The following is a 56,254-nucleotide window of genomic DNA, read 5'->3' as shown; positions in this document are numbered from 1 at the left end:
ATGGTGGCCTGTTTACGCGTCATGATCGGTTATATATCCTGGCTTGTCGGGTAACATTTAGCCTTCAGAGTAATCATTGTGATTATGGACGTCAATACATCTGGACATCTAAACTTCTTTGCGTATAGATTGAGCAAATAGCGAATAGCCGTTAAAATTATACGCTTTAGCGCGCTAAAACCGCGCAGGCAGTGGCAAAACGCTTTATCCTGCACTGCATACACGTAATAATTCTGGCTGGCACCGCCCTGGCAGGCGAATGCTGCGCACAATAACAATTGAGAGGATTAAAGGTATCCCATGGCTGAATGGAGCGGCGAATATATCAGCCCTTATGCTGAGCACGGTAAGAAAAGCGAACAGGTTAAGAAGATCACAGTTTCCATTCCACTGAAAGTACTGAAGATCCTTACAGATGAACGCACTCGTCGTCAGGTAAACAACCTGCGCCACGCAACAAATAGTGAATTGCTGTGTGAAGCGTTCCTGCATGCGTTTACCGGGCAGCCATTACCCAATGATGAAGATCTGCGTAAAGAACGTAGTGATGAGATTCCGGAAGCGGCAAAAGTGCTGATGCGTGAACTGGGGATAGACCCGGACACCTGGGAATACTAATTCCCGGCGGCAGAAACAAAAAAAGCGCCCGCAGGCGCTTTTTTTGATTCGTGCAACTTATTTGCTGCCCGGGATGCTGAAACGTTTGTTGAAACGCTCAACACGACCACCGGTATCAACAACACGCTGTTTACCAGTGAAGAACGGGTGGCATTTGCCACAGACGTCCAGGTTCAGGTCGTGACCCACAGTAGAGCGGGTTTTGATAACATTACCGCAAGAACAGGTTGCAGTAATTTCAGTGTAATTCGGGTGAATACCTTGTTTCATGGGAAACCTCAGTCTAAGGCCGCGTCGCTCTTCCAGCCCTAACGCCAGACACCACGCGTGGTTGATAATGATGTATATTGAAGGCGAAAATCGCGCATCAAAGGCGGCGAATTATACAGAGTCTTCTTGCCCTATGCAATCTGATCCGTTTTTTCAGGGGCACAGTGTACACTGTGTCGTGATTTTCCACAGCCCGGAGCCTGAATGTCTGTCGCCCACGTTGCCCTGCCCGTCCCACTGAGCCGCACCTTTGATTACCTGATCCCCGCGGATATGCCGGTGGTGGAAGGTGCCCGGGTGCAGGTGCCTTTTGGTAAGCGCAAGATGACCGGTATCGTGGTGGCCTGCTCACAAACCAGTGAGCTGCCGCTGGATGGCTTAAAAGCCATTGAGGCGGTTATCGACACGGCACCGCTGTTCCCGGACTCCCTGTGGCAATTACTGCGCTGGGCAGCCAATTACTACCACTACCCCATCGGCGAAGTGCTCTTCCACGCGTTGCCCGGCCTGCTGCGCCAGGGGAAACCAGCCCAGGCAACCCCATTGTGGTACTGGTATGCCACAGAACAGGGAATGGCGACCGACATTAATACCCTGAAACGCGCCCCCAAACAGCAACAGGCCCTGGCCACACTGCGCCAGGGGTATATCTGGCGCCACCAACTGGCGGAACTGGACATCACCGATGCCGCCCTCCAGGCACTGCGAGCCAAAGGGTTGTGCGACTTACGTAGCCAACAGCCCGATACCCAGGACTGGCGTCAACAGTACAGCACAGCCGGGGAGCGCTTGCGCCTTAATACCGAGCAGGCCACCGCGGTGGGGGCTATCCACAGCCAGCTGGACACGTTTAGTGCCTGGCTGCTGGAAGGGATAACCGGCTCCGGCAAGACCGAAGTCTACCTGACGGTGCTGGAGAACGTGCTCGCCCAGGGGCGCCAGGCGCTGGTGCTGGTGCCGGAAATCGGCTTAACTCCGCAGACGATTGCCCGCTTTCGCGAGCGCTTTAACGCCCCGGTTGAAGTGCTGCACTCCGGCCTGAATGACAGCGAACGGTTATCCACCTGGCTGAAGGCCCGGGATGGCGAGGCGGCCATTGTGATCGGCACCCGCTCAGCGCTGTTTACCCCCTTTAAAGATCTCGGCGTTATTGTGATTGATGAAGAGCACGACAGCTCTTACAAACAACAGGAAGGCTGGCGCTACCACGCCCGGGATTTGGCGGTCTACCGGGCCCACGCAGACAATATTCCCATTGTGCTGGGGTCCGCTACGCCAGCGCTGGAAACGCTCCATAACGTGCGGATCGGAAAATACCGCCGTCTGACCCTGACCCGCCGCGCCGGGAACGCCCGCCCGGCGGCCCAGCACGTGATTGACCTCAAGGGCCAGCAATTGCAAACCGGCCTGGCACCGGCGCTGATCGCCCGAATGCGCCAACACCTGAAAGACGATAACCAGGTTATCCTGTTCTTAAACCGTCGCGGTTTCTCCCCGGCCTTGCTGTGCCACGATTGTGGCTGGATCGCCGAATGCCCGCGCTGTGATCACTACTACACCTTTCATCAGGCCCAGCGCCATTTGCGCTGCCACCATTGCGACAGCCAGCGTCCAGTGCCCCCACAATGCCCCCAGTGTGGTTCCACCCACCTGGTACCGGTGGGGATGGGCACCGAGCAGCTGGAACAGGGGCTGGCGCCATTTTTCCCGGGTGTGCCGCTGTCGCGGATTGACCGGGACACCACCAGCCGCAAAGGGGCGCTGGAGCAACAACTGGCAGAGGTTCATCGCGGGGGGGCCCGGATACTGATCGGCACCCAGATGCTGGCTAAAGGGCACCATTTCCCGGATGTCACGTTGGTAGCCCTGCTGGATGTTGACGGGGCGCTCTTTTCCGCCGACTTCCGGGCCGCAGAACGTTTTGCTCAGCTATTCACCCAGGTGTCAGGCCGGGCCGGTCGCGCCGGTAAGGCCGGGGAGGTTATCCTCCAGACCCACCACCCGGAACATCCACTGCTGCAAACCCTGTTGCATCAGGGCTACGACGCGTTTGCTCAGCAGGCGCTGGCCGAACGCCAGAGCGTCATGCTCCCCCCGTGGAGCAGCCATATTCTGATCCGCGCCGAAGATCATGATAACCAGCAGGCGCCGCGGTTCTTACAGCAATTGCGTAACCTGTTAATGTCCAGCACCCTGGCTGATAACCAGCTCTGGCTGCTGGGGCCGGTACCGGCATTACAGCCCAAACGCAACGGCCGGTTCCGCTGGCAGTTACTGCTTCAGCATCCTTCACGGGCCCGCCTGCAGCGGATTATCAGCGGTAGCCTGCCGCTGGTGAACACCCTGCCGGAGGCCCGCCGGGTGAAATGGTACCTTGATGTGGACCCGATTGAGAGTTAACCGCGCCGGACAGAAAACCAACTGTGCGATAAACCGTGTAAAATTCAACCTGGTTCACACTTTCACTGAAAGAACTGTAACTCCCCACCCGAATATCTGATAAAAATGTGAGCACGATCAGACAACAGGAAGTGTCGACGCCCATTGAGCGCAGGTGTGAGGAGATGAAGTTGAAACAAGATAAGCAGGTTGCCGCCACCGCGACGATGAAAGACGTCGCCCTTAGAGCGAATGTCTCCACCGCCACGGTGTCCCGTGCCCTGATGAACCCGGATAAAGTTTCACAGGCAACACGCAATAAAGTTGAGCAGGCGGCCATTGAGGTGGGCTACTTACCCCACACCCTGGGCCGTAATATGAAACGCAACGAATCCCGCACCATTCTGGTCATCGTACCCGATATCTGCGATCCCTTTTTCAGTGAGATCATTCGCGGTATCGAAGTGACCGCCGCAGAACACCAATACCTGGTGCTGATTGGTGATTGCGCACACCAGAATCAGCAGGAAAAGACCTTTATTGACCTGATCATTACCAAGCAAATCGACGGTATGTTGCTGCTGGGGTCGCGCCTGCCTTTTGACGCCAGCAAAGAAGAACAGCGCAATCTGCCGCCGATGGTCATGGCCAACGAATTTGCGCCGGAGCTGGAGCTGCCGACGGTCCATATTGATAACCTGACCGCGTCATTCAATGCGGTGTCTTATTTGCAGGATCAAGGGCACCAGCGTATTGCTTGTATTGCCGGCCCGGAAGAAATGCCCCTGTGCCATTACCGGCTACAGGGGTATGTCCAGGCCCTGCGCCGCCGGGGAATCACCGTTGACCCTCACTATATTGCCCGCGGTGATTTTACCTATCAGGCGGGCGCCACTGCCATGGAGCAACTCCTGAACCAGCCCACGCCTCCCACGGCGGTGTTTTGCCACAGTGATGTCATGGCGCTGGGCGCCTTGTCACAGGTTAAACGTCGCGGTTTAAAAGTACCGGAAGATGTGTCTATTATTGGCTTTGATAATATTGCGCTCTCCCAGTTCTGTGACCCTCCGCTGACCACGGTTTCTCAGCCGCGCTTCGAGATTGGTCAGCAGGCCATGCTACTGTTACTTGACCAGTTACAGGGCCACGTGGTTGAGAGCGGTTCCCGTTTGCTGGACTGCGAACTGGTTTTACGCGGGTCAACGCGTGCTCTGCAAGCAAAATGAGCACTATTAAGACTTTGCAATCTGGTCAAAGGCCCGCCCCTTAAGTAACATGGCGGGCTGAGATGCGAATGACAACAGCGAAACGATAGTGGCACAAAGAGATTATGTACGTCGCGGGCAACCGTCCACCGTGCGGCGCAAAAAACCGAATTCACGCAAGAGCGCACACCCCAGCTTGCCGAATGTCTCTCCTATGGTGATCGGTATCGCTGCGGCAGTGCTGGTTATCTTCATTGGTGGTTTATATTTCATTACTCACCATAAGAAGGAAGAAAGCGAAGCGCTGACCACCCAGAAAGTACCGGGTAACGGCCTGCCGCCGAAACCCGAAGAGCGCTGGCGCTATATCAAAGAGCTGGAAGGTCGCCAGCCAGGCGTACGCACGCCTACCGAACCGACCGCCGGCGGCGAGATAACCAATCAGAGCCAGCTCACTGATGAGCAGCGCCAGTTGCTGGAACAAATGCAGGCCGATATGCGCCAGCAGCCAACCCAGCTCAGCGAAGTGCCCTGGAACGAGCAGACCGCCGCCCAGCGCCAGCAAACGCTGCAACGCCAGGCCCAGTGGAATGCGCAGCATCCGCAGAATATGGCCTCGGTGCCACCAGTTAGCCAGCCGCGCAGTATGCCGCAGCCGGCCCCGGCACCACAGCCACGAAATGTTGCCACCGCGCCAGCCCAACAGCCGCGCAACGTGCAGCAGCACAAGCCCGCCGCCCAGCCGCCTTATCAGGACCTGATGCAAACGCCGCCGAAAACCGCCGCCAGCAAACCGGCACCAGTGACGGAGGAAACCTCACCGAAGACGGCAGACAAAGCCGATACCCGCCGCTGGATGATCCAGTGCGGTTCCTTCCGCGGGGCTGAACAGGCAGAAACGGTACGCGCCAAGCTGGCATTTGAAGGTTTCGACTCACATATCACCACCAATAACGGCTGGAATCGCGTGGTGATTGGCCCGGTGAAAGGTAAAGATGCGGCGGACGGTACCATGGGCCGCCTGAAAACCGCGGGCCATCCAAACTGCATTCGTCTCTCTGCCGGGGGTTGAAACCCCTAAAATCCCCCCCATCTATACTTTCATCTGTTTCCCCGTTTGCCTCACCGGCAAACGGGGCATCCATATTCAGTTATTCATAAAGGGGCTGCCCGTGACAACAATAGTGAGTGTGCGCCGTAATGGCCACGTGGTAATTGGTGGCGATGGTCAGGCCACATTGGGTAATACCGTCATGAAAGGCAACGTGAAAAAAGTCCGTCGCCTGTATAACGATAAAGTGATCGCCGGGTTTGCCGGGGGAACGGCGGATGCCTTCACCTTGTTTGAACTCTTCGAACGCAAACTGGAAATGCATCAGGGACACCTGGTAAAAGCCGCCGTTGAGCTGGCGAAAGACTGGCGCACCGACAGAATGCTGCGCAAACTGGAAGCCTTGCTGGCGGTGGCAGACGAAAATGCCTCGCTGATCATCACCGGTAATGGTGATGTCGTGCAGCCAGAAAACGATCTTATAGCCATTGGTTCCGGTGGGCCATATGCCCAGGCCGCGGCCCGTGCGATGCTGGAAAACACCGACTTAAGCGCCCACGACATCGTGGAGAAAGCGTTGGGAATTGCTGGTGACATCTGCATTTACACCAACCATTTCCAAACCATCGAAGAATTACCGTCTAAAGCGTAAGGATCTCCCCCATGTCTGAAATGACCCCACGCGAAATTGTCAGCGAGCTGAACAACCATATTATTGGCCAGGATGCGGCAAAACGCTCTGTGGCTATCGCCCTGCGTAATCGCTGGCGCCGTATGCAGCTGAATGAAGAGCTGCGCCACGAAGTTACCCCTAAAAATATCCTGATGATCGGGCCGACCGGCGTTGGTAAAACAGAAATCGCCCGCCGTCTGGCAAAACTGGCCAACGCGCCGTTCATCAAAGTTGAAGCGACTAAATTCACCGAAGTCGGGTACGTCGGGAAGGAAGTTGACTCTATCATCCGCGATCTGACCGATGCCGCCGTTAAAATGGTGCGCATGCAGTCCATCGACAAGAATCGCTACCGCGCCGAAGAACTGGCGGAAGAACGTATTCTGGATGTGCTTATCCCACCGGCTAAAAATAACTGGGGCCAGTCAGAGGCCACCGCAGAACCGTCTGCGGCACGCCAGGCATTCCGCAAAAAACTGCGTGAAGGCGAGCTGGATGATAAAGAGATCGAAATCGATCTGGCCGCGGCGCCAATGGGCGTTGAAATCATGTCCCCTCCCGGCATGGAAGAGATGACCAGCCAGTTGCAGTCCATGTTCCAGAACTTAGGCGGCCAGAAACAAAAACCGCGTAAGCTGAAAATTAAAGACGCCATGAAACTGCTGGTGGAAGAAGAAGCCGCCAAGCTGGTTAACCCGGAAGAGCTGAAACAACAGGCCATTGATGCTGTTGAACAGCACGGTATCGTGTTTATTGATGAGATCGACAAAATCTGTAAACGCGGTAACTCTCAGGGGCCAGACGTGTCCCGTGAAGGGGTACAGCGCGACCTGCTGCCGCTGGTAGAAGGCTGCACCGTCTCCACCAAACACGGGATGGTCAAAACCGACCATATCCTGTTTATCGCCTCCGGCGCGTTCCAGACCGCCAGCCCGTCCGATCTTATCCCGGAACTGCAGGGTCGTCTGCCAATCCGCGTCGAATTGCAGGCCCTGACGGCGAACGACTTCGAACGTATTCTGACGGAGCCAAATGCGTCAATCACCGTGCAGTACAAAGCGCTGATGGCAACCGAAGGCGTAAATATCGATTTTACCCAGGACGGCATCTGCCGCATTGCTCAGGCTGCCTGGCAGGTGAACGAGAGCGCAGAGAACATTGGTGCCCGCCGCCTGCATACCGTGCTGGAGCGCCTGATGGAAGACATCTCTTATGATGCCAGCGACTTGAATGGTCAGAGCATTGTGATTGATGCCGACTATGTTGGTAAGCATCTGGATGAACTGGTTGCAGATGAAGATCTGAGCCGTTTTATCCTATAATCGCTGGCATTATAGTTTTCATCATTCCGGATGGGGGCATTTTGCCCCCATTTTTTATGGCTGGCGATAATCCAAAATGACCGATTCACACCCGATAAGCAGAACGCAGGCCTGGCTGGAAAGCCTGCGCCCTAAAACATTACCTTTGTGCTTTGCCTCAACGCTGATGGGCTCCGTACTGGCCTGGTGGCAAGGGGTGTTTAACCCCACCGTCGCGCTGCTGGCCCTGGTCACTGCAGGTTTATTGCAAATTCTCTCTAACCTGGCAAACGACTATGGCGATGCCGTCAAAGGCAGCGACAAGCCCGACCGTATTGGCCCCCTGCGCGGGATGCAGAAAGGGGTTATCACCCAGAGCCAGATGAAAAAAGCGCTGATGCTGACAGTAGCGCTAATTTGCCTGTCCGGTATTTTACTGGTGTCCGTTGCCTGCCGTACCCCAGCGGACTTCCTCGGTTTCTTGCTGCTCGGTTTGTTGTCGATTATCGCCGCCATCACCTACACCGTCGGCACGCGTCCATACGGCTATATGGGGCTGGGGGATATTTCGGTGTTGATATTTTTCGGCTGGTTAAGCGTGATGGGCACCTGGTATTTACAGGCCCATACCCTGACCTCTGCCATTATCTTACCCGCCACCGCCTGCGGTCTGCTGGCCACGGCAGTGCTGAATATTAATAACTTGCGCGATATCGACAGCGATCGGCAAAACGGCAAAAACACCCTTGCGGTACGTCTGGGGCCCGTAGGGGCGCGGCGCTACCACGCCTGCCTGCTGGGCGGCACACTGCTCTGCCTGGCGCTGTTTAATGTTATCTGGCTGCAAAGTGTGTGGGGATGGCTGTTTATCTTCGCTGCCCCGCTGCTGGCTAAACAGGCCGGATACGTCCTGCGCGAGCGAGATCCGCAGGCCATGCGCCCAATGCTGGAGCGCACCGTAAAAGGTGCATTATTAACTAACCTATTGTTTGCATTGGGTGTAGTGGGCAGCACCGTGCAATTTTAAATGATGAATATCAATTAACAATTGATGATTTTGCCAACAATTCATTTTACGCGATATACTGACTACTCGTGCAGCGATTGAAGTTAACCCTATGAAATACGATACTTCCGAGCTTTGCGACATCTACCAGGAAGATGTCAACGTCGTTGAACCCCTGTTCTCTAACTTTGGTGGGCGGGCATCGTTTGGCGGGCAAATCATCACAGTGAAATGTTTCGAGGACAACGGATTGCTGTATGAAATGCTGGAAGAAAACGGCCGCGGCCGCATTCTGCTGGTAGATGGCGGCGGCTCAGTACGCCGCGCCCTGATCGATGCAGACCTCGCCAGGCTGGCAGTACAAAACGAGTGGGAAGGCATTGTGGTTTACGGTGCCGTACGCCAGGTGGACGATCTGGAAGAGCTGGATCTGGGGATTCAGGCAATGGCGGCCATTCCAGCGGGTGCCGCTGGGGAAGGTGTCGGGGAAAGTGATGTGCGCGTCAATTTTGGCGGCGTGACGTTTTTCTCTGGCGACCATCTGTATGCCGATAACACCGGGATCATTCTTTCCGAAGACCCGCTTGATATTGAGTAGGGGTCCCGCGTGCAAAAAAGGTACCGCATGCGGTACCTTTTTTTCATGTAGCACCGGGAATTACCGGTGCTGAATATCAGAAGACGGCAAACCGTTGCCGCCCCCTGTACTGGTAATCAGACTTCGTCCATTTTACCCAGCAGCGCCTGCAGACGATCCTGCCAGCCACTCTGCTGTTCTTTCAGACGCTCGTTTTCACGAGTGATCTCTTCAGCGTTCCCCTGAGCCTGCTGAACTTCTTGTGCCAGGGTGTTGTTCTTCTCTTTCAGCTCTTCAATTTCCATCTGCAGCAGCGTGATAGTATCAACCGCCTGCTGGACTTTCGCTTCCAGTTTTTCAAAAACTTCAAATGACATTGTCATACCTCTCCCGAATTGCAAGGCGTTGTTGGATAACTATCCCGTCCCAAAATGAGTGGTGACGCCTTAAAACACGCGCACACTACGCAGTTACCCGATTGTAAGAAGCCCGGCAGTCCGTGTCCAGCGGGATACAACGCTCTTTGCATTTCCTGTCAATTTTCAGCTTATGCCTGGGGCATAAACCATGAGGCTGCAAAAATGTTAACGTCCGGGAAACAACTTTCCATTACGGCACTCATAAATCTTGCTGCACTTCGACTTTTTAGCGCGAAAACGCTCACTTTTTTGACGAACCACACACATTTTAAGTTCGGTATTTTTCGTTTTTACTCGTTAACGATAAATTAACACCATGCCTACGTGGCAGAAGCACGCATGGATGCCTAACGACAATAACCATTCATTTTGCCTTCAGGACCCGATTATGAGTCAAACAGCAGCGTCAACCTTACGAGGTCAGTGTATCGCAGAGTTCTTAGGTACCGGGTTGTTGGTCTTCTTCGGTGTGGGGTGTGTCGCGGCGCTAAAAGTCGCCGGGGCATCATTCGGGCAGTGGGAGATCAGTATTATCTGGGGATTGGGGGTGGCACTGGCCATTTACCTGACTGCCGGCGTATCCGGTGCCCACCTCAACCCGGCCGTTACCCTGGCACTCTGTATGTTCGCCAACTTTGATAAACGCAACGTTATTCCTTTTATTTTTTCTCAAGTTGCCGGCGCGTTTTGCGCAGCGGCGTTAGTTTACGGGCTTTACTACAATCTTTTCTTCGATTTTGAACAGACTCACCATATGGTACGCGGCAGCATAAGCAGCCTGGAACTGGCGGGGATCTTCTCCACCTACCCCAATGCGCACCTGAACTTTCTCCAGGCATTTGCCGTTGAAATGGTGATTACCGCGGTGCTGATGGCACTGATTATGGCACTGACCGATGATGGAAACGGTATTCCGCGCGGCCCGCTGGCACCGCTATTGATTGGCCTGCTGATCGCGGTCATTGGTGCCTCAATGGGGCCACTGACCGGCTTCGCGATGAACCCGGCCCGCGATCTGGGGCCGAAGACGTTCGCATGGCTGGCGGGCTGGGGTGATATCGCCTTTACCGGCGGCATGCCAGTACCCTACTTCCTGGTACCGCTCTTTGGGCCAATAGTGGGCGCTGCGATGGGCGCGTTTGGCTACAAAAAACTGATTAGCCCTTATTTACCTGGCGTAGCCGTCGCCGGGGTACCGGCGGCGGACGTGGTCGTTAAACCGGCAACAGAAGCCACTCAGCAACCGGCAGCGCATCAACCTAACGCCTCACTATAATTTGATTGTCAGGACGCCATTATGACTACCGAAAAAAAATACATCGTCGCACTCGACCAGGGCACCACCAGCTCCCGTGCCGTGGTCATGGATCACGACGCCAATATCGTCAGCGTCTCACAGCGCGAATTTGAACAAATCTACCCTAAAGCCGGTTGGGTTGAGCACGACCCCATGGAGATCTGGGCATCCCAAAGCTCCACCCTGGTAGAAGCCCTGGCGAAAGCGGATATCGGCTCCGATCAGATTGCGGCCATCGGTATCACCAACCAGCGCGAAACCACGATTGTCTGGGAAAAAGAGACCGGCAAGCCGATTTACAACGCGATTGTGTGGCAATGCCGCCGTACCGCGGAGATCTGCGAACAGCTTAAACGTGACGGGATGGAAGACTATATCCGTCACGCCACCGGGCTGGTTATCGACCCGTATTTCTCCGGCACCAAAGTGAAGTGGATCCTCGACCACGTAGACGGGGCCAGAGAGCGGGCCAAACGCGGTGAGCTGCTGTTTGGTACCGTGGATACCTGGCTTATCTGGCGCATGACCCAGGGCCGGGTACATGTCACCGATTACACCAACGCATCGCGCACCATGCTATTCAACATCCACGATCTGGAGTGGGATGACAAAATGCTGGATGCGCTGGATATCCCGCGTGAAATGCTGCCGCAAGTGCGTAAGTCCTCCGAGATATACGGCCAGACCAACATCGGGGGTAAAGGCGGCACCCGTATTCCTATCGCCGGGATCGCCGGGGATCAGCAGGCGGCCCTGTTTGGCCAGCTCTGTGTGAAACAGGGGATGGCGAAAAATACCTATGGTACCGGCTGCTTTATGCTGATGAACACCGGGACACAGGCGGTACGTTCCAGCCACGGCCTGTTGACCACCATCGCCTGCGGCCCACAGGGGGAAGTAAACTACGCCCTCGAAGGGGCGGTATTTATGGGCGGGGCATCAATCCAGTGGCTGCGCGATGAAATGAAGCTGATCAACGATGCGACAGATTCGGAATACTTTGCCTGTAAAGTGAAGGACAGCAACGGGGTCTACGTGGTCCCGGCCTTTACCGGCCTGGGTGCGCCTTACTGGGACCCCTATGCCCGCGGCGCCATCCTCGGGCTGACCCGCGGGGTTAACGCCAACCATATTATCCGCGCCACCCTGGAGTCTATCGCCTTCCAGACCCGGGACGTGCTGGAGGCCATGCAGGCCGACTCCGGTATCCGGCTCCACGCGCTGCGGGTGGATGGCGGTGCAGTGGCTAACAACTTCCTGATGCAGTTCCAGGCCGATATCCTCGGCACCCGGGTTGAACGTCCGGAAGTCAGGGAGGTTACCGCCCTGGGCGCCGCCTACCTGGCAGGCCTGGCGGTGGGCTACTGGCAGAACCTCGACGAGCTGAGCGAAAAGGCCACCATCGAACGTGAGTTCCGCCCGGGGATCGAAACCGTGGAGCGCAACTACCGTTATGAAGGCTGGCAAAAGGCCGTGAAACGCGCGCTCGCCTGGGAAGAGCACGATCGTTAATCTCACACCGGATACGGGGGCATGCCTCCGTATCCTTCCCTGCCCTTATCCCTGCTCATCTTCCGGGTAGCCGCCTTGTGCTACACTCCGGGCAATTTCTTTGCTGAATAGGTGTGCTATGAGACGAGAACTTGCCATCGAATTTTCCCGGGTAACCGAAGCTGCCGCACTGGCGGGTTATAAATGGCTGGGCCGCGGTGATAAAAACGCCGCCGACGGCGCCGCCGTTAACGCCATGCGGATTATGCTCAACCAGGTCAATATCGACGGCCAGATTGTTATTGGCGAAGGGGAAATTGATGAAGCCCCGATGCTCTACATCGGTGAGCGAGTGGGGACCGGTAACGGGGACCCGGTAGATATCGCCGTGGACCCCATTGAAGGCACCCGGATGACCGCCATGGGCCAGGCCAATGCACTTGCCGTGATGGCGGTGGGTGATAAAGGCTGCTTCCTCAATGCCCCAGATATGTACATGGAGAAGCTGATCGTCGGGCCCGGCGCCAAAGGGGTTATCGACCTCAGCCTGCCGCTGGCGGAAAACTTTACCCGTATCGCCGCCGCATTAGGCAAACCGCTCAGCGAACTGACGGTGACCATTCTCGCCAAACCCCGCCATCAACAGGTGATTGCCGATATGCAAAAACTCGGAGTGCGCATTTTTGCTATCCCTGACGGGGATGTGGCCGCCTCTATTCTCACCTGCATGCCTGACAGCGAAGTCGACGTGCTGTACGGCATTGGCGGCGCCCCGGAAGGGGTAGTCTCTGCCGCCGTGATCCGCGCGCTGGATGGCGATATGCAGGGCCGTCTGCTGGCGCGCCACCATGTGAAGGGTGATAGCGAAGAAAACCGCCGCATTGGTGAGCAAGAGCTGGCGCGTTGCCGGGCGATGGGCATTGAGGCAGAACAGATCCTGACCCTCGATCAGATGGCCAAGAGCGACAATGTGGTGTTCTCTGCCACCGGGATAACCAAAGGGGATCTGCTGGACGGCATCAACCGTAAAGGGAATATGGCCACCACCGAAACCCTGCTGATTCGCGGCAAATCACGCACTATTCGCCGGATCAAATCCATTCACTACCTCGACCGCAAAGACGTGAATCTGCACCAATATCTGCTGTAATCGCCGATTTGTCGGATTGAGCTTTCCAGCCCCGCTGGGCTGGAAATGTGCCGCCGCTGCGGCGAAGATATAGCCTAATAACCCCGGGCAGCGGGCGCGCCTGCTGCCTGAAAGTTGACGGGTATACTGCAATCTGATTAACAGGAGGTTCATAATGGCGGAATGGGTTACAGGAAAGGTTACCCGCGTCCAGCACTGGACTGACTCGCTTTTTACCCTCACCGTAGACGCCCCCGTCTCTCCGTTTACCGCGGGCCAATTCACCAAACTTGGGCTGGAAATCAACGGCGAACGTGTTCAGCGGGCCTATTCTTACGTCAATGCCCCGACTAACCCGGCGCTCGAGTTTTACCTGGTCAATGTCCCGGAAGGGATGCTCAGCCCCCGTTTACACGCCATGCAGCCCGGCGATGAGGTGCAAGTCGTCAGTGAAGCGGCCGGTTTTTTTGTCCTTCACGAAGTGCCGGACTGCGACACCTTATGGATGTTGTCTACCGGGACAGCGCTGGGCCCCTACCTGTCGATACTGGAACAGGGCCAGGATCTCGATCGCTTTAAGCACCTGGTACTGGTCCACGCGGCGCGCTATCAGCGGGACTTAAGCTACCTGCCGCGCATGGAGGCTCTGGTTAAGCGTTATGAAGGGAAGCTGCGTATCCAAACCGTGGTCAGCCGCGAAGCGGCGCCGGGCTCACTCCAGGGCCGGATACCCGACTTGATAACCAGCGGTGCTCTGGAACAAGCCGTGGGGCTGGCAATAGACAACGCCACCAGCCACGTGATGCTGTGTGGTAATCCGCAGATGGTACGGGATACCACGCAACTGCTGAAAGACACCCGGCAGATGGCCAAACACCTGCGCCGGCGGCCGGGCCATATTACCGCGGAACATTACTGGTAACGGGCGATCAGCGGAAATTGACCTCGCCGGTCTCTTTGCCGTATTTATTCTCCCCCTGGGTGCCGATAAACGCGCCCAGGTCGAGGATAACCATCACCATCATCAGGGTGGGTACAAAGCGGCCAATCACCCATTGCCAGGTGCCCCCCAGCACTGACCAGTTACCGGCCAGCAGCATCCACGCCAGGATCAGTAAAAATGCCCATGCCCCGGATTTACCGCGATCGTGCAGGCGCTTTACCACCACGCTGGCGGTGGGCCACAGCAAACACACCAGCATAAAGGCGGCAGTTTGCATATTTAGCATCCCTTTCCCGGCGAGGGAAAACAGGATAACCATGGCCACCAGCCACAAACCAATCCAGATCCAGAAGTCCCGCCGACCAATACGCCCGCGGAAAGAGAACAACCATTGCTGTAGGGTCATTGGTATTCCTGAGAGTTATTCCTGCTAGTTATTGTGGTGCCAGTTTACCTTAATCGGGCTGATTTTTGACAAGCCAGCGGAATCCCTATTTAATCCGGAGAGATAACTGCCCTGCCGAGAGCTATATACCGATGAAAATATTGCTACCCGTACTGGTGCTTGTCAGCTGTAGTATCGCGGTCTGCCAGGCGGCACCGGCACCCGAAATGCCGCACCCGACAGCAGTCTACTTACTGCCGGGGTCGCCCACCTTTGATCTTACCATTAGCCAGTTCAGAGAGCGGTTTAACCTCGATAATCCGACGCTGCCGCTGGAAGAGTTTCGCGCTATTGCTCCCAGCAGCGACGCCGCTAACTTGACCCGGGCCGCCAGCAAGATCAATGAAAACCTCTATGCCTCTACGGCACTGGAGCGCGGCACCCTGAAGATTAAGAGCATGCAAATCACCTGGCTACCGATTCAGGGGCCGGAACAGAAAGCCGCCAAAACCCGGGCGATGGATTATATGGCCGCAATCCTGCGCACCTTCTCGCCCACGCTGAGCAAGCCCCAGAGCCAGCAAAAGCTCAGCCAGCTGATGACCAGCGGCAAGGGCAAGCGCTACTTTGCCAAAAGTGACGGAGCGATCCGCTACGTTGTGGCAGATAATGGCGAAAAAGGGCTGACCTTCGCTGTTGAACCGATTAAGCTAGCGTTATCAGAGAATTTAGACACCGGCAACAAATGACGAAAAACAAAGCCTTTATAGTGTGTAGTCTCTATACTGTTTCACAGAACTTGCTGCCCTGAGAGGCAGCGTTATTATTTGCTAAATCCGCGTGGAGAAATAAAATGCGACATCCTTTAGTGATGGGTAACTGGAAACTCAACGGCAGCAAACAAATGGTCAACGAGCTGATTGCTGGCCTGCGTAAGGAACTGTCCACTGTTGTCGGCTGTGAAGTAGCAATTGCCCCGCCTCTCATGTATGTCGAACTGGCCGACCGTTGTATCGGCGGCAGCCATATTCGTCTCGGTGCTCAGGACGTTGGCCTGCATCGTTCCGGCGCTTACACCGGTGAAATCTCCCCTACCATGCTGAAAGATATCGGCGCCGAATACATTATTATCGGCCACTCTGAACGCCGTACTTATCATGGTGAAACTGACGAGTTGATCGCCGAAAAATTTGCGGTACTGAAAGAAGAAGGCCTGATCCCTGTGCTGTGCATCGGTGAAACCGAAGCCGAAAACGAAGCGGGTAAAACCGAAGAAGTTTGCGCACGCCAGATTGACGCCGTGCTGAAAACCATGGGCGCAAAAGCGCTGGAAGGTGCAGTGATTGCTTACGAGCCAGTATGGGCTATCGGTACCGGCAAATCTGCAACCCCGGCACAGGCTCAGGCAGTACATAAATTTATCCGCGATCACATTGCTAAAGCCGATGCCGACGTGGCAAAAAACATTATCATTCAGTATGGTGGCTCCGTTAATGCCGCGAACGCTGCTGAAATGTTCAGCCAGCCGGATATCGACGGCGCCCTGGTTGGCGGCGCGTCCCTGAAAGCGGATGCCTTCGCAGCCATCGTCAAAGCCGCTGCTGAAGCGAAAAAAGCGTAATTTACGCGGGTTATTATCCTGATGACAACACCTCCTGCGGGAGGTGTTTTTATTACAGCATCCCCAACAGACGGTACCAGCCGTATTCCAGCGGCAGTACGATCACCCAGGTCATCACGGCCAGGGCGAAGCACAACGCCATCCCTGCCCTGGCAGGTACCTTACCCAGCGCCATTGCCACCACAATCGGGGAAGCCTGATACGGCAATAACGGCGTGGAATAGCCGATCACCTGAATCATAATCACCGTCAGCAGCGGGAAACCCGTCGCCCGGGAAAAACTGTCCGCCATGGTGCTGTACAGGGCCGGCACACCGTTGGCGGTCATAAAGAAATTCATCGCGCTGGTGATCCCCACCAGGGACGCAAAGCTGGTAAAAGGGTGTTGCGGATCCAGCGGCGTCACATTCAGCAGCGCCTGTCCGAGCCGTGTGCCAATCCCGGTGTGCGTTACCACCGCCGCCAGCCCCAAAATACCGGCGATATAAATACAGGTGCGGATATTGACCCCGCTGGCAAACTCATCGCTGGAGACAAACCCGACCCGCGGTAACAACGTTATCACCGCTGCCGCCAGGCCTATCCACGCAGGCCCCACACCGTGCCAGCTTTCAGTCACCCACAGTAACAGTACTGCCAGCAATAACCCGGCCAGCCGTTTCTCTGCCGGGCGCATCGGGGAAGGTGCCAGTACCTGCCGGGGTGGTGCCGGCCGCCCGGGGAACAGCCAGCACACCAGCGCCACCATCAGAATGCCCCGCAATACGCCGAGCAGCGGAGCATGCAGCAACAGATAGGGCAGGTAATTAAGATGAATGCCCCAGGCCCCCTCCACCGTACCGCTCATGACCATATTGGGCACGTTGGCGGGCAGGATAGACGCCGACAACTGGAAGGTACCAAACCCCACCGCCAGCGCCAGACCGAACCAGGGCCGGGTGCCCTCTTCGATACCCACCCGCCGCGCCATTGCCGCGACAATCGGCATCAGCAACGCGATACGCCCCATATTCGACGGCATCACAAACGCCAGGGCATAACTCAGCAGAACCACACACCCCACCATTTGCCACCAGCTGCCTGTCAGCCGGGCAGAGAGCGCCGCCGCCACCCGATCCGCCAGACCGGTCTTACGGATAGCCACCCCGAGGATAAACCCACTCAGGACCAGCCAGAAAGCCGATGATGCAAAACCGCTGAACAGCGCCTCTGCCGGCACGACGTTGGTTATCGACGCCAGCGCAAAAAACAGCAGCGCGGTAATAAATTCAGGCAGCAGTGACGTTGCCCATAGCCCAATGGTGAGCAGGACAAGTACGCCGGGCCAGAACAACGGGTGGGTGAGCCAGAGCGCCATCGCGTTTCCTTATTTTCCTGCCGGGGGCACCGGCAGAATAGTACACTGGTGATCCTGCAACTCCTCCGCCGAGGCCATATTCAGGGCCAGCATATTGCGCTCAGTGGCCAGTAACACAAAGGTGCTATCCGGCAGGCTGGCCATTGCCAGCCCATAGAGGCCCATATGCTCACGGGCGCCGGGCACTTCATCCGCCAGCATCAGAAAAGGGCTGCGCTGTGCCAGCGCTTCACGGCTCACTTTGCGGGCCAGATATTCATGGCCCCGCAGTTTGCCGATGCTCTCCCAGCGGCTGCCGATCCGCGTTGACCGGCGATCAATCTGCTGGCGTACATCGCTACGCAGGCAGGAAATATGAATGTGGAGCTGGTTCTGTGTCCGGCCGCTGGCAGAGTTCACCGTCAGGGAGATAGCGCTATCCGGTATTGGCTGACCATAACGCTCACTCATCAGGGAACGGGATTGCCAGGCAAGCCAGAAAAAGTTGGCGGCATCAGGGGAAAGCAATGCCGGGCTTTCAATGCCGCTGATCCGGGTGGCGGGCATCAGTAAATATTGCAGGGGGCCGTTGATATCTTTAAGGGTGACATCGTTTTCATCGAGATTAACGCTGCTGCACGGCGCCGGGTCCTGATGTTGCTGCTGGCCCGGTATGCATTGCGCACTGATAATACGCCACAGGGCATCCGGATGATGCGGGCGCAGTATTAACCAGCCGCAGCCAGCGATAATCACCAGCAGGATAATGATCCCAATACACCACTTGACGGCCCGCATAGATTACCTCTGATTAACAATCGCGTCTCAGAGTAACCAAAAAGGCCACAAAACGAAACGGCCCCGCAGGGCCGTTTTGATTTAGCGTTTTGATATCTGGTCGAAGGTGCCGCCGTTAGAGAAGTGTTCTTTCTGGGCTTTTGTCCAGCCACCGAAGACATCATCAATGGTAAACAGCGTCAGTTTCGGGAAGGCACTGGCGTACCTGGCCGCAACCTGAGGATCACGCGGGCGATAGTAGTTCTTCGCCGCAATCTCCTGGCCTTCCGGGGAATAAAGGTATTTCAGGTAGGCTTCGGCAACGGCCTGGGTGCCTTTTTTCTCTACCACTTTGTCCACCACCGATACCGTCGGCTCCGCAAGGATAGACTCGCTGGGGGTAATAACCTCAAACTTGTCTTTCCCCAGCTCATGGGTCGCCAGCAGTGCTTCGTTCTCCCAGGCGATCAACACATCACCAATACCGCGCTCCACAAAGGTGTTGGTTGAACCGCGGGCACCAGAATCCAGCACTTCGACGTTCTTATACAGCGCTTTCACAAAGTCCTGTGCTTTTGCCTGATCGCCATTGTTATGGTGCAGGGCATAGCCCCATGCGGCCAGGTAGTTCCAGCGCGCCCCGCCAGAACTTTTCGGGTTCGGGGTAATAACAGACACGCCAGGCTTCACTAAATCGTTCCAGTCATGAATTTGTTTGGGGTTGCCCTTACGCACCAGGAAGACAATGGTCGAGGTATAAGGTGCAGAGTTATCCGGCAGGCGCTTGATCCAGTTCTTATCAATACGGCCACGTTCGGCAATGGCGTCCACATCGTAGGCCAGGGCCAGGGTTACCACATCGGCATCAATACCATTGATCACCGACGTGGCCTGCTTGCCGGAGCCGCCGTGTGACTGGCGGACCGTCACGGTATCGCCGGTTTCCTGCTTCCAGTGGGCACTGAATGCTTTGTTGTACTGATCGTACAGTTCACGGGTTGGATCGTAAGACACGTTTAACAGCTGAATATCCTTGGCCACAACGCCCGCAGAGGCCAATAACACGGTTAAGCCAATTCCCCATTTATTCATGACCTGCTCTCTTATTATGTGTGCTGAAATGATGAGCAAAGCCTGCCAGAATCTATGGCTTTTATTAAAGAATAAAAAAAAATTGGATATAACTAAAAGGGATATACCAGGACACAAAAAAGCCGGGCGAACCCGGCTTTGGTCATCAGTAGAGTTTTTTGGCGCAATCCAGCCAGTCGCCTTTAAACGGTCGCTTCATATTTTCGATAGCATCGATGATATCGTGATGGACCAGCTTCTCATTCTGGATACCGACACAGCGGCCGCCGTAACCCTGTTGCAGCAACTCAATGGCATAGGCCCCCATGCGGGACGCCAGAATACGGTCGTAAGGAACCGGTGAGCCACCGCGCTGGATATGGCCCAGTACCGTGGCGCGGGTTTCGCGGCCGGTTTCTTTTTCAATATAGGTAGAAAGCTCATGCACATCGCACATATGCTCTGTGATGGCGACAATCGCGTGCTTCTTCCCTTTGGCAATACCGGTTTTAATGCCTTCGACCAGCTCATCGCGGTTGAAGTCGATTTCCGGCACCACGATATATTCACAGCCACCGGCAATCGCCGCCGCCAGGGTCAGATCGCCACAGTAACGGCCCATCACTTCAACGATGGAAATACGCTGGTGGGAGGAAGAGGTGTCGCGCAGACGGTCAATCGCTTCAACCACCGTGCTCAGTGCGGTAAAGAAGCCGATGGTGTAATCGGTACCTTTGATGTCGTTATCAATGGTGCCCGGCAGGCCGATACACGGGAAGCCCATCTCAGTCAGGCGTTTGGCCCCCATATAGGAACCATCACCGCCGATAACCACCAGCGCATCGAGGCCGCGCTTTTTCATGTTATCAATGGCGACAGCGCGTACGCTTTCTTCACGGAATTCAGGGAAACGCGCCGAGCCCAGGAAAGTGCCGCCGCGGTTAATCATGTCGGAAACACTGTAACGGTCCAGGCTAACCATGCGATCTTCGTATAAGCCGAGATAGCCGTCATAGATACCGTAAACTTCAAGACCTTCAGTTAACGCTGCACGAACCACGCCGCGAATAGCTGCGTTCATGCCAGGCGCATCACCGCCGCTCGTCAATACACCGATTTTCTTAATCATGACAACCTCTGAACTTAGAATGCAAGAGAAATCCTATTGCCGGGAACCACTACCTGGCGTAACCGTGTTCATCAACCAGGTCCATAATATAACAGCAATTCTTAGCTGAATTGATTCAGGTCAGACATCGTGACGACAAATTAAACCGAAAAAGGTCACTTATTACGCTAACCACGAAATTTACAACTGTCCTTGCGGGGGCTCAGTGGCAACCACTGAGCGCGGATCCTGGTGAATAATGACATCTGCGTCAGGAAAACGCTGCAGGATGGCCTGCTCAACGCGTTCTGCTACCGCATGGGCGCTCACAAGAGGAAGCTCGTCTTCCATTTCGATATGTACCTGAATAAAGCGCGTTGCCCCTGACTGCCGGGTTCTCAAATCATGAGCCCCCTGAACACCAGCGCAGCCCTTCACGATATCCATAATCGCTTGCCGCTCATCATCTGGCAGCGCCCTGTCGAGCAGAGACTGCACAGCTTCATACCCCATGCGTAATGCGCTATATAAAATATAGATGCCGATCCCCAAAGCAAACAAAGAATCAGCGCGGTGCCATCCATACCAGGACAACCCCAGCGCGACAAGAATCGCACCATTCATTAGCACATCTGACTGGTAGTGGAGCATATCAGCCCGTACCGCCTGACTACCGGTTTTTCTGACAACCCAACGCTGAAATGTTACCAGGATCACAGTACAGACTAATGCGACCACCGTAACACTGATGCCGATACCTGGGCTGTTCATTTCTTCCGGCCGGGCCAGATGCTGAATACTGGTCAGAAACAGGAAGACGGTAGAGCCAGAAATAAACATACTTTGCGCCAGCGCCGCCAGGGACTCTGCCTTACCGTGGCCAAAAGTATGTTCATTATCAGCAGGCTGGAGCGAATAGCGCACCACCAGCAAATTGGTCAGCGATGCCGCCATATCCACCAGAGAGTCTACCAGCGCCGCCAAAATACTGACGGAGCCCGTCGCCCACCATGCCAGCACTTTGATAATCAGTAGCAACAGTGCCATTACCGTTGCGGCCAGCGCCGCGCGGCTGACCAGTCGTCCATATTGTTGATTCATAATCGCTCCAGCACAGGAATGCTGGCTAGTATAGCGAAGGATATGGCCATTCTGGAGGCAAAAAAAACCCCGCCAGAAGCGGGGGAAGACAGGGATGGTGTCTATGGCAAGGAAAATTGACTGTCGTGCATATTCGGTTACTGATTGCGGGCGCTGTGACTGGACAGCTGCAACGGCGAAGATTCTCGCGTTTCCGCCAGCTCATGAAGTTTCTCCATGCGCTGCTGATGTTTCTGATTCAGAACGGCCTGCTGCTCTGGCGTTAACAGGCGGTACATCTGGTTGCGCACTTTGGCCATATCGACCTGGCGCTGTATTTCTTGCTGGGCCATTTTCTCGGCCTGCCGACGCACGGCGGCTTCATCAAATTTTTCTGCAGTAATCAGACGATGCATGGCATCTATTTCGCTAACATTAACAGGCGCCTTGTCGTGGCGGGCCTGTTGCATCAAATCTCGCATTTGCTGGCGCTGATGCTCGGTTAAGCTGATACCATCAAACATATGCAGTTGTGGAACCACACGTTCTGTTTTGCCCGGGTTATCGACCGAAATTTCAGCGGATTGGCTGACAAACGAACTCAGCATCAGCGTCAACCCCGTTACGGTAGCGATAACATTGCGCATCACTTAACTCCTGAATATTTTGCGTGCTGCGATTCAACGGGAGCCAGTCTACGAATTGCGCTGCAAACTAGCGTCAGGGGGTGTAAAACAACGTAAAGTCATGGATTAGCCAACCTGGATGACGTAATTTCTGCCTCGGAGGTAATAAAAATGAATAAAATACTGTTAGTCGATGACGATCGCGAGCTAACGTCCCTGTTAAAGGAACTGCTCGACATGGAAGGTTTCAACGTGCTGGTTGCTCACGATGGTGAACAAGCGCTTAGCATGTTGGATGACAGCATCGATCTGTTATTACTTGATGTGATGATGCCGAAGAAAAACGGTATCGACACTTTGAAAGAGTTACGCCAGACACATCAGACCCCCGTCATTATGCTTACCGCGCGCGGTAGTGAGCTGGATCGCGTCCTCGGGCTGGAGCTCGGTGCTGATGACTACCTGCCAAAACCGTTTAACGACCGCGAACTGGTCGCCCGCATTCGCGCTATTCTGCGTCGTTCGCACTGGAGCGAGCAGCAGCAGAACAGCGACACCGGCTCACCGAACCTTGACGTTGATGCCCTGAGCCTGAACCCAGGCCGCCAGGAAGCCAGCTTCGACGGCCAGACCCTGGAGCTGACCGGGACTGAGTTCACCCTGCTCTATTTGCTGGCCCAGCACCTCGGCCAGGTGGTATCCCGGGAACACCTTAGCCAGGAAGTGCTGGGTAAACGCCTGACACCGTTTGACCGGGCGATTGATATGCATATCTCCAACTTGCGCCGTAAATTACCGGAGCGTAAGGACGGTCACCCCTGGTTTAAAACGCTGCGTGGACGGGGCTACCTGATGGTATCCGCTTCATGATAAGTAGTCTTACCGCGCGCATTTTCGCCATTTTCTGGCTTACGCTGGCGCTGGTGTTAATGCTGGTGTTGATGTTACCAAAACTCGACTCACGCCAAATGACGGAGCTGATGGAAAGCGAACAACGTCAGGGCGTGATGATCGAGCAGCATGTCGAAGCAGAACTAACGACTGATCCACCCAATGATCTGATGTGGTGGCGACGTTTGTATCGCGCCATTGAGAAATGGGCACCGCCTGGCCAGCGCCTGTTGCTGGTGACCAGCGAAGGGCGCGTGATTGGCGCACAGCGCGATGAGATGCAGATCATTCGTAACTTTATTGGCCAGTCCGATAATGCCGATCACCCACAAAAAAAGAAATATGGCCGTTCAGAGATGGTTGGCCCATTTTCGGTGCAGGACGGCGAAGATAACTACCAGCTTTATATGATTCGCCCCGCCAGCAGTTCACAGTCAGATTTCATCAATTTGTTGTTTGACAGGCCGCTATTGCTATTGATTGTGACCATGCTGGTCAGCTCACCGCTGCTGTTATGGCTGGCGTGGAGCCTGGCGAAACCGGCCCGTAAGCTGAAAAACGCCGCCGATGAAGTTGCCCAGGGGAATTTACGCCAGCACCCGGAGCTGGAAGCAGGCCCCCAGGAATTCCTGGCGGCAGGCGCCAGCTTCAACCAAATGGTGACCGCGCTGGAACGCATGATGACCAGCCAGCAGCGCTTGCTGTCCGATATTTCTCACGAGCTGCGTACGCCACTCACCCGTTTACAGTTGGGTACTGCGCTCTTGCGCCGCAGAAGCGGTGAAAGCAAAGAGCTGGAGCGTATTGAAACGGAGGCCCAGCGGCTGGACGGTATGATCAATGATCTGTTGGTCATGTCCCGGGAGCAGCAAAAAACGGCCCTGGTCAGCGAAACCCTGAAAGCAAACCAGCTGTGGGGAGAGATGCTGGATAATGCCGCCTTTGAAGCTGAGCAGAAAGGTAAGTCACTCAAGATAACGTATCCGCCCGGGCCGTGGCTGCTCTACGGTAACCCGAACTCGCTCGAAAGTGCGCTGGAAAATATTGTCCGCAATGCGCTGCGCTATTCGCATACCGAAATCGCCGTAAACTTCGCCGTGGATAATCAGGGCATCACCATCACCGTTGATGATGACGGCCCAGGCGTCAGCCCGACAGACCGCGAGCAAATCTTCCGGCCGTTCTTCCGCACCGATGAAGCCCGGGATCGTGAATCCGGCGGTACCGGTTTAGGTCTGGCTATCGTGGATAATGTCGTTAAGCAGCATCAGGGCTGGGTCAAAGCCGATGATAGCCCGCTGGGTGGCCTGCGTTTGATTTTGTGGCTACCGCTCTATCACCGAACCAAGTAGCCATTCTCCCGGGAAGCTCATCCCGGCAGTAAGATCCCTTCCGCCCCAAAGTCTGCTATTCTGCGCCCCCTGAGAAGGGGGCTTTCATGCTTAATATCGTCTTATACGAACCAGAGATTCCACCTAATACCGGCAATATCATTCGCCTGTGCGCGAATACCGGCTTCCGCCTGCATATCATCGAACCCATGGGGTTTACCTGGGATGATAAACGCCTGCGCCGTGCAGGGCTCGATTACCATGAGTTTGCGGCGGTGATACGCCATCACGATTATGCGGCGTTCCTTGAGGCCCAGCAGCCACAGCGGCTATTTGCCCTGACAACCAAAGGAACCCCGGCCCACAGCGCGGTAAGTTATCAGGACGGGGATTATCTGATGTTTGGCCCGGAAACCCGTGGCCTGCCTGCCAGCATCCTGGATGAACTGCCTAAAGAGCAGAAGATTCGCATCCCGATGATGCCGGACAGCCGCAGTATGAACTTGTCGAATTCTGTCGCCGTGGTGGTGTTTGAAGCCTGGCGCCAGCTGGGGTATCCCGGGGCAGTGCTACGCAGTTAATGGCACAGTGATAGTGAACTAACAGGGCCTGCCGCCAGGCAGGCCAGTGAGGTTCAGATACCATCCCCGTATTCAAAGCCGTGGTTGATACCGTTAAAGTGCTGATCCATATCGATGGCCGGTTTATCGCTTTCCGGCTTGCCGACAATCCGCGCCGGTACGCCCGCCGCGGTGGTGTGCGGTGGAATCGGCTGTAATACCACAGAACCTGCCCCGATCTTTGCCCCGCGGCCAACTTCGATATTGCCGAGAATTTTCGCCCCCGCGCCAATCATCACCCCTTCACGGATCTTCGGATGACGATCGCCGCTGGTTTTCCCGGTCCCCCCCAGGGTGACCGATTGCAAAATCGACACGTCATTCTCGACCACCGCCGTTTCACCGATCACAATCCCGGTAGCGTGATCCAGCATGATCCCGCGGCCAATGTTTGCCGCCGGGTGAATATCCACCTGGAAAGAGACAGAAACCTGATTTTGTAAAAACACCGCCAGCGCCCGGCGCCCCTGTGACCACAGCCAGTGGCCAATGCGATACGCCTGCAGGGCGTGAAAGCCTTTCAGGTAGAGCAGCGGCGTGGAGTATTTATCAACGGCGGGATCCCGGGTACGGACAGCCTGAATATCGCAGGCGGCGGAGGCTATCATTTCTGGATCGGCCGCATACGCCTCTTCCACCACTTCACGAATGGCAATGGCGGGCATAATCGGTGAGGCCAGCTTGTTCGCCAGCATATAGCTGAGGGCACTGCCTAAATTTTCATGTTTCAGCAACGTCGCATGGTAAAAACTGGCCAGCATTGGCTCACAGTCCGCAAGGGATCGGGCTTCGGCTTTAATGTTATTCCACACGATATCCAGTTCTTCACACGGCATTGCTCTCTCCAGGGAAAAGTGGCCGGTGAGCTTCACAGCCCCCGGCGCTATACAGGTAATGACCGGCGTGTCCCTACTGATGACCTCTTTCGTCCTTACGGGTCCGGCCTAATAGCGTTAATGCTGCCTCGCGCGCATTTTTTCCGCAATATAATACCTGATAAATTTCCTCGGTTATTGGCATTTCTACGCCATTACGCGCCGCCAGTTCGCGCACCTCTTTGGTGTTGCGATAGCCTTCAACCACCTGGCCGATTTTTTGCTGTGCCGTGGTCACATCCAGCCCCTGGCCAAGCATCATGCCAAAGCGACGGTTACGGGATTGATTATCGGTACAGGTCAGCACCAAATCCCCTAACCCGGCCATGCCCATAAAGGTTTCGGGGTCCGCGCCCAGTGCGGTGCCCAGACGGGTCATCTCGGCCAGACCGCGGGTGATAAGCGCCGTGCGGGCATTCGCCCCAAAGCCAATACCATCTGAGATCCCGGCACCAATGGCGATGACGTTTTTAATTGCCCCGCCCAGCTGCACGCCAATAAAGTCAGGATTGCTGTATACCCGGAAGCTTTTTCCACAGTGCAGCAGTTGCTGTAAATCGCGGGTGAAGTCGCTATCGGTCGATGCCACTGCAATGGCCGTGGGCAGCCCGGAGGCCAGCTCTTTGGCAAATGTCGGCCCGGAAATCACCGCCAGCGGGATCGCATCCCCCAGCGCCTCTCTGGCGACATCCTGTAGCAGGCGGCCGGTATCGGCCTCCAGCCCTTTCGTCGCCCAGACAATCCGGGCATCAGCGCGCATCAGCGGTTTGATTTCGCGCAGCACTTCACCAAAGACATGGCTCGGCACCACTACCAGAATATCCCGGCTGGCGGCCAGCGCCGTCGCCAGATCCGCTTCCAGGTACAACGAGTCAGGGAAAGGAACATCCGGCAGGAAAGCGCTATTACAGCGCTCTGCCTGCAGCGTGGCAATGTGGGCAGGATCATGCCCCCACAGCACGACGTTGTGACCATTTCTTGCCACTGTGATAGCAAGAGCGGTGCCGTACGAGCCGGCACCGATAACAGTCATAGAAGCATTAATGCTGTTCATCAGGCATCCTGATGTTCTGGCGCACCTTCACCGGCTTGTTGCTGCAGATAATTCATGAACAGTGCATCGAAGTTAACCGGTGCAAGGTTCAGCTGCGGGAACGTGCCGCGGGATACCAGGCTGGTAATACATTCACGCGCATACGGGAACAGAATGTTCGGGCAGTACGCACCCAGGCAATGTGCCAGCTGCGTGCCATCAATACCGGCAACGGAGAAGATACCCGCCTGCTGAACTTCACACAGGAATGCGGTTTCTTCGCCCAGAGAAGCGGTAACCGTCACACGCAGTACAACTTCATAAACATCGTCTGCCAGCTGGGTGGATGCAGTATCCAGATCCAGTTTGACTTCAGGCTGCCAGTCTTTCTGGAAGACCTGCGGCGCAGACGGTGCCTCAAAAGAGATATCCTTGGTGTAAACACGTTGGATCTGGAAAGCCATTTCGGCATTGTTTTGTTCTGACATGAATCAACCCTTAAAAAGTATAGTCCTTAGTAAAATATACTGTTGCCTCAGCGCAGCAGGGAATCGAGTCCACCACGAGCATCCAGCGCGTACAAGTCATCACAGCCACCAATGTGCTGTTCATCAATAAAAATCTGCGGCACCGTCGTCCTGCCGCTGCGCTGGATCATCACCTCACGCAGATCAGCATTGCCATCAATCGGTAACTCGTCAAAAGTAACCCCTTTGCTGGCCAGCAGCGCTTTCGCACGATGGCAGTAAGGGCAGGTTGCTTTGGTATAAATTTCGATTTTTGCCATGACTACACCTCAGTAGATATTATTTGCCGCGCACCAGAGGGAGGTTTTCACCGCTCCAGCCAGCAATACCTTCTTTCAGGACCATAACGCGCTCAAAACCGGCTTTCGCCAACAGCGAGGCGGATTCCTGCGCGTTCATACCGGTACCGTCAACCAGGATAACCGGTTTCGCTTTATGCTTTTCCAGCTCGCCTAAATTGCCGCTTTTAATGTCACCGGACAGCACATTCAGCGCATTGGTGATATGGCCTTTACGGAAGTCATCACGCTGGCGGATATCAACCACTACCGCATCTTCTTTGTTGATCAGATACGTTACCTGGCTACGGGTAATGACTTTGACCTTAGAAGCAAGGCCTTTAAAGGTAGTGACAATCACTGCCACCAGCAAACCGACCCACGCTATACTCAGAACAGGGTGACGGCTAACAAATTGCATAATTTCTTGCATGGGGGGTAACAACTCCCGAGAGGTTGAACAAAAAACCAGGAAGGGAGTATACCTGCGTGTTGCTCCAATTACAGCCAGTCGTCAGGCTGATATCTATTTTCTGAGGCCTGCAACCTGAAAAATTCGCCGCTACGCGTAAAACTCGCCTCACCGTACACGCTTTTTTTGATCTTCTGAGGCTATTCACCGCCCCTTACTGTAGTAAAATTACGCAAATTTTTTTGTCTTTGGCCTACAGAGGTTGTTGCAATGTCAGTGTCTAAAAAACCAATGGTTCTGGTTATTCTTGATGGTTATGGTTATCGCGAAGATCAACAAGATAACGCCATCCTTAACGCAAAAACGCCGGTAATGGATAAACTGTGGGCAACCCGCCCCCACTCCCTGATCAACGCTTCCGGCCTGGAAGTGGGTCTGCCTGATGGCCAGATGGGTAACTCTGAAGTGGGCCACGTCAACCTGGGTGCCGGCCGCATCGTGTATCAGGATCTGACCCGCCTGGATGTGGAAATCAAAGAACGCGCCTTCTTCGCCAACCCGGTACTGTGCGGCGCCGTTGACCAGGCCACTGCCGCGGGTAAAGCCGTGCACATTATGGGCCTGCTCTCTGCGGGCGGTGTTCACAGCCACGAAGACCACATCATGGCAATGGTTGAGCTGGCCGCAGAACGCGGTGCAGAGAAAATCTACCTGCACGCCTTCCTCGATGGCCGCGACACCCCGCCGCGTAGCGCTGAAGCCTCACTGAAGAAATTTGAAGAAAAATTTGCGCAATTAGGCAAAGGCCGCGTGGCGTCTATTGTTGGCCGTTACTTTGCGATGGACCGCGATAACCGCTGGGATCGCGTTGAACAGGCTTATGATCTGATGACCATGGCGAAAGGTGAATTCCAGGCCGACAGCGCGGTTGCCGGGTTACAGGCGGCTTATGCCCGTGACGAAAACGACGAGTTTGTAAAAGCGACCGTTATCCGCGCCGCAGGCCAGGCCGATGCCGCCATGGAAGATGGCGATACGCTGATTTTCATGAACTTCCGCGCCGACCGTGCCCGTGAAATTACCCGCGCCTTCGTCAATGCTGATTTCGACGGTTTCTCCCGTAAGAAAGTGGTGAAACTGGGCAACTTCGTAATGCTGACCGAATACGCCGCCGACATCAAAACCGTCTGTGCCTATCCGCCGGCCTCACTGGCCAATACCTTCGGCGAATGGATGGCGAAACACGACAAAACCCAGCTGCGCATCTCCGAAACCGAAAAATACGCCCACGTCACCTTCTTCTTTAATGGCGGTGTGGAAGCGCCGTTCCCGGGTGAAGATCGCATCCTGATCAACTCCCCGAAAGTGGCCACCTACGACATGCAGCCAGAAATGAGCTCCGCAGAACTGACCAGCAAACTGGTTGGCGCCATCGAAAGCGGCAAATACGATGCCATCATCTGTAACTACCCGAATGGCGATATGGTTGGCCATACTGGCGATTACAATGCTGCCGTTGCGGCCGTAGAAGCACTGGACCACTGTGTTGAGCAAGTGACCAACGCCGTTACCGCCGTCGGCGGGCAGTTGCTGATCACCGCAGACCACGGTAATGCTGAACAGATGCGTGACCCGGCCACGGGCCAGGCGCATACCGCACACACCAGCCTGCCGGTTCCGCTTATCTATGTTGGCGATAAACCACTCCAGGCAGTGGAAGGCGGTAAGCTTTCTGACCTGGCACCGACCATGCTCAGCCTGATGGGAATGGAAATCCCGCAAGAGATGACTGGTAAGCCGCTGTTCATCGTGAAATAATCCTGCCCCATGAGGGGAAAGGCACTTATTTTATTCTCTGGGGGCAACGCGGCTTCAGCCACGATTAAGCCCCTGCTTTACGCCAGCGTGCTCAGCGCTGGCGTATTGTTATGCCCTTTTTTCACCCATGCAGACGACCGGGCGCAACTTAAGTCAATTCAGCAGGATATCGCCGCCAAAGAGCGCGTTGTCCGCCAGCAGCAACAGCAACGCAGCTCACTCCAAGCGCAGTTAAAGGCCCAGGAGCAGGCGATTGCCGATGCCACCCGCAAATTACGTGATACCCAGAATACCCTGAACGATCTGAACAAACAGATAGCCACCATGAACGCCTCAATTGCGAAGCTGGAGCAGCAAAAAGCCGCCCAGGAGCAAAATCTGGCGGCCATGCTGGATGCCGCCTTTCGCCAGGGGCAAAGTTCGGGTATTGAATTTGTCCTGAACGGCAAAGAAACGGAACGCACCGAGCGGCTGCAAATGTATTTTCACTACTTCAATCAGGCCCGCCAGCAGGCCATTGAAGCACTGAAAAAGACCAGCGAAGACGTTGCCGCCCAAAAAGCCGTGCTGGAAGATAAACAATCCCAGCAGCAGACATTGCTCTATGAGCAACAGGCCGAACAGCGCCGCTTGCAGGCGGCCCGTAACGAACGTCAGAAAACCATCAATAGCCTGAACACCTCGATTCAGAAAGGCCAGCAACAGATAACCGAACTGCGCCAGAACGAAAATCGCTTACGCAGCAGTATCGCCCGCGCTGAAGCCGCCGCCCGCGCCAAAGCGGAAAGCGAAGCCCGGGAGGCCGATCAGGTTCGTTCACGCCAGCAGGACGCCTCACGTAAAGGCACCACTTATAAACCCACCGAGAGCGAACGCTCCCTGATGGCCCGCACTGGCGGCCTCGGCTCGCCGCGCGGCCAGGCATTCTGGCCGGTACGGGGATCGTTGCTGCACCGCTACGGCGAACAGCTCCAGGGTGAGCTGCGCTGGAAAGGGATCGTGATTGCCGCTTCCGAAGGGACCGAGGTCCGCGCGATTGCCGATGGCCGGGTGATCCTCGCCGACTGGCTACAGGGCTACGGGCTGGTTGTGGTGGTCGAACACGGTAAAGGCGATATGAGCCTGTACGGCTATAATCAAAGTGCCCTTGTGAGTGTCGGTACCCAGGTTCGGGCTGGCCAGGCCATTGCACTGGTCGGTAACAGCGGCGGCCAGGGCAGACCATCACTCTATTTTGAAATTCGTCGCCAGGGTCAGGCGGTCAATCCACAGCCGTGGTTGGGAAGATAAGTTTTGCTACAATTTCGTCATATTCTTTCAGGTCTGGTCGGCATCATGGCTGTTCTCACCTCCACAGCGTATGCCGGCAAACTTTCGATCGTTATTGATGACTTCGGTTATCGCCCGCAAACAGAAAACCAGGTTATTGCCATGCCGGCTAATATCTCGGTGGCGGTGCTCCCGAATGCGCCCCACGCCAGAGAAATGGCCACGAAAGCGCATGCGGCAGGCCACGAGGTGCTGATCCATCTGCCTATGGCCCCCCTCAGCAAACAACCGCTGGAAAAAGACACCCTGCGCCCGGAGATGAGCAGCGCGGAAATCGCGCGCATCATCAGCGAGGCGGTGCACAAGGTCCCTTATGCCGTCGGGCTGAATAACCATATGGGAAGCGCCATGACCTCCAGCCTGTTTGGCATGCAGAAGGTGATGCAAACCCTCGACAACTATAATCTCTACTTCCTGGACAGCATGACCATCGGCAACAGCCAGGCGATGCGCGCCGCGGCCGGTACCCGGGTTAAAGTCATCAAGCGCAAAGTCTTCCTCGATGACACCCAGAACGAAGCCGATATCCGTTATCAATTTAACCGGGCTATCAACCTCGCCCGCCGCACCGGTTCAGCCATTGCGATTGGCCACCCGCACCCCACCACGGTGAGAGTGCTCCAGCAAATGGTCTATAACCTGCCCCCGGATATTACCCTGGTGCGCCCCAGCAGCTTGCTGAATGAGCCCCAGGTCGATAATTCGACCGCCCCTGCCGTACCTCAGCAGGCTAGCCAGCGCACTCCGGCAGCGCCTTCACTGCGCACGGTGCTGAAAGGGTGCCGGGCCAAACAGCCGCCGCAGCCGGTTTACGCCACCGCCTTCTTCACCGCTATCGGCGACAGTATTCAGCAGAGCAATCTGGTGAAATATATGGTGAACCAGTGGCAGGGCTGGCAGAAGAAATAGCCGGTTACCGATCAAGCAGGGGCAACGTTATGCCCCTGCAGCACGATTAATCCCAGCTCAGAACCACTTTCCCGGACTGGCCAGAACGCATAGCGTCAAAGCCTTTCTGGAAGTCATCAATGGCGAAACGGTGGGTAATGATAGGCGACAGGTCCAGGCCGGACTGAATCAGGGCGGCCATCTTGTACCAGGTTTCGAACATTTCCCGGCCATAAATCCCTTTGATAAACAGCCCCTTAAAAATAACTTTATTCCAGTCGATCGCCATGTCCCCCGGGGGGATGCCCAACATGGCAATCCGCCCACCGTGGTTCATGGTATCCAGCATGGCGCGGAAGGCCGGAGGCGCCCCGGACATTTCCAGGCCCACATCAAACCCTTCAGTCATTCCCAGCTCGCCCATCACCGCGTCAAGGCTCTCCTCGCTGACATTGACCGCCCGGGTCACGCCCATATCTCTGGCCAGCGCCAGCCGGTAGTCATTGACGTCGGTGATCACCACATTGCGGGCGCCCACATGTTTAGCCACCGCCGCGGCCATAATGCCAATCGGGCCTGCGCCGGATACCAGCACATCTTCCCCGACCAGATCAAACGAGAGCGCCGTATGGACCGCGTTACCAAATGGGTCAAAGATAGCGGCAAGATCATCTGAAATATTGTCCGGGATTTTGAAGGCATTAAACGCCGGGATCACCAGATACTCGGCAAAACAGCCCGGACGGTTAACCCCCACGCCAATGGTATTGCGGCACAGGTGGGTGCGCCCGCCCCGGCAGTTACGGCAGTGCCCACAGGTGATATGCCCCTCCCCGGACACCCGATCACCAATAGCAAACCCCCGCACCTCCTGACCAATGCCGACCACTTCCCCGACATACTCATGGCCAACAACCATCGGCACCGGAATGGTCTTCTGGGCCCACTGATCCCAGTTGTAAATATGGACATCGGTACCGCAAATCGCTGTTTTTCGGATTTTGATCAGCAGATCGTTATGGCCCATTTCCGGTGGCGGAACGTCGGTCATCCAGATCCCTTCGGTTGCTTTCAGCTTTGCTAATGCTTTCATAACCTATCCTCAGACAATCACACCCAGTTTTTTACCAATCCGCGTAAACGCGGCAACGGCGTCTTCGATCTGCTGTGGCGTATGTGCCGCGGACATTTGGGTCCGAATACGCGCCTGGCCCTTCGGTACCACCGGATAAAAGAACCCGGTGACATAAATCCCTTCGTTTTGCAGCTCCCGGGCGAAGTTTTGCGCGACTACCGCATCCCCCAGCATTACCGGGATGATGGCGTGGTCCGCACCAGCCAGGGTGAAGCCCGCGGCGTGCATTTTTTCCCGGAACAGCCGGGCATTCGCCCACAGGCGCTCACGCAATGCGGCGCCGGACTCCAGCATCTCCAGGACGCTAATCGAGGCAGATACAATGGCTGGCGCCAGGGAGTTAGAAAACAGATACGGGCGGGAGCGCTGGCGCAGCCACTCGACCACCTCTTTGCGGCCAGCCGTGTAGCCGCCGGACGCCCCGCCCAGCGCTTTACCAAGGGTGCCAGTAATAATATCCACCCGATCCATCACGCCGCAGAATTCGTGGGTACCGCGGCCATTCTCCCCCACAAACCCGACAGCGTGGGAGTCATCCACCATCACCAGCGCATCATACTGATCCGCCAGATCACAAATCCCTTTCAGGTTCGCTATCACGCCATCCATCGAGAACACGCCATCTGTCGCAATCAATATATGGCGGGCACCGGCGGCGTTGGCTTCCTGCAGGCGGGCTTCCAGCTCCTGCATGTTGTTATTGGCATAGCGGTAGCGCTGCGCTTTACACAGGCGCACGCCATCAATGATCGAGGCATGGTTCAGCGCATCAGAGATAATCGCGTCTTCCGGCCCGAGTAAGGTCTCAAAAAGGCCCCCGTTGGCGTCAAAACAGGAGGAGTAGAGGATGGCATCTTCCATCCCCAGGAAATTGGCCAGCTTGTGCTCCAGCGCTTTATGGTTGTCTTGCGTGCCGCAGATAAAGCGCACCGACGCCATACCAAAGCCGTACGTATCCATGCCGTGTTTTGCTGCCGCGATCAGCGCCGGATGGTTGGCGAGCCCCAGATAGTTATTGGCGCAAAAGTTAATCACCTGGCTGCCATCAGCAATCGTAATATCCGCCTGTTGGGCGGAGGTAATAATACGTTCTTGCTTAAATAATCCTTCCGCCCGGGCATTCCCGAGCTGATCGTTTAACTGCTGGTAAAAAGCCCCTCGCATCACAATTCTCCTGGTATGACTGATGTGGGCACATACTACCGAATGCCCCCGGACGTAAACGAGATGATGCTCCAGGCTTTATGATCTGGGCAGCATAAATGACGCTGATATAACAAACTTATGCCTCCCTCAGGGCGCGAATGCTGTCGGTGTACCAATGTAATGGTATGATAAGAAGCAGTAAGTCATGGGATATACCGTCCCGTGCCCCACATTTTTAAAGGCTAACGCATATGATCATTGTCACCGGCGGTGCTGGTTTTATCGGCAGTAACATTGTCAAAGCACTGAATGATAGCGGCTACCGCGACATCCTGGTTGTCGACAACCTGAAAGACGGTACCAAGTTCGTCAACCTGGTCGACCTGAGCATTGCCGACTACATGGATAAAGAAGATTTTCTGATCCAGATTATGTCCGGCGAAGAGTTTGGCGATATCGAAGCCGTGTTCCATGAGGGTGCCTGCTCATCAACCACCGAGTGGGACGGCAAGTACATGATGGACAACAACTATCAGTACTCCAAAGAGCTGCTGCACTACTGCATGGAGCGCGATATTCCGTTCCTGTATGCCTCTTCCGCCGCCACCTACGGTGGCCGGACCGCTGACTTTATCGAATCCCGCGAATATGAGCAGCCGCTGAACGTCTACGGCTACTCTAAATTCCTGTTCGACGAATATGTCCGCCAGATCCTGCCGGAAGCCACCTCCCAGATAACCGGCTTTCGCTATTTCAACGTTTATGGTCCGCGTGAAGGCCATAAAGGCAGCATGGCCAGTGTGGCCTTCCACCTGAACACCCAGTTGAACAACGGGGAAAACCCGAAACTGTTCGAAGGCAGCGACAGCTTCCGCCGCGATTTTATCTACGTTGGCGATGTGGCCGCGATGAATCTGTGGTTCTGGCAGAACGGCGTGTCCGGTATCTACAACTGCGGTACTGGCCAGGCCGAGTCCTTCCAGGCCGTTGCTGATGCCACCCTGGCATGGCATAAAAAAGGGCACATCGAGTACATTCCGTTCCCGGATAAACTCAAAGGCCGCTATCAGGCGTTTACTCAGGCTGATTTAACCCAGCTGCGCGCCGCCGGTTACGACAAGCCATTTAAAACCGTCGCCGAAGGCGTAACGGAATATATGGCCTGGCTGAACCGCGACGCATAACGGCTACTGGCGTATGAAAATACTGGTGATTGGCCCGTCATGGGTGGGCGACATGATGATGTCGCAAAGTCTGTACCGCACGCTCAGGGCGCGTTATCCCCAGGCGATAATTGATGTGATGGCACCCGCGTGGTGCCGTCCACTGTTAGCGCGTATGCCGGAAGTTAACCAGGCCATCGCGATGCCACTGGGCCACGGTGCGCTGGAAATAGGCGAGCGCCGCCGCCTCGGCATCAGCTTACGTGAGCTGCGTTATGACCGCGCTTATATCCTGCCTAATTCATTTAAATCCGCCCTGGTGCCTTTCTTTGCCCATATCCCCCACCGTACCGGGTGGCTGGGCGAAATGCGCTATGGCCTGCTAAATGATGCCCGCAAGCTGGATAAAGACGCCTGGCCTCTGATGGTCGAGCGTTATGTGGCGCTGGCTTATGACAAGGGCGTGATGCAAAGCGCCCGGGACCTGCCGCAGCCGCTGCTCTGGCCACAATTGCAGGTGAATGACGCCGAAAAAGCCCCGATGTGCGCTAAATTTAGCCTGCTCGCCGGGCGGCCAATTATTGGCTTCTGCCCGGGGGCGGAGTTCGGCCCGGCTAAACGCTGGCCCCACTACCACTACGCCACACTGGCCGCGACGCTCATTGATGAGGGCTATCAGATTGTCCTGTTTGGCTCCGCCAAAGATCACGACGCCGGTAATCAAATTCTTGCCTCACTCAGCAGTGAACAGCAAGCCTGCTGCTTCAACCTGGCCGGTGATACCGCACTGGATCAGGCGGTGGTCTTAATCGCTTCTTGCCAGGCAGTGGTCACCAATGACTCTGGTTTGATGCATGTGGCCGCCGCACTCGATCGCCCGCTGGTGGCCCTGTATGGCCCAAGCAGCCCGGACTTTACTCCACCGCTGTCCCACCGGGCCCGGGTTATCCGCCTGATTTCAGGGTATCTGAAAGTACGCAAAGGCGATGGCGCAGAGGGCTATCACCAGAGCCTGATTGATATCCAGCCAGAACGCGTTGTTGATGAACTACATGCCTTATTGCAGGAACAGGAAGCCTAACGGATGCGGGTGCTGATCGTAAAAACCTCGTCAATGGGGGATGTCCTGCACACCCTGCCTTCATTAACCGATGCCCAGAACCGCTTTCCCGATATCCGCTTTGACTGGGTTGTCGAGGAAGGATTCGCGCAGATCCCCTCCTGGCACAGAGCGGTGGATCGCGTGATTCCGGTGGCTTTACGCCGCTGGCGTAAAGCGTGGTTCTCCGCCGCGGTTCGTCAGGAAAGAAAGGCATTCCGCGATCGCCTGCAGGAAGTGCAATACGATGCGGTCATTGATGCCCAGGGGCTGTTAAAAAGCGCCGCCCTGGTGACCCGTCATGCAAAGGGCGTCAAACACGGGATGGATTGGCAAACCGCCCGGGAGCCGCTGGCAAGCCTGTTTTATCAACAGCGCCACCATATCCCCAGGCAGATGCACGCCGTAGAGCGGACCCGGATGTTATTCGCCCTGAGCCTCGGCTATACCAGGCCAGACACCCAGGGGGATTACGCCATTGCCCGGCGTTTTGTGACCAATGAGCCGGTCACAGACAGCCCTTATGCCATCTTCCTGCATGCCACCACCCGGGATGACAAACACTGGCCTGAGGCCCACTGGCGTGAGCTGATTGGTTTGCTTCAGGAAAGTGGTATCCATATCAAACTCCCCTGGGGCGCGCCCCATGAGGAAGCCCGGGCGAAGCGCCTGGCGCAAGGTTTTGCCCATGTGGAAGTGTTGCCGCGGATGAGCCTGGAAGGGATTGCCCGTGAACTGGCAGGGGCAAAGTATGTGGTGTCGGTAGATACCGGATTAAGCCACCTGGCGGCGGCCCTCGACAGGCCCAACATTACGCTGTATGGCCCGACGGATCCCGGATTAATTGGCGGGTATGGACAGCATCAACATGCTTGCTGTGCCGAAAGCAAAAATCTGCAGGATTTGCGCCCCGGCAAGGTCCTTGAGGCACTCAGGACCCTGCAGGGGTAATCAATATTACGATGCCCGAGTGCTGTGAGGCGTACCGGTACGCCTCGCGCCCTCATTGCACAGCACAATAGATAACAGCAGCCCGACAATCCATGACGCCGGAATAGGTTTGGCGTGGGTGATCACATCACTCAGCCCGAATAAGAAAATAGCCAGCGGAAACACCAGTAAGCTGTAGTTTTTACTTTTAAAACAGTAAAACACCATGCCCAGATAGAACAGCGCGATAAACAACACACCGGAGATCCCTTTAGTGGAATAGGCTTCAATAATCTCATTATGCATATGCACATCGAGATATTTTAACGCCCCCAGATAAATAGGATCATGTTGACTTAATTCGGTAATTTTCTGCGCCCGGGTTTCCAGAGACTGCCAGCCGATACCCGGTGCGGAATGGAAACCTGCCTGTACCATTGCCAGCCTGGCACCTACGGAAGTGTCACTGTTATTATTGTTATACTGTGAGATATCCTGGGTCATATCATCAACGCGCTGATTCACATCGTGGCGGAACAGTACGCCACAGACCACCAACAAACCGATCAGGGATGCGGTAATCTTCACCATGACTTTTTTATGCTGGCGGTTCTCAATCATGACCATCAGGATAATCATCGCCGGGTACGTGACGATAGCCGCACGGGTTCCGGTCATCACAACCGCGCTCAGGGTTAATAAAAAATTACCGTAAAACAATATCCAGCGGTATTTGGATTGGCTTTTTAAAATCGCGATGGCCGCAAACAGTGAGCAAAATGTCAGCATATAGGCCGCCACCGTAGCCGCCCCCATCTGGTTGATATTGCCCCCCATGGCCGATAACGGAATACGCTCGGCACCGAGGTAAAGGCTTTGGTAAAAGGCGCGACCAAAAAGGATACATTGCCCGACGACGGCAACAATCAAAAAAATCTTTTTGTATTCACGCTGTGCCACCCGGCTCAGGTAGAGCAGGCTAAAAAACGCCGCCACCATCATTTTCCCGGCTTCCAGGTATCCCCGGTAACCATTTTTATAAACCGCTAACCGCGTTTTAAACAGCACATACCAGAGTAAATCGACCAGACCAAGAATAAAAATCGGGGCAGCAACAATAAGTATAGTGCGATCAATCGTCGCCAGCTTTCGGTAATTTGCCACAATCATGAAAAATGATATCATGCCGGCTATATTTATTATCTTATTCGTATAGTTAGGATTTATTCCAACACAGATAAACCCTAACAGATACATAACCACAATAAGTTTCGCGGCAGTATTATCGAAACAGGACGTCTTTTTCATATTAAACATATATTCAATAAGTAATTATAAAATAATCATCTAAAAAAAGAGGAACAGAACACTCTCACCCATGATCTGGCAATCTTCAATTTCATATTTACAGCTCCTCTTTCCTCCTTATATCCTGCGGATTCAACGCGTTCCCGCTCTAAATGGCTGTTAGTTTCATTAACTTTGGGATGGATGATCATTTCGTTAAGATAATAATCATTTATTATTCCGTTTTGGGATAATAGCTTCCAGCTATCCGCATGATAAACCCCATAAGATGCGGTAAATTTAATAATTGATGCCGCCATTGAGGCATTCATCATATAGCAGCAAGCACGCCGTATTTTCTTTGCATTATAGTTTACCCGTTTGAATTTAAAGCCACCAAGGCGCCGACAGCTAAATAAACTTAACCCCAGCACGGGATAATCATGAAGGCCCTGCTGGCCTCCCAGCAGAAACAGCGCCTGCTTATCAAGTTGGCCGAGTGCTGTGGCATCAAGCTGTGCCATAAAGCGTTTAAAACGCTCATCAACAATCACGTCATCTTCCAGGATCACCGCCCACTCATGCTGCTCAGCCAACATTTTCTGATACAGGTATTGATGGCTTAATGCGCAGGCTATCTCGCCGTCAGACATCACATCGCCACGCCCCGTTTTTCTTGCCTGCTGGATCACGTCGCGGCAATCCGGGGATTTCGCATCCACGGCATCAAAAAATTCAAACGCAATACCAAGCGCCGAAAAATCAGCATTTATTTTATCGCGCCTGGCGGTATCACGTTTTAACGAAACGACATAAACAGGAATATTCATATATCGCTTACCTTATCCACCATAAATTTAAAGAACGGGATGATTTTTAAAAGATCATTGCTCAACTCGGAAGGCATTGGATTACTGCCTTCATCATAAAAACGCGTATATGCGCCAGTAAAATCTAACCCTGAACAAACAATATTTCTATACTTCAATGTATAAGCAATTTGTATCGCGGCATAAGCAACGGTATGGCATGAACAATATCCCAGAGTAATATCTTTGGAGAAGCCAACCAGCCGCCGCCGTTTTGAAGCAGGTACATTAATCAGCAGATCTTGATATATATTCGACAATATACCAAATTTTGCTTTTTTAAACAGACCACCTTTTTCGCGCTGATAGAGCGATTTAAGGATAAAACAGTTTTCGCTTAAATATTTTTTATCTTCCTGAGAAGCGCCCCAGTAAACGTCGGGATTAACAAATGTGAACTGACTACCTTGACTAAAACGATAAAAATCATCCCGTCGTCCTTTCAAAAACCTGACATCAGTTAACACGTAAATAAACGGTTTGATATTATGGTTAAGTAAATAATCCGCAGCCCCATTAACCGCAATAACATCTTTAGTGCGTAGCAGGGATAGCGGTGTTTTTACAGATGTAGGCCCAGACAAAAAAATAATAGTGTCATCGGAGGATCGTTTATCAGTCAAACGTTTTACGTCAGAACGGGAAACATAATTCACTATTCGCATAAAACACCCATAAGGTCGTGTAATTTAAGTTTTTTATAAAATCCTTAAACGTACCTATGCAACCAAAATAAAATCAAAAAACATAATAGTTTTTATTATCTTGCTTCTTTACCCTTCAACTTCCTAATGAAGTTTCTAAATTTTTTCTTATATACTAACAGATAATAGCCAAAGTCCCTAGTATCATTAGCAATACCATAATGGCGTTCCAGATCAATACGGTCTTTTGCTCTTCGTGACGCAGAGGGCCGCTTACCCGACAAATCAATGATCCGGACATTACCATCCTGAATGATGAAGTTTCCTTTGTGTGGGTCACCAGATACCATACCGTGCTGATGCAGCTCGGTAATAGATGCCGCTATTTTTGCTTTCAGGCCATCATCAATATCAGGAATATCAGACAGTTCAGTCCCTTCAATATACTCAATAAGCATAATGTAGGTGTGGACAAAGCGCAGCGTTTTCCGTTCGGCCAGCAGGTAGAAATCATTAACGGAATCCAGCCCTTCCTGACGGATACGCTCCGTTTGCTGGAACAGTTTCTCGTAATAATCCCCTTTCAGCATCGCCTTAAGGAAGCGTTCGGTTTTCTTAAGTTTAGGGGAAAATATTTTAAGGATCAGTTTACCGTACTGGGTATCTATCAGTAATACCTTAGTATCCTCAATATTTCGGAAAACCTTTAATACCTTAATGTCATAGGATAGAAAGTCGTTAAATACACTAATATACTTTTCACCGTCTGCTTTAGTGAAAACGACATAATCATTAACTTGATGTTTAATACTCATAGAGAACCAAAATAGATTAATTATTTGTACGTTTTTTTAGTAGATAAGCAACGCCCGCCATCGCCCCGGAGAGATACTTACCCTGGACCAGTAAATGCTTATAGCGTTTCTTCATTTCCATCATTGATTGCGCCTCACGGGGTGGATGATCTCGCCACGGTGAAGCGCTAAGCGCCCGCTGGTAAAACTGTGCAGAGGGATAGTTCGCCCATTTGTGCCAGGGCTTAGTGATCCCCGTGTAATGAATTAAAACGGTGCTATCAGTAATGATATTTTTATATTTCTGATGACTGCGATCTTTTAACTCATTCTTTAGCGTATATATCTTATTATAATCATTCGGCAGATATATATTATTCATTCGAAACGCAATGTTGAGTGCATCCTGATCGAGATATTTCAGAAAACCGTATTCAGTCTCGCCTCTTAGCAAGGTAAAAATGTAGTCGGTCAGGTTAGATTCATGCCATTTCTTTAAATTAACGTAGATAACGCCCGCATTAAAATACTTGCCTTCCATCTCTGGAATATTCAACCGGGTGACACTGGTTTTCTGTGTGCTGCCAGTATCAGGAATAACCGCAGCAAACTCATCATTAAACTGAATATCAGTGATGTATTTCAGGCTACCCTTACAAACCACATCCGCATCAAGATACAGCAACGTTGTAATACTTTGGCTTAAGTACTCAAACGACAACACCCGAAAATAGGTTGCATAGGACCAGAATGAGGATGTAGGAAGATCCAGAAAATAGTCAGGATCAATTAAATACACATTAATTTTGGTATTAAATTGCTGCGCAGTATTTTTAAAGTATGCCAGATAGGTATCATCTACATAATCCGTAAACACGTGGAAGACGCAATTTATATCCGGGTTATTTATCAGCACTGAAGATATCTAAACACCGGCACCAAATAAAAAATTCTTATCAATGCCGTAAGATATATTCAGTTCACGGAGATTACTATCAACGGCCTCACCATGAAAAGAATACACTTTTTTTATAAACTCAATCATAGTATTCCCTACGTGCGCTTATCCTTTAATCTTGAAATAGAAATAAAGAAGATAGTTAACTAACCCAGCAAGTGTCTTACCCTGCTTAAAATTATGCTTAGCACAATAGCGGGCATAGTTAGAGTTGTTCGGCTTCATTAATGGCGTATCACTCCACGGGGAGTTTTTCTGCGCAACCAGGAATGGCGTAGCGGAATCATACTGACTCCAGTAATGCCAGGGTTTGGTGGGCCCGACATAATGGATAAAAACGGTACTCTTACTAACAGGATTAACAAATGATTTTTTCAATTCATAATTAAGGCTAAATTGTGTATTGTATATGGCATCCACAAATTTCACTTTATCATGCAGGATAAGATTAAGGATATCCTGATCCATGTATGATAACATTCCGGTGATGTTTTTATCGGACAACATCTCCATCGCTTTGCCAGACACATGCTCTGCCGCCCATGCCGCGATATTCACCAGCAACATACCGGAGTTAAAATATCCTTTCCCGATTGCCGGACATTGCAGGCTTTTTGCCCGCAGCGCCCACCAGGATTTATCCCGCTCAGGCACAGCGCCTATCACATTATTATCCAGCGCAATATGCGTTAACGTCCGAATATCGCCATGGCATATAATATCCGCATCAAGATATAAAATGACATCCTGAGAGCCGATAAAATAATCGCCAATAATGAAGCGAAAATACATCGCAATCGACCAGTTTTTGGTGGTCGGCAGCGCGCGTAGCCTATCGCAATTTACGATATGAATATTAATGCATGTTTTACAGGAGGCCGCCATCCGGGAAAATCTGGTTATATCGTCCGGCGAAAGCTCATCAATAAAAACATGAAATACGAAATCCATTTCTCTATTATGAAGAAGAATAGAGGCAATAGAAACGCCACAACCAAACAGAAAGTTTTTATCAATGCCGTAAGCGATATGAAAACTTTCTTGCTTTGATGATGTATTACTTTCATCAAAGGTGATTGTGTCTTTAATCATTTCTTCAGTATTAAAATACTGATATCCCATACACCACCTCTAAAAGATCACAATGATTTTCTAATTGTTCTTTCTTGTATCTTACTGGCCTTCGCCCCGGCCTGGGCTAATAGCCCCTGCTCTTTTAATAATGTATCCCGCAGCGGTGCATCAAAATACACCTTCATAAACCGCAAAATATCGCGCCGGGTCAGGCCAATATTCAGTGATGAAAAATATAGGCCAATCAAGTCCTTATCGCGCCAGCGACCGGGAACATGATCACGCATCTGGGCCCGGTGTAAATCAATCACCGATATCTTCAGGTGCTGTTCATCACCGTCAAAAGGGAGATGAAGTAAGAAGTGGCAGATATAGCAATCCCGGTGATTCACCCCCGCAAGGTGCATTTTTCTCACCATGGTGGCAACACGCCTGATTATCATCCACTTTATCCGCGGCACCGGCGGCGTTGTCGCCCAGGGGGCGCAGTAATCTTCCAGGCTGATAGTGGGGGTTAAATCTTCGGTAATAATAAAGGAGGTGCGGCGAATCGGATTAATGCCTTTCTGGCCAAAGCCCACGCCGTGCATAGTATCCACCCCAACATCATGGAGTTTATGAATCGCATTCCACTCCCGGTCTGCCCCCAGCACCGGTAAGCGCAGCGACAGCAAATTCTTCACCACTTCTTTGACAGAGGTACCGCGATGCCATTTCAGGAAATAGCTTTTCCCCGCTAATTCAAAACGCAGCGTACGCCGTGTTTCCAGCTCGCGAAAAACCTCACCCTGCAGGTGTTTAACTTCCTCAAATGCATCTTTGCCGCGCCACAGCGTGGCCAAAGGCTCTTTCAACTCAACCATGTCACTCACCAATGATAATGTCCGCGGCCTTCTCTGGCAGACTGTATAAATCCTGGGTATCCGCATAATGGCGGGCATTATCGGCCCATGCCTCACGCAACGACTTATTACCCAGCGCATTGATCAATGCCGCATTCAGCGCTTCCTGCCGCCAGGGCTGTTCGATCACCTCACCACAGCCGGCATCGCGAATATAGTGCGCATAACCACACACCGCGCTGGTAATAACGGGCAAGCCCGCGGTAATCGCTTCCAGTAATACAATACCGGCAGCCTCCTGATAGGCCGGGTGCAAGAGCAAGTCTGCCGCCGCCATCAGTTGAGAAACATCATTGCGACCGGCAAAGAAATGGACGTTTTTCCCGATACCCAGCCGTTTGGCCAACTGGGCAAAGCGCCCCGGCTTATCCTGGCCAACGATATATAATGCCACTTTGCTGCGCAGCTCAGCGGGCAGTGCCGCAACAGCCTCAATAGAGCGATCGACCCCTTTACGGCTGAAGTCCGAGCCCACCTGCAATAACAAATATTGCTGGCTATCAATCTGGTTCTGCTGGCGGAATTGCTCCCGGGCACCGGGGGGCTGATGGCTGTATTTCCGATCCGGGTAAATGCCGGGCGGCAGAATAAAAAAACGCTCCGCTTCGGTGGCGTAATGCTTACGAAAATCGGCAATTTGTTGATCCGTCAGCATCAACAGTTTCGTTGGCTGGCCCTGGGCAAATACCGCTCGCTCGAACGCAGCGAAATGCCGGTAGCGTGGTGTCAGGCGATAGAAAAAGCCTTTCTCCCGGGCGACCTTTTCGGCATAGCAAACATCTGCCGCATAATAGACATCAAGGCCCGGCATCTTGTTGAAACCCACCACCCGATCAACCGGATGCTGCTCAAGATGCTGAGTGACCCAGCGGGCGTACTCGGCATTCCGTCCGTGGTTAGTCCGCGACGTTACCGGCACATCAATAATGTCAAACTCGGGGGGTCTCTCCCCCTGCCAGGACTGGACATAAACGCGCACTGTATGACCCCGGGCCGCCACGGTATGCGCAATGCGCAAAAAATCCCGCTGCAGGCCGCCAAAGGGAAAATATTTATACAGACAAAATGCGACGATCATAAGGTTCCACCGGGTTGTGGGGCGTGGGCAGGGTGCGGCAGCATTTTTTCAGTTGCCGCAATCACATCCTGTGCCGGTATCACTGACATATAGGTCTTATTACGATCCCGCTGCTCGCGGGGCGGCATCGGCTGATAATCCCCGGCCCAAAACTGGATTTGATCATCAGACCACGGGCGCCAGAACACATGGTCCGTTGCGCCAAACAGGCTGATTATCGGGGTGTGGACCGCGGCGGCAATATGACCCGGCGCAGAATCAACACCAATAAAGAGCGCCGCATGGTCAATCAGCGCCGCCAGTTCAGGAAAGGAGGTTTTGCCCGCCAGCCCGGTGACCGGTCGCGACTGGCAACGGGCGGCGATATCCTCGGCACAGGCCAAATCTTCCGCCCCGGGGCCGGTGGTGATCACCACCGGATAACCCCGCTGTTGTAAGGCATCAATCACCAGCGCAAATTTATCGTTATCCCAGCACTTAAATGCCTGGCGCGCCGTGGGCTGAATCACCACATAGGGCTCGTGAGCCCCGAGCTGCTCAAGCTGTTGGCGCATTTTCTGCCAGTGTTCCGGGCGATAGGTCATGGTGGTTTCGCGGCACAGGTCAGTCAGGCCCAGCGGGGCCAGTACCGACAGGTTGCGATCAACGCAATGTTTCCCCAGCCACGGCGCCAGATGCGTAAAACTGTTTTTCCAGAACGCCGACTGCCGGTGACCATAATCCTGAGTAATACTGGTCGCCACGTTCAGCATTCTTACCAGCAGGGCTATCATCCACTGGTCAGTTAAATTAATCACCAGATCATATTTATTCGCGCGCAGTGTCCTAATAAGTTGAATAAAATTAGCTGCTTTTTCAACGGCACCGGCCTTTTTATTCTTTATGCCGTACAGGGCGTGAATATCCTGATTCTCTGACATAATCGGGATGGTGTCCTGATACAACAACAGGTCGATTTTCGCCTCAGGATAATTACGTTTTAGCGAACTGATCACCGGTGTAGTAAGCAGCATATCCCCGTGAAAGCGCATTTTAATAACCAGTATTCGGGTAAACTTTTTTTCCACAATCGGCTCTTATTAGTAATGGTTGTCCGTATAATTGAAAAAAAACACGCTACCGCCCCAGGCTCAACAGCTACCCGAGTACTGACATCGTGCCCAATTTTCGGACTAGTGTATCACTTATTACTATACAATCCGAGACGGATGTTTTTTAAACAAAATCAGCAAATTATCATTTAAAATCAACCAATAACTTTCGCCACTATTCTGCTAATTTATGTTGATAAGCGATATCAAAACAGTAGCAGATATCCGCATCTCGTTAACATAACCTCATTGACGATTGGTTTTTTCACGGGGTTTTATCGTTTATTCCGTTCGGATCGGCAAAAATGTTGGCAAAGGCAGGGGTAAATACATAGAATCCTCAGCACATTCCTAAGCCAGCCAGGTACTATGCTTCAGTTGCTCTATACCACACTGCTTTACCTTATTCAGCCACTTATCTGGATACGGCTTTGGCTTCGTGGACGCAAAGCCCCGGCTTACCGCAAGCGCTGGGGCGAACGTTATGGTTTCTACCGTAAGCCACTGAAACCTGGCGGCATTATGCTGCACTCAGTTTCCGTCGGTGAGACGCTGGCAGCAATACCGCTGGTGCGCGCCCTGCGTCATCGCTACCCCGCGTTGCCGATCACCGTCACCACCATGACCCCAACGGGTTCCGAGCGGGTGTTATCCGCCTTTGGCAGCGATGTTCAGCATGTCTATCTGCCTTATGATCTCCCGGATGCCGTGGGCCGCTTCCTCGATAATGTCGACCCCAAACTGGTGCTGATCATGGAAACGGAGCTGTGGCCGAACCTGATTGCCGCCCTGCATAAACGCCACATACCGCTGGTTATTGCGAATGCCCGGTTATCTGCCCGTTCTGCGGCGGGTTATGCCAAACTCGGCAAACTGGTACGTACGCTACTGAGCCGCATTACACTGATTGCCGCCCAAAACGAAGAAGACGGCCAGCGTTTTATTGCGCTGGGGGCAAAGAATAACCAGCTATCAGTCACCGGTAGTCTGAAATTCGATATTTCCGTCACCCCACAGCTGGCCGCTAAAGCCGTGACCCTGCGCCGCCAGTGGGCGCCGCACCGCCCGGTGTGGATTGCCACCAGTACCCATGAAGGCGAAGAGAGCATCGTATTACAGGCCCATCAGCACCTGTTGCAGGAATTCCCTGATTTACTGCTGATCCTGGTGCCCCGTCATCCGGAACGTTTTCCGGTGGCCGCAGAACTCACTCGCCAGGCCGGGATGACCTTTATCACCCGCTCTTCCGGTGAAATTCCCTCTTCCGCCACGCAGGTGGTCATTGGCGACACCATGGGTGAGCTGATGCTGCTATACGGTATTGCGGACCTTGCTTTTGTCGGTGGCTCGCTGGTTGAACGCGGCGGCCATAACCCACTGGAGCCAGCGGCACATGCTATCCCGGTACTGATGGGGCCCCATACCTTTAATTTTAAAGATATTTGTGGCCGCCTTGAGCAGTCAGACGGGTTACTGACAGTGACAGATGCTGCCTCACTGGGTGAACAAGTCGCCGCCCTCTTGCGGGATGCGGACTATCGTAATTATTACGGGCGCCACGCGGTGGAAGTCTTGTATCAGAATCAGGGCGCGCTACAGCGGTTGCTGTCGTTACTGGAACCTTATCTGCCACCTAAAATGCATTAAGGATTGCTATGTCTACCAGGGCCATCTATCCAGGCACGTTTGACCCGATAACCAATGGTCATATTGATATCATCAGCCGCGCTGCGGCGATGTTTGATCATGTCATTCTGGCCATTGCCGCCAGCCCCGGGAAAAAGCCCTTATTCAGCCTGGAAGAGCGTGTGGCGCTGGCCCAGGCCGCCACGGCCGATATTCACAATGTTGAGGTCATGGGTTTTAGCGATCTGATGGCTAATTTCGCCCGCGAGCAGCAGGCAACGATTCTGGTTCGCGGCCTGCGTGCGGTGGCTGATTTTGAGTATGAAATGCAGCTGGCGCAAATGAATCGCCATTTGATGCCCGGGCTGGAAAGTGTCTTTCTGATGCCGGCGAAAGAGTGGTCGTTTGTCTCCTCCTCACTGGTGAAGGAGGTCGCCCGTCACCACGGTGATGTCACGCACTTCCTGCCGGCGCCCGTTTGCCAGGCGCTGCTGGCCAAGATTAGCGCCGGTCAGTAAGCCGTATCAGTGCTGGCAGTGCCGACAGTAAAAAGTACGGCGCTGCCCGTGTTTTGTCGCGCTGAGCGGCTCTCCGCATACCCTGCACGGCTCGCCTTCCCGGCCATATACCTGTAACTCCTGGGCAAAATACCCCGGCTTACCGTCACTCTGGAGAAAATCTTTCAGGGTTGTGCCCCCCTGGGCGATGGAGCGTAACAGTACCGCTTTAATTTCACAGGCCAGGGTATCGCACTCCGCAATAGACAGGGACTGCGCCGCCCGATCGGGATGGATTCTGGCCGCGAACAGTGATTCGCTGGCGTAAATATTGCCAACCCCCACCACCAGTTTGTTATCCATCAGCCACGGCTTCACGGCGATTTTCTTTTTGGCGCCACGGGCATGCAGATACCCGCTATTGAACGCGTCACTGAGCGGCTCAGGCCCCAGGTGAGCCAGCACTGGGAGGTTTTCCAGACTCCGGGCCCATAACCAGGCACCAAAGCGACGGGGATCGGTATAGCGCAGCACTTTACCGTTGCTCAGCACCAAATCGACATGATCATGTTTACCTGGGGGCACTGCTTCAGGAAGGATGCGGATACTGCCGGACATACCCAGATGAATGATGATCCAGCCGGTGGGCAGCTCCAGCAACAGGTATTTAGCCCGGCGCTGCACGCTCAGTATCGGTGTATCGCTCAGGCCATACAGCGCTTCGGATACCGGCCAGCGTAATCTGCCATTGCGGATATCAAGATGCAGGATAGTTTGCCCGACAAGATGAGGCTCAATGCCGCGGCGGCTGGTTTCTACTTCTGGTAATTCTGGCATTACTCCCCCTCAGTCATGGCTATTCCGGTACCGGTAAGATACGGGAATAAGACTTTCTCTATATGGGGGCGCCGCAGAAACAAAAAACCCCGCCGAAGCGGGGTTTTGATAAGAAAGACAAAATTATTTAATTTTGGCTTCTTTGTATAAAACGTGCTGACGAACAACCGGATCAAATTTTTTCAGTTCCAGTTTTTCAGGTTTAGTACGTTTGTTCTTCGTGGTGGTATAGAAGTGACCAGTACCAGCAGAAGAAACCAGCTTGATCTTCTCGCGAACACCTTTAGCCATGATTTAGCTCCTTAGTACTTCTCGCCACGGGCACGCAGATCGGAAAGAACCGCTTCGATGCCTTTTTTATCAATAACACGCATACCTTTAGCAGATACACGCAGAGTAACAAAACGCTTTTCGCTCTCAACCCAGAAACGGTGTGAGTGCAGGTTAGGCAGGAAACGGCGTTTAGTCGCGTTCAGTGCGTGGGAACGGTTGTTACCGGTCACCGGACGCTTGCCAGTAACTTGGCAGACTCGGGACATGTCAATTCTCCAAAAATCAGATTAGCTCGAGCTTCGTATAGGGTTTTGGCGCCTCGTCAGGCCTGCAGGCCCGGTTTGGCGGTTCAATGCGAACTCGCGTATGCCAGGCCCAAATGCCAAACCCGAGATTCTCAAAGGTGGCGTAGTATACGCTGTGTGGGGCATGTGCTCAAGTCCCGAACAGATAAAGATCCCTAAGGATCTCGCTTTTTGCCTTAAATCCAGCCACGTTCAGCAAAAGAAACGCTCTCACCGCGACCAATAACCAGATGATCAAGCACCTGAATGTCCAGACATTCGCACGCGCGGACTATCAGCCGGGTAATTGCTCTGTCCGCAGCGCTGGGTTCAGCTCTGCCAGACGGATGATTGTGCGCAAGGATCACCGCGGCGGCATTATGCTTCAGCGCCTCGCGGACGATCTCCCGGGGGTGTACTTCAACGTGGGATATTGTACCAGCGAACATCCGTCGCCAACAGATGACCCTATGCTGATAATCCACAAAGATCACCATAAAGATCTCGCGCGCTTCCCCGGATAGCTCACGACACAAAAACTCACGGGTCGCTTCAGGGCGATTTAACAAACAAGTTTCGCGGAGCCGGGTCGCATAATAGCGCCGGGACAACTCCCCCACAGCGTGTAATTGCGCAAAGGTGGCGAGACCAATCCCGTTGATATCTTTAAACATCGTTAGATCGGCATTCAGCAATTCGCGCAGCGAGCCGAAATGGTCCAGTAGATGCTGCGCAAAACAGAGCACATGCATCCCGGGGCGGCCGGTGCGCAAAAACAACGCCAGCAATTCTACATCGCTGAGCGCCCGGGCGCCGAATTTCAACAGCTTTTCCCTTGGTAATATCGCTATTGTGTCGTCAAATTTCATACCCACCTCCTGCTGCCCCTAATACTGCCAGCAAAAAAACAAAAAACGACAGCCAAACCATAACGTTGCGTAATATCTCGCAAACAGAAGGCGGGGAGATTTTCCGGATAAATTTTGATTATGGTAAAATCCGCCCCTCATGACGGCAGACAGGAACGGACTATGAAGGGGCTTTCCGGCAAGAAAATCGTTTTGGGGATTAGCGGCGGCATCGCTGCCTATAAGGCCCCGGAACTGGTGCGCAGACTACGCGATCGCGGTGCGGACGTGCGGGTCGCGATGACGGAGGCAGCAAAAGCGTTTATCACGCCGCTGAGCCTGCAGGCCGTATCGGGTTATCCCGTCGCGGATAGCCTGTTAGACCCGGCGGCCGAAGCGGCGATGGGCCATATTGAGCTGGGGAAATGGGCCGATTTGGTGGTTATTGCCCCGGCCACGGCGGACCTGATTGCCCGAATGGCGGCCGGTATGGCAAACGATCTGGTGAGCACTATCTGCCTGGCAACACCGGCCCCGGTGGCGGTGGTACCGGCAATGAACCAGCAAATGTACCGGGCTGCCGCAACACAGCATAATTTACAGCTGCTGGCCGATCGCGACTTGCTTATCTGGGGACCAGATAGCGGCAGCCAGGCCTGTGGCGATATTGGGCCAGGGCGAATGCTGGACCCGCTGGCGATTGTTGACCTGGCAGAACAGCATTTTACGGCCAGTCATGACCTGCAACACCTGAATATCATGATCACCGCCGGCCCCACCAGGGAGCCGCTGGATCCGGTGCGTTTTATTACTAACCATAGCTCCGGTAAAATGGGCTTCTCCATTGCCGCCGCTGCCGCCGCACGGGGTGCGAATGTCACTCTGGTAGCCGGTCCGGTATCATTGGCCACACCCGCAGGCGTGAAACGTATTGATGTCACCACCGCGTTGGAAATGGAGTCCGTGGTTCGTCAGCACGCGCAACAGCAATCGATTTTTATTGGTTGTGCCGCCGTTGCCGATTACCGCGCCGAACAGATCGCCGACAAAAAAATCAAAAAGCAGGGTGATGAACTGATCATCAAAATGATCAAAAATCCCGATATTGTCGCGGGTGTAGGTGCACTCACGGAGAACCGTCCGTTTGTTGTCGGGTTTGCCGCTGAAACAAATAATGTGGAAGAATATGCCCGCAAAAAGCGGATCAGCAAACAGCTTGATTTGATCTGCGCTAATGACGTATCCAAATCGAATCAAGGCTTTAATAGTGACAGTAATGCACTGCACCTTTTCTGGCAGGAGGGGGATAAAGTCTTACCCCTGGAGCGTAAAACCCGCCTGAGCCACCTTTTACTGGACGAAATAGTTACCCGTTATGATGAAAAAAATCGACGTTAAAATTCTGGATGCCCGCGTAGGTAAAGAATTCCCGCTTCCGACCTACGCCACATCAGGCTCTGCTGGCCTTGATCTGCGTGCATGTCTGGATAGCGCCGTTGTTCTGAACCCGGGCGAAACCACGTTGCTGCCAACCGGTCTGGCTATCCATATTGCCGACCCGTCACTGGCCGCCGTGATCCTGCCGCGTTCTGGCCTTGGTCATAAACACGGTATCGTACTGGGCAATCTGGTGGGGCTGATTGACTCCGACTACCAGGGCCAGTTAATGGTATCAGTATGGAATCGCGGTAATATTACTTTTACTATTGAACCCGGTGAACGCATTGCCCAGATGGTGTTTGTCCCTGTTGTTCAGGCAGAGTTCAACCTGGTCGAAGACTTTGACCTAACCGATCGCGGCACCGGCGGTTTTGGCCATTCAGGCCGCCAGTAAGCCCGATAATTAAACGCATTCCACACCACGTATAACGCCATAACATTACCGCAGGTCACGGCCTGCGGACGTGGCGTGGATGCCAGTCTGACAAAGCGTGTCTTCTCAGGGGTATTTTAAAATCATGGCAGAAAAACAAACCGCGAAAAGGAATCGCCGCGAGGAAATACTTCAGTCTCTGGCGCAGATGCTGGAGTCCAGCGACGGTAGCCAGCGGATCACCACAGCCAAACTGGCGGCCTCTGTGGGTGTATCCGAAGCGGCACTTTACCGGCATTTCCCCAGCAAAACCCGCATGTTTGATAGTCTGATTGAGTTTATTGAGGACAGCCTGATCACCCGCATCAATCTTATCCTCAAGGACGAAAAAGACACTGTCACCCGGTTGCGGCTTATTGTGCTGTTGATCCTCGGTTTTGGTGAACGGAATCCCGGTTTAACCCGCATCATGACCGGCCATGCGCTGATGTTTGAACAGGATCGCTTGCAGGGGCGCATCAATCAGTTGTTCGAGCGTATTGAAGCCCAGCTTCGCCAGGTGCTGCGCGAAAAGAAAATGCGTGAAGGAGAAGGCTACACAACGGATGAGACGCTACTGGCCAGCCAGTTACTGTCATTTTGTGAAGGGATGCTGTCCCGGTTTGTGCGCAGCGAATTCCGTTATCGCCCCACGGATGATTTTGACCAGCGCTGGCCTCTGGTTGCCGCGCAGCTTCAGTAGAGACGCACTACACAAGAGCCCCGCCAGGGGCTCTGTGTTATTTGCGGCGCTCAAACACCATAGCGCTGGCGATACTGACGGACCGCGTCAAGATGAACGGCCATGTCCGGTTTTTCTTCCAGATAGCTGATCAGCTCTTTCAGGGTAATAATCGAAATCACCGCACAGCCGTAATCCCGTTCAACCTCCTGAATCGCCGAAAGTTCACCGCGGCCGCGTTCCTGACGGTCCAGCGAAATCAGTACTCCTGCCAGGGCCGCCTGGTTGCCCTCAATAATCGCCATCGACTCACGAATTGCCGTGCCGGCGGTGATCACATCATCAACCAGCATCACCCGGCCCTGTAATGGGCTGCCGACCAGATTACCGCCTTCACCGTGGTCCTTGGTCTCTTTACGGTTAAAGCAGTAGGGTACGTCGCGGTCATGGTGCTCTGCCAGGGCAACCACGGTGGTCGTCGCAATGGGGATGCCTTTATAGGCCGGCCCAAACACCAGATCAAAGTCGATACCGGAATCCACTAACGCTTCCGCATAGAAGCGGCCCAGTAACGCCAGGTCACGCCCGGTATTAAACAGCCCGGCATTGAAGAAATAGGGGCTTGTACGCCCGGATTTCAGCGTAAATTCGCCGAACTTTAGTACCTGCTTGTTAAGCGCAAACTCAATAAACTGGCGCTGATACGGTTTCATGGATTCGCTCCTTAATAGACATACATAACGGCAAGGCAAAAAAAAGGCGACTGTTCAGTCGCCTTACTATCAATCAGCTAACGCCGCCTTCTGCGACGCGATAATGGAAGTGATCCCCCCCCTGGCGAGGGCGAGCAGTTCCAGTAATTCCTCATGGGTGAAGGGCTCACCTTCAGCGGTACCCTGTACTTCAATAATCCGGCCGTCCTCCGTCATCACGACGTTCATATCGGTTTCAGCGGCAGAGTCTTCCACATATTCCAGATCGCATACGGCTTCGCCGTTAACGATCCCGACAGAGACCGCGGCAACCATACCTTTCATCGGGTTGGTTTTCAGTTTGCCTTTCGCCATCATGGCCTGGATAGCGTCAGCCAGCGCGACGCAGGCCCCGGTAATAGACGCCGTACGTGTACCACCATCAGCCTGCAGCACATCACAATCCAGTGTAATGGTGAACTCCCCCAGGACTTTCAGATCCAGCGCCGCGCGCAGCGAACGGGCGATCAAACGCTGAATCTCCATCGTACGGCCCCCCTGCTTGCCTTTGGCGGCTTCGCGGGCATTACGGGTATGGGTTGCGCGCGGCAGCATGCCGTACTCCGCAGTGACCCAACCCTGACCCTGGCCTTTCAGGAAGCGCGGTACACCTTCTTCAATAGACGCCGTGCAGAGCACTTTGGTATCGCCGAACTCGACCAGCACGGAGCCTTCAGCATGTTTTGTATAGTGGCGAGTCAAGGTGACGGGACGCACCTGGTTGGCGTTACGGCCTGCTGGACGCATAGTAATTCTCCGGCTTAAAACGAGTGTGGCTGCGCATTATACGGACTTCAGCCGGTTATTCCTATCCTGGAAAGGATCGCGCCGCTATAATCCCTGCATCCACTTTTCATAGACAGGTATTTATATGATCCGCAGTATGACCGCCTATGCCCGGCGCGAGCTCAAGGGTGAATGGGGCAGTGCCGCCTGGGAATTACGCTCTGTTAACCAGCGCTATCTGGAAACCTACTTTCGTCTGCCGGAACAATTTCGTAGTCTCGAGCCAGTGGTGCGCGAGCGTCTCAGAGCCCGCCTGACCCGCGGTAAAGTGGAGTGCACACTGCGCTTTGAGCCTGATGTCAGCGCCCAGAGCTCGTTAATCCTTAATGAAAAGCTGGCTAAACAGCTGGTCGATGCGGCCAACTGGGTGAAAATGCAGAGCGACGAGGGTGAAATCAACCCGGTTGACGTCTTGCGCTGGCCTGGGGTGATGTCTGCCAAAGAGCAGGATCTGGATGCCATTGCCTCCCAGATTATGGACGCTCTGGAAGAGACGCTGAATGACTTTATCGTGGCCCGCGAAACCGAAGGCCAGGCGCTGAAAGCGCTGATTGAGCAACGTCTGGAAGCGGTCAGCAGCGAAGTAGCCAAAGTGCGGGCCCAAATGCCGGACGTACTGAAATGGCAGCGCGAGCGGTTGACCACCAAGCTTGAAGAGGCCCAGGTACAGCTGGAAAACAACCGCCTGGAGCAGGAGCTGGTATTGATTGCCCAGCGCCTTGATGTGGCAGAAGAGCTGGACCGTCTGGATGCCCACGTTAAAGAAACCTACAATATTCTCAAGAAAAAAGAAGCGGTTGGCCGTCGTCTGGACTTTATGATGCAGGAATTCAACCGTGAATCTAACACCCTGGCGTCTAAATCTATCAATACTGAAATTACTAACTCTGCGATTGAGTTAAAAGTGTTGATCGAACAGATGCGTGAACAGATTCAGAACATTGAGTAACGTATCACCCCATATCACATAGAATCATAAAACCACGTAAGCCCGCTAACCACGGGCTTTTTTAATGTCACAAAGTTGCAGTTAGTATCATAAAAGCGCATATTTCTTGTGTACCCTAACGTGTACAAAGCCACGAAAGGCAAACTCTTAATCGGGTACAAGAATACAGGTGAATATGGGCAAGCTAACTGACATTCAAATCAAGGCATGGGTAAAAGCCGGAACACGCTTCGAGGGGCTTTGTTGAATAAATCGAACTTTTAGCCGAAATTAGGATCAGATCACCACACTCCTGACCCTGTAGCGACATCCTGTGACAAAGCAAAAGTTCAA

General features: G+C 53.7%; 59 protein-coding genes and 2 pseudogenes (1 of these 61 cut by a window edge). 29 read left to right on the top strand and 32 right to left on the bottom strand.

Annotated features, from left to right (window positions below):
- On the bottom strand, nt 1-23 hold the 5' end (the start) of the coding sequence (gene metB / locus F9C28_RS09825) for a cystathionine gamma-synthase (RefSeq protein WP_199015034.1). It extends 1,138 nt beyond the left edge of the window; the window shows 23 of its 1,161 coding nt (coding positions 1-23); the start codon lies at nt 21-23; its stop codon lies off the left edge, out of view.
- A gap of 277 nt (nt 24-300) precedes the next feature.
- On the opposite strand from metB, the gene metJ reads away from it, so the two are divergent.
- A complete protein-coding gene (gene metJ, locus F9C28_RS09820) occupies nt 301-618 on the top strand; it encodes a met regulon transcriptional regulator MetJ (RefSeq protein ID WP_199015033.1) in 318 nt (105 codons plus the stop codon).
- A gap of 57 nt (nt 619-675) precedes the next feature.
- Here metJ and rpmE read toward each other — a convergent pair whose 3' ends face one another.
- Nucleotides 676-888 (bottom strand): 50S ribosomal protein L31, encoded by a 213-nt coding sequence (rpmE, locus tag F9C28_RS09815; RefSeq protein WP_002442685.1) that lies wholly within the window; start codon nt 886-888, stop codon nt 676-678.
- Nucleotides 889-1,092: 204 nt separating this feature from the next.
- On the opposite strand from rpmE, the gene priA reads away from it, so the two are divergent.
- The 7 genes from priA (at nt 1,093) to rraA (ending at nt 9,101) form a co-directional block, all read left to right on the top strand.
- Nucleotides 1,093-3,288 (top strand): primosomal protein N', encoded by a 2,196-nt coding sequence (gene priA, locus F9C28_RS09810; RefSeq protein ID WP_199015032.1) that lies wholly within the window; start codon nt 1,093-1,095, stop codon nt 3,286-3,288.
- Nucleotides 3,289-3,458: 170 nt separating this feature from the next.
- A complete protein-coding gene (gene cytR, locus F9C28_RS09805) occupies nt 3,459-4,493 on the top strand; it encodes a DNA-binding transcriptional regulator CytR (RefSeq protein WP_199015049.1) in 1,035 nt (344 codons plus the stop codon).
- An 88-nt stretch (nt 4,494-4,581) separates the two neighbouring features.
- A complete protein-coding gene (gene ftsN / locus F9C28_RS09800) occupies nt 4,582-5,544 on the top strand; it encodes a cell division protein FtsN (RefSeq protein ID WP_199015031.1) in 963 nt (320 codons plus the stop codon).
- A gap of 100 nt (nt 5,545-5,644) precedes the next feature.
- The gene (gene hslV / locus F9C28_RS09795; RefSeq protein ID WP_199015030.1) at nt 5,645-6,175 is read left to right on the top strand and encodes an ATP-dependent protease subunit HslV; all 531 of its coding nucleotides are present in this window, start codon (nt 5,645-5,647) and stop codon (nt 6,173-6,175) included.
- Between the two features lie 11 nt (nt 6,176-6,186).
- On the top strand, nt 6,187-7,518 hold the full coding sequence (hslU, locus tag F9C28_RS09790; protein ID WP_199015029.1) for an HslU--HslV peptidase ATPase subunit: 1,332 nt from the start codon (nt 6,187-6,189) through the stop codon (nt 7,516-7,518).
- A 76-nt stretch (nt 7,519-7,594) separates the two neighbouring features.
- Nucleotides 7,595-8,524: a 1,4-dihydroxy-2-naphthoate polyprenyltransferase gene (menA, locus tag F9C28_RS09785; RefSeq protein ID WP_199015028.1), complete on the top strand. Its 930-nt coding sequence runs from the start codon at nt 7,595-7,597 to the stop codon at nt 8,522-8,524.
- A 91-nt stretch (nt 8,525-8,615) separates the two neighbouring features.
- The gene (rraA, locus tag F9C28_RS09780) at nt 8,616-9,101 is read left to right on the top strand and encodes a ribonuclease E activity regulator RraA (RefSeq protein ID WP_199015027.1); all 486 of its coding nucleotides are present in this window, start codon (nt 8,616-8,618) and stop codon (nt 9,099-9,101) included.
- 116 nt (nt 9,102-9,217) lie between these two features.
- Here rraA and zapB read toward each other — a convergent pair whose 3' ends face one another.
- Complete coding sequence (gene zapB / locus F9C28_RS09775; protein ID WP_199015026.1) at nt 9,218-9,463, bottom strand: septal ring assembly protein ZapB; 246 nt, start codon at nt 9,461-9,463, stop codon at nt 9,218-9,220.
- A gap of 424 nt (nt 9,464-9,887) precedes the next feature.
- Here zapB and F9C28_RS09770 point away from each other — a divergent pair, with 424 nt between their 5' ends.
- From F9C28_RS09770 to fpr, 4 genes are all read left to right on the top strand, one after another.
- A complete protein-coding gene (locus F9C28_RS09770; RefSeq protein ID WP_199015025.1) occupies nt 9,888-10,775 on the top strand; it encodes an MIP/aquaporin family protein in 888 nt (295 codons plus the stop codon).
- Between the two features lie 21 nt (nt 10,776-10,796).
- Nucleotides 10,797-12,308 carry a glycerol kinase GlpK gene (glpK, locus tag F9C28_RS09765; protein WP_199015024.1) on the top strand — a complete coding sequence of 504 codons (1,512 nt, stop codon included), beginning with the start codon at nt 10,797-10,799 and terminating at the stop codon, nt 12,306-12,308.
- Between the two features lie 118 nt (nt 12,309-12,426).
- Complete coding sequence (gene glpX, locus F9C28_RS09760; RefSeq protein ID WP_199015023.1) at nt 12,427-13,437, top strand: class II fructose-bisphosphatase; 1,011 nt, start codon at nt 12,427-12,429, stop codon at nt 13,435-13,437.
- Nucleotides 13,438-13,591: 154 nt separating this feature from the next.
- Nucleotides 13,592-14,338 (top strand): ferredoxin--NADP(+) reductase, encoded by a 747-nt coding sequence (gene fpr / locus F9C28_RS09755; RefSeq protein ID WP_199015022.1) that lies wholly within the window; start codon nt 13,592-13,594, stop codon nt 14,336-14,338.
- Between the two features lie 7 nt (nt 14,339-14,345).
- Here fpr and F9C28_RS09750 read toward each other — a convergent pair whose 3' ends face one another.
- Nucleotides 14,346-14,765: a DUF805 domain-containing protein gene (locus F9C28_RS09750; RefSeq protein WP_199015021.1), complete on the bottom strand. Its 420-nt coding sequence runs from the start codon at nt 14,763-14,765 to the stop codon at nt 14,346-14,348.
- Nucleotides 14,766-14,896: 131 nt separating this feature from the next.
- Here F9C28_RS09750 and F9C28_RS09745 point away from each other — a divergent pair, with 131 nt between their 5' ends.
- Nucleotides 14,897-15,493, top strand: coding sequence for a YiiQ family protein (locus tag F9C28_RS09745; protein WP_199015020.1), 597 nt, complete (start codon nt 14,897-14,899; stop codon nt 15,491-15,493).
- A 104-nt stretch (nt 15,494-15,597) separates the two neighbouring features.
- Nucleotides 15,598-16,365 carry a triose-phosphate isomerase gene (gene tpiA, locus F9C28_RS09740; protein WP_199015019.1) on the top strand — a complete coding sequence of 256 codons (768 nt, stop codon included), beginning with the start codon at nt 15,598-15,600 and terminating at the stop codon, nt 16,363-16,365.
- A 52-nt stretch (nt 16,366-16,417) separates the two neighbouring features.
- On the opposite strand, the gene F9C28_RS09735 is transcribed toward tpiA, so the two are convergent.
- From F9C28_RS09735 to cpxP, 6 genes are all read right to left on the bottom strand, one after another.
- A complete protein-coding gene (locus F9C28_RS09735; protein WP_199015018.1) occupies nt 16,418-17,722 on the bottom strand; it encodes an SLC13 family permease in 1,305 nt (434 codons plus the stop codon).
- A 9-nt stretch (nt 17,723-17,731) separates the two neighbouring features.
- Entirely contained in the window at nt 17,732-18,499 is a 768-nt protein-coding gene (locus F9C28_RS09730) for a CDP-diacylglycerol diphosphatase (RefSeq protein ID WP_199015017.1), read from the bottom strand.
- Between the two features lie 81 nt (nt 18,500-18,580).
- Nucleotides 18,581-19,570, bottom strand: coding sequence for a sulfate ABC transporter substrate-binding protein (locus F9C28_RS09725; RefSeq protein ID WP_199015016.1), 990 nt, complete (start codon nt 19,568-19,570; stop codon nt 18,581-18,583).
- 145 nt (nt 19,571-19,715) lie between these two features.
- Entirely contained in the window at nt 19,716-20,678 is a 963-nt protein-coding gene (pfkA, locus tag F9C28_RS09720) for a 6-phosphofructokinase (RefSeq protein WP_199015015.1), read from the bottom strand.
- Between the two features lie 180 nt (nt 20,679-20,858).
- Nucleotides 20,859-21,758 carry a CDF family cation-efflux transporter FieF gene (fieF, locus tag F9C28_RS09715; RefSeq protein ID WP_199015014.1) on the bottom strand — a complete coding sequence of 300 codons (900 nt, stop codon included), beginning with the start codon at nt 21,756-21,758 and terminating at the stop codon, nt 20,859-20,861.
- A 137-nt stretch (nt 21,759-21,895) separates the two neighbouring features.
- Nucleotides 21,896-22,384 carry a cell-envelope stress modulator CpxP gene (gene cpxP / locus F9C28_RS09710; RefSeq protein WP_199015013.1) on the bottom strand — a complete coding sequence of 163 codons (489 nt, stop codon included), beginning with the start codon at nt 22,382-22,384 and terminating at the stop codon, nt 21,896-21,898.
- A 150-nt stretch (nt 22,385-22,534) separates the two neighbouring features.
- Between cpxP and cpxR the strand changes: the two genes are divergently transcribed.
- The 3 genes from cpxR (at nt 22,535) to trmL (ending at nt 25,166) form a co-directional block, all read left to right on the top strand.
- Nucleotides 22,535-23,233 carry an envelope stress response regulator transcription factor CpxR gene (gene cpxR / locus F9C28_RS09705; RefSeq protein ID WP_199015012.1) on the top strand — a complete coding sequence of 233 codons (699 nt, stop codon included), beginning with the start codon at nt 22,535-22,537 and terminating at the stop codon, nt 23,231-23,233.
- Nucleotides 23,230-24,606: an envelope stress sensor histidine kinase CpxA gene (cpxA, locus tag F9C28_RS09700; protein ID WP_199015011.1), complete on the top strand. Its 1,377-nt coding sequence runs from the start codon at nt 23,230-23,232 to the stop codon at nt 24,604-24,606. The genes cpxR and cpxA overlap by 4 nt, the downstream gene beginning before the upstream one ends.
- An 86-nt stretch (nt 24,607-24,692) precedes the next feature.
- Nucleotides 24,693-25,166, top strand: coding sequence for a tRNA (uridine(34)/cytosine(34)/5-carboxymethylaminomethyluridine(34)-2'-O)-methyltransferase TrmL (gene trmL, locus F9C28_RS09695; protein WP_199015010.1), 474 nt, complete (start codon nt 24,693-24,695; stop codon nt 25,164-25,166).
- A 53-nt stretch (nt 25,167-25,219) separates the two neighbouring features.
- On the opposite strand, the gene cysE is transcribed toward trmL, so the two are convergent.
- The 5 genes from cysE to F9C28_RS09670 form a co-directional block, all read right to left on the bottom strand.
- Nucleotides 25,220-26,041, bottom strand: coding sequence for a serine O-acetyltransferase (gene cysE, locus F9C28_RS09690; protein WP_199015009.1), 822 nt, complete (start codon nt 26,039-26,041; stop codon nt 25,220-25,222).
- Nucleotides 26,042-26,114: 73 nt separating this feature from the next.
- On the bottom strand, nt 26,115-27,134 hold the full coding sequence (gene gpsA / locus F9C28_RS09685) for an NAD(P)H-dependent glycerol-3-phosphate dehydrogenase (protein ID WP_199015008.1): 1,020 nt from the start codon (nt 27,132-27,134) through the stop codon (nt 26,115-26,117).
- Nucleotides 27,134-27,601, bottom strand: coding sequence for a protein-export chaperone SecB (gene secB / locus F9C28_RS09680; RefSeq protein ID WP_199015007.1), 468 nt, complete (start codon nt 27,599-27,601; stop codon nt 27,134-27,136). Before secB ends, gpsA begins: the two co-directional genes overlap by 1 nt.
- A 47-nt stretch (nt 27,602-27,648) precedes the next feature.
- Nucleotides 27,649-27,900 carry a glutaredoxin 3 gene (gene grxC / locus F9C28_RS09675; protein WP_199015006.1) on the bottom strand — a complete coding sequence of 84 codons (252 nt, stop codon included), beginning with the start codon at nt 27,898-27,900 and terminating at the stop codon, nt 27,649-27,651.
- A 19-nt stretch (nt 27,901-27,919) separates the two neighbouring features.
- The gene (locus F9C28_RS09670; protein ID WP_199015005.1) at nt 27,920-28,351 is read right to left on the bottom strand and encodes a rhodanese-like domain-containing protein; all 432 of its coding nucleotides are present in this window, start codon (nt 28,349-28,351) and stop codon (nt 27,920-27,922) included.
- Between the two features lie 249 nt (nt 28,352-28,600).
- On the opposite strand from F9C28_RS09670, the gene gpmM reads away from it, so the two are divergent.
- Genes gpmM through F9C28_RS09655 form a run of 3 tightly spaced genes read left to right on the top strand, consistent with a single transcriptional unit; the run spans nt 28,601 to nt 32,386 of the window.
- Nucleotides 28,601-30,148: a 2,3-bisphosphoglycerate-independent phosphoglycerate mutase gene (gene gpmM, locus F9C28_RS09665; RefSeq protein ID WP_199015004.1), complete on the top strand. Its 1,548-nt coding sequence runs from the start codon at nt 28,601-28,603 to the stop codon at nt 30,146-30,148.
- A 9-nt stretch (nt 30,149-30,157) separates the two neighbouring features.
- Nucleotides 30,158-31,438: a murein hydrolase activator EnvC gene (envC, locus tag F9C28_RS09660; protein WP_199015003.1), complete on the top strand. Its 1,281-nt coding sequence runs from the start codon at nt 30,158-30,160 to the stop codon at nt 31,436-31,438.
- Between the two features lie 3 nt (nt 31,439-31,441).
- The gene (locus F9C28_RS09655; RefSeq protein WP_199015002.1) at nt 31,442-32,386 is read left to right on the top strand and encodes a divergent polysaccharide deacetylase family protein; all 945 of its coding nucleotides are present in this window, start codon (nt 31,442-31,444) and stop codon (nt 32,384-32,386) included.
- Nucleotides 32,387-32,432: 46 nt separating this feature from the next.
- On the opposite strand, the gene tdh is transcribed toward F9C28_RS09655, so the two are convergent.
- Nucleotides 32,433-33,458, bottom strand: coding sequence for an L-threonine 3-dehydrogenase (gene tdh / locus F9C28_RS09650; RefSeq protein WP_199015001.1), 1,026 nt, complete (start codon nt 33,456-33,458; stop codon nt 32,433-32,435).
- 9 nt (nt 33,459-33,467) lie between these two features.
- Nucleotides 33,468-34,664, bottom strand: a complete 1,197-nt coding sequence (gene kbl / locus F9C28_RS09645; protein ID WP_199015000.1) for a glycine C-acetyltransferase — start codon at nt 34,662-34,664, stop codon at nt 33,468-33,470.
- 233 nt (nt 34,665-34,897) lie between these two features.
- On the opposite strand from kbl, the gene rfaD reads away from it, so the two are divergent.
- From rfaD to rfaC, 3 genes are read left to right on the top strand one after another with little or no spacing between them, the layout of a single operon-like run.
- Complete coding sequence (gene rfaD, locus F9C28_RS09640) at nt 34,898-35,830, top strand: ADP-glyceromanno-heptose 6-epimerase (RefSeq protein ID WP_199014999.1); 933 nt, start codon at nt 34,898-34,900, stop codon at nt 35,828-35,830.
- A 13-nt stretch (nt 35,831-35,843) separates the two neighbouring features.
- Nucleotides 35,844-36,890, top strand: coding sequence for an ADP-heptose--LPS heptosyltransferase RfaF (gene rfaF / locus F9C28_RS09635; RefSeq protein ID WP_199014998.1), 1,047 nt, complete (start codon nt 35,844-35,846; stop codon nt 36,888-36,890).
- Between the two features lie 3 nt (nt 36,891-36,893).
- Nucleotides 36,894-37,859 (top strand): lipopolysaccharide heptosyltransferase RfaC, encoded by a 966-nt coding sequence (gene rfaC, locus F9C28_RS09630; RefSeq protein ID WP_199014997.1) that lies wholly within the window; start codon nt 36,894-36,896, stop codon nt 37,857-37,859.
- 6 nt (nt 37,860-37,865) lie between these two features.
- On the opposite strand, the gene F9C28_RS09625 is transcribed toward rfaC, so the two are convergent.
- From F9C28_RS09625 to rfaQ, 9 genes and pseudogenes are all read right to left on the bottom strand, one after another.
- A complete protein-coding gene (locus tag F9C28_RS09625; protein ID WP_233149011.1) occupies nt 37,866-39,008 on the bottom strand; it encodes an O-antigen ligase family protein in 1,143 nt (380 codons plus the stop codon).
- Nucleotides 39,009-39,181: 173 nt separating this feature from the next.
- Nucleotides 39,182-39,955, bottom strand: coding sequence for a glycosyltransferase family 25 protein (locus tag F9C28_RS09620; RefSeq protein WP_199014995.1), 774 nt, complete (start codon nt 39,953-39,955; stop codon nt 39,182-39,184).
- Nucleotides 39,955-40,659: pseudogene (waaZ, locus tag F9C28_RS09615) on the bottom strand (3-deoxy-D-manno-oct-2-ulosonate III transferase WaaZ); the annotation flags it as partial. The pseudogene waaZ and the gene F9C28_RS09620, both read right to left, overlap by 1 nt.
- A gap of 95 nt (nt 40,660-40,754) precedes the next feature.
- Nucleotides 40,755-41,453: a lipopolysaccharide core heptose(II) kinase RfaY gene (gene rfaY, locus F9C28_RS09610; protein WP_199014993.1), complete on the bottom strand. Its 699-nt coding sequence runs from the start codon at nt 41,451-41,453 to the stop codon at nt 40,755-40,757.
- A 16-nt stretch (nt 41,454-41,469) separates the two neighbouring features.
- A pseudogene (locus F9C28_RS09605) lies at nt 41,470-42,477 on the bottom strand (glycosyltransferase family 8 protein).
- 18 nt (nt 42,478-42,495) lie between these two features.
- Nucleotides 42,496-43,512, bottom strand: a complete 1,017-nt coding sequence (waaO, locus tag F9C28_RS09600; protein ID WP_199014992.1) for a lipopolysaccharide 3-alpha-galactosyltransferase — start codon at nt 43,510-43,512, stop codon at nt 42,496-42,498.
- A gap of 17 nt (nt 43,513-43,529) precedes the next feature.
- Entirely contained in the window at nt 43,530-44,327 is a 798-nt protein-coding gene (rfaP, locus tag F9C28_RS09595; protein WP_199014991.1) for a lipopolysaccharide core heptose(I) kinase RfaP, read from the bottom strand.
- Between the two features lies 1 nt (nt 44,328).
- On the bottom strand, nt 44,329-45,444 hold the full coding sequence (locus F9C28_RS09590) for a glycosyltransferase family 4 protein (RefSeq protein ID WP_199014990.1): 1,116 nt from the start codon (nt 45,442-45,444) through the stop codon (nt 44,329-44,331).
- Nucleotides 45,441-46,511 carry a lipopolysaccharide core heptosyltransferase RfaQ gene (gene rfaQ / locus F9C28_RS09585; protein ID WP_199014989.1) on the bottom strand — a complete coding sequence of 357 codons (1,071 nt, stop codon included), beginning with the start codon at nt 46,509-46,511 and terminating at the stop codon, nt 45,441-45,443. The genes F9C28_RS09590 and rfaQ overlap by 4 nt, the downstream gene beginning before the upstream one ends.
- A gap of 393 nt (nt 46,512-46,904) precedes the next feature.
- On the opposite strand from rfaQ, the gene waaA reads away from it, so the two are divergent.
- Nucleotides 46,905-48,182: a lipid IV(A) 3-deoxy-D-manno-octulosonic acid transferase gene (gene waaA, locus F9C28_RS09580; RefSeq protein ID WP_199014988.1), complete on the top strand. Its 1,278-nt coding sequence runs from the start codon at nt 46,905-46,907 to the stop codon at nt 48,180-48,182.
- Nucleotides 48,183-48,190: 8 nt separating this feature from the next.
- Nucleotides 48,191-48,679, top strand: coding sequence for a pantetheine-phosphate adenylyltransferase (gene coaD / locus F9C28_RS09575; RefSeq protein WP_199014987.1), 489 nt, complete (start codon nt 48,191-48,193; stop codon nt 48,677-48,679).
- Nucleotides 48,680-48,685: 6 nt separating this feature from the next.
- Here coaD and mutM read toward each other — a convergent pair whose 3' ends face one another.
- The 4 genes from mutM to radC form a co-directional block, all read right to left on the bottom strand.
- Nucleotides 48,686-49,495 carry a bifunctional DNA-formamidopyrimidine glycosylase/DNA-(apurinic or apyrimidinic site) lyase gene (gene mutM / locus F9C28_RS09570; protein ID WP_199014986.1) on the bottom strand — a complete coding sequence of 270 codons (810 nt, stop codon included), beginning with the start codon at nt 49,493-49,495 and terminating at the stop codon, nt 48,686-48,688.
- A 123-nt stretch (nt 49,496-49,618) separates the two neighbouring features.
- Complete coding sequence (gene rpmG, locus F9C28_RS09565) at nt 49,619-49,786, bottom strand: 50S ribosomal protein L33 (protein ID WP_002208990.1); 168 nt, start codon at nt 49,784-49,786, stop codon at nt 49,619-49,621.
- An 11-nt stretch (nt 49,787-49,797) separates the two neighbouring features.
- Nucleotides 49,798-50,034, bottom strand: a complete 237-nt coding sequence (gene rpmB / locus F9C28_RS09560; RefSeq protein ID WP_002442568.1) for a 50S ribosomal protein L28 — start codon at nt 50,032-50,034, stop codon at nt 49,798-49,800.
- Between the two features lie 215 nt (nt 50,035-50,249).
- Entirely contained in the window at nt 50,250-50,921 is a 672-nt protein-coding gene (gene radC, locus F9C28_RS09555) for a RadC family protein (protein ID WP_199014985.1), read from the bottom strand.
- A 162-nt stretch (nt 50,922-51,083) separates the two neighbouring features.
- On the opposite strand from radC, the gene coaBC reads away from it, so the two are divergent.
- From coaBC to slmA, 3 genes are all read left to right on the top strand, one after another.
- Nucleotides 51,084-52,298: a bifunctional phosphopantothenoylcysteine decarboxylase/phosphopantothenate--cysteine ligase CoaBC gene (gene coaBC, locus F9C28_RS09550; protein WP_199014984.1), complete on the top strand. Its 1,215-nt coding sequence runs from the start codon at nt 51,084-51,086 to the stop codon at nt 52,296-52,298.
- A complete protein-coding gene (gene dut, locus F9C28_RS09545; RefSeq protein WP_199014983.1) occupies nt 52,276-52,734 on the top strand; it encodes a dUTP diphosphatase in 459 nt (152 codons plus the stop codon). Before coaBC ends, dut begins: the two co-directional genes overlap by 23 nt.
- Nucleotides 52,735-52,858: 124 nt before the next feature.
- A complete protein-coding gene (gene slmA / locus F9C28_RS09540) occupies nt 52,859-53,455 on the top strand; it encodes a nucleoid occlusion factor SlmA (RefSeq protein ID WP_199014982.1) in 597 nt (198 codons plus the stop codon).
- A gap of 50 nt (nt 53,456-53,505) precedes the next feature.
- Here the strand turns inward: slmA and pyrE are convergent, their stop codons facing one another.
- A complete protein-coding gene (gene pyrE, locus F9C28_RS09535) occupies nt 53,506-54,147 on the bottom strand; it encodes an orotate phosphoribosyltransferase (RefSeq protein ID WP_199014981.1) in 642 nt (213 codons plus the stop codon).
- Nucleotides 54,148-54,216: 69 nt separating this feature from the next.
- Nucleotides 54,217-54,933, bottom strand: coding sequence for a ribonuclease PH (gene rph / locus F9C28_RS09530; protein ID WP_199014980.1), 717 nt, complete (start codon nt 54,931-54,933; stop codon nt 54,217-54,219).
- A gap of 124 nt (nt 54,934-55,057) precedes the next feature.
- On the opposite strand from rph, the gene F9C28_RS09525 reads away from it, so the two are divergent.
- Nucleotides 55,058-55,921, top strand: a complete 864-nt coding sequence (locus F9C28_RS09525) for a YicC/YloC family endoribonuclease (protein WP_199014979.1) — start codon at nt 55,058-55,060, stop codon at nt 55,919-55,921.
- Nucleotides 55,922-56,254 lie beyond the last annotated feature (333 nt).

Source organism: Shimwellia pseudoproteus (assembly GCF_016415625.1).
Classification (GTDB): domain Bacteria; phylum Pseudomonadota; class Gammaproteobacteria; order Enterobacterales; family Enterobacteriaceae; genus Shimwellia; species Shimwellia pseudoproteus.
Note: the sequence above shows the minus strand (reverse complement) of the source record. Positions and strands in the feature narration are given on the sequence as shown.

What these genes read in the sequence shown, in the direction of transcription:
- metJ (WP_199015033.1), top strand. Translation starts at nt 301, where the DNA reads ATGGCTGAATGGAGCGGCGAATATATCAGCCCTTATGCTGAGCACGGT.
- rpmE (WP_002442685.1), bottom strand. Translation starts at nt 888, where the DNA reads ATGAAACAAGGTATTCACCCGAATTACACTGAAATTACTGCAACCTGT.
- priA (WP_199015032.1), top strand. Translation starts at nt 1,093, where the DNA reads ATGTCTGTCGCCCACGTTGCCCTGCCCGTCCCACTGAGCCGCACCTTT.
- hslU (WP_199015029.1), top strand. Translation starts at nt 6,187, where the DNA reads ATGTCTGAAATGACCCCACGCGAAATTGTCAGCGAGCTGAACAACCAT.
- menA (WP_199015028.1), top strand. Translation starts at nt 7,595, where the DNA reads ATGACCGATTCACACCCGATAAGCAGAACGCAGGCCTGGCTGGAAAGC.
- rraA (WP_199015027.1), top strand. Translation starts at nt 8,616, where the DNA reads ATGAAATACGATACTTCCGAGCTTTGCGACATCTACCAGGAAGATGTC.
- zapB (WP_199015026.1), bottom strand. Translation starts at nt 9,463, where the DNA reads ATGACAATGTCATTTGAAGTTTTTGAAAAACTGGAAGCGAAAGTCCAG.
- F9C28_RS09770 (WP_199015025.1), top strand. Translation starts at nt 9,888, where the DNA reads ATGAGTCAAACAGCAGCGTCAACCTTACGAGGTCAGTGTATCGCAGAG.
- glpK (WP_199015024.1), top strand. Translation starts at nt 10,797, where the DNA reads ATGACTACCGAAAAAAAATACATCGTCGCACTCGACCAGGGCACCACC.
- glpX (WP_199015023.1), top strand. Translation starts at nt 12,427, where the DNA reads ATGAGACGAGAACTTGCCATCGAATTTTCCCGGGTAACCGAAGCTGCC.
- fpr (WP_199015022.1), top strand. Translation starts at nt 13,592, where the DNA reads ATGGCGGAATGGGTTACAGGAAAGGTTACCCGCGTCCAGCACTGGACT.
- F9C28_RS09750 (WP_199015021.1), bottom strand. Translation starts at nt 14,765, where the DNA reads ATGACCCTACAGCAATGGTTGTTCTCTTTCCGCGGGCGTATTGGTCGG.
- F9C28_RS09745 (WP_199015020.1), top strand. Translation starts at nt 14,897, where the DNA reads ATGAAAATATTGCTACCCGTACTGGTGCTTGTCAGCTGTAGTATCGCG.
- tpiA (WP_199015019.1), top strand. Translation starts at nt 15,598, where the DNA reads ATGCGACATCCTTTAGTGATGGGTAACTGGAAACTCAACGGCAGCAAA.
- F9C28_RS09735 (WP_199015018.1), bottom strand. Translation starts at nt 17,722, where the DNA reads ATGGCGCTCTGGCTCACCCACCCGTTGTTCTGGCCCGGCGTACTTGTC.
- F9C28_RS09730 (WP_199015017.1), bottom strand. Translation starts at nt 18,499, where the DNA reads ATGCGGGCCGTCAAGTGGTGTATTGGGATCATTATCCTGCTGGTGATT.
- F9C28_RS09725 (WP_199015016.1), bottom strand. Translation starts at nt 19,570, where the DNA reads ATGAATAAATGGGGAATTGGCTTAACCGTGTTATTGGCCTCTGCGGGC.
- pfkA (WP_199015015.1), bottom strand. Translation starts at nt 20,678, where the DNA reads ATGATTAAGAAAATCGGTGTATTGACGAGCGGCGGTGATGCGCCTGGC.
- fieF (WP_199015014.1), bottom strand. Translation starts at nt 21,758, where the DNA reads ATGAATCAACAATATGGACGACTGGTCAGCCGCGCGGCGCTGGCCGCA.
- cpxP (WP_199015013.1), bottom strand. Translation starts at nt 22,384, where the DNA reads ATGCGCAATGTTATCGCTACCGTAACGGGGTTGACGCTGATGCTGAGT.
- cpxR (WP_199015012.1), top strand. Translation starts at nt 22,535, where the DNA reads ATGAATAAAATACTGTTAGTCGATGACGATCGCGAGCTAACGTCCCTG.
- cpxA (WP_199015011.1), top strand. Translation starts at nt 23,230, where the DNA reads ATGATAAGTAGTCTTACCGCGCGCATTTTCGCCATTTTCTGGCTTACG.
- trmL (WP_199015010.1), top strand. Translation starts at nt 24,693, where the DNA reads ATGCTTAATATCGTCTTATACGAACCAGAGATTCCACCTAATACCGGC.
- cysE (WP_199015009.1), bottom strand. Translation starts at nt 26,041, where the DNA reads ATGCCGTGTGAAGAACTGGATATCGTGTGGAATAACATTAAAGCCGAA.
- gpsA (WP_199015008.1), bottom strand. Translation starts at nt 27,134, where the DNA reads ATGAACAGCATTAATGCTTCTATGACTGTTATCGGTGCCGGCTCGTAC.
- secB (WP_199015007.1), bottom strand. Translation starts at nt 27,601, where the DNA reads ATGTCAGAACAAAACAATGCCGAAATGGCTTTCCAGATCCAACGTGTT.
- grxC (WP_199015006.1), bottom strand. Translation starts at nt 27,900, where the DNA reads ATGGCAAAAATCGAAATTTATACCAAAGCAACCTGCCCTTACTGCCAT.
- F9C28_RS09670 (WP_199015005.1), bottom strand. Translation starts at nt 28,351, where the DNA reads ATGCAAGAAATTATGCAATTTGTTAGCCGTCACCCTGTTCTGAGTATA.
- gpmM (WP_199015004.1), top strand. Translation starts at nt 28,601, where the DNA reads ATGTCAGTGTCTAAAAAACCAATGGTTCTGGTTATTCTTGATGGTTAT.
- envC (WP_199015003.1), top strand. Translation starts at nt 30,158, where the DNA reads ATGAGGGGAAAGGCACTTATTTTATTCTCTGGGGGCAACGCGGCTTCA.
- tdh (WP_199015001.1), bottom strand. Translation starts at nt 33,458, where the DNA reads ATGAAAGCATTAGCAAAGCTGAAAGCAACCGAAGGGATCTGGATGACC.
- kbl (WP_199015000.1), bottom strand. Translation starts at nt 34,664, where the DNA reads ATGCGAGGGGCTTTTTACCAGCAGTTAAACGATCAGCTCGGGAATGCC.
- rfaD (WP_199014999.1), top strand. Translation starts at nt 34,898, where the DNA reads ATGATCATTGTCACCGGCGGTGCTGGTTTTATCGGCAGTAACATTGTC.
- rfaF (WP_199014998.1), top strand. Translation starts at nt 35,844, where the DNA reads ATGAAAATACTGGTGATTGGCCCGTCATGGGTGGGCGACATGATGATG.
- rfaC (WP_199014997.1), top strand. Translation starts at nt 36,894, where the DNA reads ATGCGGGTGCTGATCGTAAAAACCTCGTCAATGGGGGATGTCCTGCAC.
- F9C28_RS09625 (WP_233149011.1), bottom strand. Translation starts at nt 39,008, where the DNA reads ATGATTGTGGCAAATTACCGAAAGCTGGCGACGATTGATCGCACTATA.
- F9C28_RS09620 (WP_199014995.1), bottom strand. Translation starts at nt 39,955, where the DNA reads ATGAATATTCCTGTTTATGTCGTTTCGTTAAAACGTGATACCGCCAGG.
- rfaY (WP_199014993.1), bottom strand. Translation starts at nt 41,453, where the DNA reads ATGAGTATTAAACATCAAGTTAATGATTATGTCGTTTTCACTAAAGCA.
- waaO (WP_199014992.1), bottom strand. Translation starts at nt 43,512, where the DNA reads ATGGGATATCAGTATTTTAATACTGAAGAAATGATTAAAGACACAATC.
- rfaP (WP_199014991.1), bottom strand. Translation starts at nt 44,327, where the DNA reads ATGGTTGAGTTGAAAGAGCCTTTGGCCACGCTGTGGCGCGGCAAAGAT.
- F9C28_RS09590 (WP_199014990.1), bottom strand. Translation starts at nt 45,444, where the DNA reads ATGATCGTCGCATTTTGTCTGTATAAATATTTTCCCTTTGGCGGCCTG.
- waaA (WP_199014988.1), top strand. Translation starts at nt 46,905, where the DNA reads ATGCTTCAGTTGCTCTATACCACACTGCTTTACCTTATTCAGCCACTT.
- coaD (WP_199014987.1), top strand. Translation starts at nt 48,191, where the DNA reads ATGTCTACCAGGGCCATCTATCCAGGCACGTTTGACCCGATAACCAAT.
- mutM (WP_199014986.1), bottom strand. Translation starts at nt 49,495, where the DNA reads ATGCCAGAATTACCAGAAGTAGAAACCAGCCGCCGCGGCATTGAGCCT.
- rpmG (WP_002208990.1), bottom strand. Translation starts at nt 49,786, where the DNA reads ATGGCTAAAGGTGTTCGCGAGAAGATCAAGCTGGTTTCTTCTGCTGGT.
- rpmB (WP_002442568.1), bottom strand. Translation starts at nt 50,034, where the DNA reads ATGTCCCGAGTCTGCCAAGTTACTGGCAAGCGTCCGGTGACCGGTAAC.
- radC (WP_199014985.1), bottom strand. Translation starts at nt 50,921, where the DNA reads ATGAAATTTGACGACACAATAGCGATATTACCAAGGGAAAAGCTGTTG.
- coaBC (WP_199014984.1), top strand. Translation starts at nt 51,084, where the DNA reads ATGAAGGGGCTTTCCGGCAAGAAAATCGTTTTGGGGATTAGCGGCGGC.
- dut (WP_199014983.1), top strand. Translation starts at nt 52,276, where the DNA reads ATGATGAAAAAAATCGACGTTAAAATTCTGGATGCCCGCGTAGGTAAA.
- slmA (WP_199014982.1), top strand. Translation starts at nt 52,859, where the DNA reads ATGGCAGAAAAACAAACCGCGAAAAGGAATCGCCGCGAGGAAATACTT.
- pyrE (WP_199014981.1), bottom strand. Translation starts at nt 54,147, where the DNA reads ATGAAACCGTATCAGCGCCAGTTTATTGAGTTTGCGCTTAACAAGCAG.
- rph (WP_199014980.1), bottom strand. Translation starts at nt 54,933, where the DNA reads ATGCGTCCAGCAGGCCGTAACGCCAACCAGGTGCGTCCCGTCACCTTG.
- F9C28_RS09525 (WP_199014979.1), top strand. Translation starts at nt 55,058, where the DNA reads ATGATCCGCAGTATGACCGCCTATGCCCGGCGCGAGCTCAAGGGTGAA.